The organism is Streptomyces sp. NBC_00440 (assembly GCF_036014215.1).
Classification (GTDB): domain Bacteria; phylum Actinomycetota; class Actinomycetes; order Streptomycetales; family Streptomycetaceae; genus Streptomyces.
In genome coordinates this window covers 7,520,878-7,578,548 of sequence record NZ_CP107921.1, presented here as the reverse complement: position 1 = coordinate 7,578,548, position 57,671 = coordinate 7,520,878, and the positions used below count along the sequence as shown (strand labels likewise).

General features: G+C 69.9%; 46 protein-coding genes (2 of these 46 only partly in view). 26 read left to right on the top strand and 20 right to left on the bottom strand.

Annotated elements, in window-relative coordinates; all coding sequences use genetic code 11:
- The 4 genes from pcaB to OHB13_RS38825 form a co-directional block, all read left to right on the top strand.
- On the top strand, window positions 1–1,328 hold the 3' portion of the coding sequence (pcaB, locus tag OHB13_RS33705; protein WP_328380455.1) for a 3-carboxy-cis,cis-muconate cycloisomerase. 16 nt of this gene lie to the left of the window's left edge; only the last 1,328 of its 1,344 coding nucleotides appear in the window; its start codon lies off the left edge, out of view; it ends in the stop codon at window positions 1,326–1,328.
- Entirely contained in the window at window positions 1,325–2,485 is a 1,161-nt protein-coding gene (gene pcaDC, locus OHB13_RS33700) for a bifunctional 3-oxoadipate enol-lactonase/4-carboxymuconolactone decarboxylase PcaDC (protein WP_328379636.1), read from the top strand. Before pcaB ends, pcaDC begins: the two co-directional genes overlap by 4 nt.
- A gap of 83 nt (window positions 2,486–2,568) precedes the next feature.
- Window positions 2,569–3,744 (top strand): 4-hydroxybenzoate 3-monooxygenase, encoded by a 1,176-nt coding sequence (locus OHB13_RS33695; RefSeq protein ID WP_328379635.1) that lies wholly within the window; start codon window positions 2,569–2,571, stop codon window positions 3,742–3,744.
- 107 nt (window positions 3,745–3,851) lie between these two features.
- The gene (locus tag OHB13_RS38825) at window positions 3,852–4,391 is read left to right on the top strand and encodes a helix-turn-helix domain-containing protein (RefSeq protein ID WP_405754790.1); all 540 of its coding nucleotides are present in this window, start codon (window positions 3,852–3,854) and stop codon (window positions 4,389–4,391) included.
- A gap of 135 nt (window positions 4,392–4,526) precedes the next feature.
- On the opposite strand, the gene OHB13_RS33685 is transcribed toward OHB13_RS38825, so the two are convergent.
- The 4 genes from OHB13_RS33685 to OHB13_RS33670 form a co-directional block, all read right to left on the bottom strand.
- A complete protein-coding gene (locus tag OHB13_RS33685; protein WP_328379634.1) occupies window positions 4,527–5,129 on the bottom strand; it encodes a ClpP family protease in 603 nt (200 codons plus the stop codon).
- Between the two features lie 22 nt (window positions 5,130–5,151).
- Complete coding sequence (locus tag OHB13_RS33680; protein ID WP_266850620.1) at window positions 5,152–5,808, bottom strand: ATP-dependent Clp protease proteolytic subunit; 657 nt, start codon at window positions 5,806–5,808, stop codon at window positions 5,152–5,154.
- Between the two features lie 173 nt (window positions 5,809–5,981).
- Complete coding sequence (locus OHB13_RS33675; RefSeq protein ID WP_328379633.1) at window positions 5,982–7,619, bottom strand: alpha-L-fucosidase; 1,638 nt, start codon at window positions 7,617–7,619, stop codon at window positions 5,982–5,984.
- 339 nt (window positions 7,620–7,958) lie between these two features.
- Window positions 7,959–8,777, bottom strand: coding sequence for an MIP/aquaporin family protein (locus OHB13_RS33670; RefSeq protein WP_266850624.1), 819 nt, complete (start codon window positions 8,775–8,777; stop codon window positions 7,959–7,961).
- 471 nt (window positions 8,778–9,248) lie between these two features.
- Between OHB13_RS33670 and OHB13_RS33665 the strand changes: the two genes are divergently transcribed.
- Complete coding sequence (locus OHB13_RS33665; protein WP_266850626.1) at window positions 9,249–9,764, top strand: lytic polysaccharide monooxygenase auxiliary activity family 9 protein; 516 nt, start codon at window positions 9,249–9,251, stop codon at window positions 9,762–9,764.
- Window positions 9,765–9,892: 128 nt separating this feature from the next.
- Here the strand turns inward: OHB13_RS33665 and OHB13_RS33660 are convergent, their stop codons facing one another.
- The 4 genes from OHB13_RS33660 to OHB13_RS33645 all read right to left on the bottom strand — a co-directional run bounded on the left by OHB13_RS33660 (window position 9,893) and on the right by OHB13_RS33645 (window position 13,770).
- Window positions 9,893–10,639, bottom strand: a complete 747-nt coding sequence (locus OHB13_RS33660) for an anti-sigma factor (RefSeq protein WP_328379632.1) — start codon at window positions 10,637–10,639, stop codon at window positions 9,893–9,895.
- Window positions 10,636–11,220, bottom strand: a complete 585-nt coding sequence (locus tag OHB13_RS33655) for a sigma-70 family RNA polymerase sigma factor (protein WP_328379631.1) — start codon at window positions 11,218–11,220, stop codon at window positions 10,636–10,638. The genes OHB13_RS33660 and OHB13_RS33655 overlap by 4 nt, the downstream gene beginning before the upstream one ends.
- Before the next feature lie 196 nt (window positions 11,221–11,416).
- Window positions 11,417–12,070 carry a fasciclin domain-containing protein gene (locus OHB13_RS33650; protein WP_266850632.1) on the bottom strand — a complete coding sequence of 218 codons (654 nt, stop codon included), beginning with the start codon at window positions 12,068–12,070 and terminating at the stop codon, window positions 11,417–11,419.
- A gap of 134 nt (window positions 12,071–12,204) precedes the next feature.
- Complete coding sequence (locus OHB13_RS33645) at window positions 12,205–13,770, bottom strand: molybdopterin-dependent oxidoreductase (protein WP_328379630.1); 1,566 nt, start codon at window positions 13,768–13,770, stop codon at window positions 12,205–12,207.
- Window positions 13,771–14,011: 241 nt separating this feature from the next.
- On the opposite strand from OHB13_RS33645, the gene OHB13_RS33640 reads away from it, so the two are divergent.
- The 4 genes from OHB13_RS33640 (at window position 14,012) to OHB13_RS33625 (ending at window position 18,279) form a co-directional block, all read left to right on the top strand.
- On the top strand, window positions 14,012–15,340 hold the full coding sequence (locus OHB13_RS33640; protein WP_328379629.1) for an NAD(P)/FAD-dependent oxidoreductase: 1,329 nt from the start codon (window positions 14,012–14,014) through the stop codon (window positions 15,338–15,340).
- Window positions 15,341–15,453: 113 nt separating this feature from the next.
- Window positions 15,454–16,116 (top strand): DUF1365 domain-containing protein, encoded by a 663-nt coding sequence (locus OHB13_RS33635; RefSeq protein ID WP_328380454.1) that lies wholly within the window; start codon window positions 15,454–15,456, stop codon window positions 16,114–16,116.
- Window positions 16,113–17,399, top strand: coding sequence for a class I SAM-dependent methyltransferase (locus OHB13_RS33630; RefSeq protein WP_405913945.1), 1,287 nt, complete (start codon window positions 16,113–16,115; stop codon window positions 17,397–17,399). The genes OHB13_RS33635 and OHB13_RS33630 overlap by 4 nt, the downstream gene beginning before the upstream one ends.
- Before the next feature lie 82 nt (window positions 17,400–17,481).
- Window positions 17,482–18,279: a DUF1295 domain-containing protein gene (locus OHB13_RS33625; RefSeq protein ID WP_328379627.1), complete on the top strand. Its 798-nt coding sequence runs from the start codon at window positions 17,482–17,484 to the stop codon at window positions 18,277–18,279.
- A 181-nt stretch (window positions 18,280–18,460) separates the two neighbouring features.
- On the opposite strand, the gene OHB13_RS33620 is transcribed toward OHB13_RS33625, so the two are convergent.
- The 7 genes from OHB13_RS33620 to OHB13_RS33590 all read right to left on the bottom strand — a co-directional run bounded on the left by OHB13_RS33620 (window position 18,461) and on the right by OHB13_RS33590 (window position 31,899).
- The gene (locus OHB13_RS33620) at window positions 18,461–22,240 is read right to left on the bottom strand and encodes a glycoside hydrolase family 3 C-terminal domain-containing protein (RefSeq protein ID WP_328379626.1); all 3,780 of its coding nucleotides are present in this window, start codon (window positions 22,238–22,240) and stop codon (window positions 18,461–18,463) included.
- 332 nt (window positions 22,241–22,572) lie between these two features.
- Window positions 22,573–24,636 carry a phosphocholine-specific phospholipase C gene (locus OHB13_RS33615; RefSeq protein WP_328379625.1) on the bottom strand — a complete coding sequence of 688 codons (2,064 nt, stop codon included), beginning with the start codon at window positions 24,634–24,636 and terminating at the stop codon, window positions 22,573–22,575.
- A gap of 204 nt (window positions 24,637–24,840) precedes the next feature.
- Entirely contained in the window at window positions 24,841–26,661 is a 1,821-nt protein-coding gene (locus tag OHB13_RS33610) for an RICIN domain-containing protein (RefSeq protein ID WP_328379624.1), read from the bottom strand.
- A gap of 53 nt (window positions 26,662–26,714) precedes the next feature.
- Window positions 26,715–28,727: a hypothetical protein gene (locus OHB13_RS33605; RefSeq protein WP_328379623.1), complete on the bottom strand. Its 2,013-nt coding sequence runs from the start codon at window positions 28,725–28,727 to the stop codon at window positions 26,715–26,717.
- Window positions 28,724–29,641, bottom strand: coding sequence for a carbohydrate ABC transporter permease (locus OHB13_RS33600; RefSeq protein WP_328379622.1), 918 nt, complete (start codon window positions 29,639–29,641; stop codon window positions 28,724–28,726). Before OHB13_RS33600 ends, OHB13_RS33605 begins: the two co-directional genes overlap by 4 nt.
- Window positions 29,638–30,582 (bottom strand): carbohydrate ABC transporter permease, encoded by a 945-nt coding sequence (locus OHB13_RS33595; protein WP_328379621.1) that lies wholly within the window; start codon window positions 30,580–30,582, stop codon window positions 29,638–29,640. Before OHB13_RS33595 ends, OHB13_RS33600 begins: the two co-directional genes overlap by 4 nt.
- Before the next feature lie 15 nt (window positions 30,583–30,597).
- Window positions 30,598–31,899 (bottom strand): ABC transporter substrate-binding protein, encoded by a 1,302-nt coding sequence (locus tag OHB13_RS33590; RefSeq protein ID WP_328379620.1) that lies wholly within the window; start codon window positions 31,897–31,899, stop codon window positions 30,598–30,600.
- A 170-nt stretch (window positions 31,900–32,069) separates the two neighbouring features.
- Between OHB13_RS33590 and OHB13_RS33585 the strand changes: the two genes are divergently transcribed.
- The 4 genes from OHB13_RS33585 to OHB13_RS33570 all read left to right on the top strand — a co-directional run bounded on the left by OHB13_RS33585 (window position 32,070) and on the right by OHB13_RS33570 (window position 36,716).
- Window positions 32,070–33,347, top strand: a complete 1,278-nt coding sequence (locus OHB13_RS33585) for an ROK family transcriptional regulator (RefSeq protein ID WP_266850653.1) — start codon at window positions 32,070–32,072, stop codon at window positions 33,345–33,347.
- A 134-nt stretch (window positions 33,348–33,481) separates the two neighbouring features.
- A complete protein-coding gene (locus tag OHB13_RS33580; protein WP_328379619.1) occupies window positions 33,482–33,604 on the top strand; it encodes a hypothetical protein in 123 nt (40 codons plus the stop codon).
- A 23-nt stretch (window positions 33,605–33,627) separates the two neighbouring features.
- Window positions 33,628–33,804 (top strand): hypothetical protein, encoded by a 177-nt coding sequence (locus OHB13_RS33575; RefSeq protein WP_328379618.1) that lies wholly within the window; start codon window positions 33,628–33,630, stop codon window positions 33,802–33,804.
- Window positions 33,805–33,959: 155 nt separating this feature from the next.
- Window positions 33,960–36,716 carry a TIM-barrel domain-containing protein gene (locus OHB13_RS33570; protein ID WP_328379617.1) on the top strand — a complete coding sequence of 919 codons (2,757 nt, stop codon included), beginning with the start codon at window positions 33,960–33,962 and terminating at the stop codon, window positions 36,714–36,716.
- Window positions 36,717–37,067: 351 nt separating this feature from the next.
- On the opposite strand, the gene OHB13_RS33565 is transcribed toward OHB13_RS33570, so the two are convergent.
- The gene (locus OHB13_RS33565; RefSeq protein ID WP_328379616.1) at window positions 37,068–38,501 is read right to left on the bottom strand and encodes a dihydrolipoyl dehydrogenase family protein; all 1,434 of its coding nucleotides are present in this window, start codon (window positions 38,499–38,501) and stop codon (window positions 37,068–37,070) included.
- Between the two features lie 117 nt (window positions 38,502–38,618).
- Between OHB13_RS33565 and trxA the strand changes: the two genes are divergently transcribed.
- Complete coding sequence (gene trxA / locus OHB13_RS33560; RefSeq protein WP_266850661.1) at window positions 38,619–38,984, top strand: thioredoxin; 366 nt, start codon at window positions 38,619–38,621, stop codon at window positions 38,982–38,984.
- 170 nt (window positions 38,985–39,154) lie between these two features.
- Here the strand turns inward: trxA and OHB13_RS33555 are convergent, their stop codons facing one another.
- Together OHB13_RS33555 and OHB13_RS33550 are read right to left on the bottom strand one after the other, a co-directional pair.
- Window positions 39,155–40,339: a thiolase family protein gene (locus OHB13_RS33555; RefSeq protein ID WP_328379615.1), complete on the bottom strand. Its 1,185-nt coding sequence runs from the start codon at window positions 40,337–40,339 to the stop codon at window positions 39,155–39,157.
- A 124-nt stretch (window positions 40,340–40,463) separates the two neighbouring features.
- The gene (locus tag OHB13_RS33550) at window positions 40,464–41,543 is read right to left on the bottom strand and encodes a glycosyl hydrolase family 18 protein (RefSeq protein ID WP_328379614.1); all 1,080 of its coding nucleotides are present in this window, start codon (window positions 41,541–41,543) and stop codon (window positions 40,464–40,466) included.
- A 71-nt stretch (window positions 41,544–41,614) separates the two neighbouring features.
- On the opposite strand from OHB13_RS33550, the gene OHB13_RS33545 reads away from it, so the two are divergent.
- The 5 genes from OHB13_RS33545 (at window position 41,615) to egtD (ending at window position 46,661) form a co-directional block, all read left to right on the top strand.
- Window positions 41,615–42,067: a type II toxin-antitoxin system PemK/MazF family toxin gene (locus OHB13_RS33545; RefSeq protein ID WP_266850667.1), complete on the top strand. Its 453-nt coding sequence runs from the start codon at window positions 41,615–41,617 to the stop codon at window positions 42,065–42,067.
- Between the two features lie 268 nt (window positions 42,068–42,335).
- Window positions 42,336–43,589 carry an ergothioneine biosynthesis glutamate--cysteine ligase EgtA gene (gene egtA, locus OHB13_RS33540; protein WP_328379613.1) on the top strand — a complete coding sequence of 418 codons (1,254 nt, stop codon included), beginning with the start codon at window positions 42,336–42,338 and terminating at the stop codon, window positions 43,587–43,589.
- Entirely contained in the window at window positions 43,586–44,887 is a 1,302-nt protein-coding gene (gene egtB, locus OHB13_RS33535) for an ergothioneine biosynthesis protein EgtB (protein ID WP_328379612.1), read from the top strand. Before egtA ends, egtB begins: the two co-directional genes overlap by 4 nt.
- Entirely contained in the window at window positions 44,887–45,693 is an 807-nt protein-coding gene (gene egtC, locus OHB13_RS33530; RefSeq protein ID WP_328379611.1) for an ergothioneine biosynthesis protein EgtC, read from the top strand. Before egtB ends, egtC begins: the two co-directional genes overlap by 1 nt.
- A complete protein-coding gene (egtD, locus tag OHB13_RS33525) occupies window positions 45,690–46,661 on the top strand; it encodes an L-histidine N(alpha)-methyltransferase (RefSeq protein ID WP_328379610.1) in 972 nt (323 codons plus the stop codon). The genes egtC and egtD overlap by 4 nt, the downstream gene beginning before the upstream one ends.
- Here the strand turns inward: egtD and OHB13_RS33520 are convergent.
- Window positions 46,636–47,901 carry an extracellular solute-binding protein gene (locus OHB13_RS33520; RefSeq protein WP_405754746.1) on the bottom strand — a complete coding sequence of 422 codons (1,266 nt, stop codon included), beginning with the start codon at window positions 47,899–47,901 and terminating at the stop codon, window positions 46,636–46,638. The two genes, egtD and OHB13_RS33520, sit on opposite strands and share 26 nt — an antisense overlap.
- A 240-nt stretch (window positions 47,902–48,141) precedes the next feature.
- Here OHB13_RS33520 and OHB13_RS33515 point away from each other — a divergent pair, with 240 nt between their 5' ends.
- Together OHB13_RS33515 and OHB13_RS33510 are read left to right on the top strand one after the other, a co-directional pair.
- The gene (locus OHB13_RS33515; RefSeq protein ID WP_266850677.1) at window positions 48,142–48,357 is read left to right on the top strand and encodes a dodecin; all 216 of its coding nucleotides are present in this window, start codon (window positions 48,142–48,144) and stop codon (window positions 48,355–48,357) included.
- Between the two features lie 69 nt (window positions 48,358–48,426).
- Entirely contained in the window at window positions 48,427–49,428 is a 1,002-nt protein-coding gene (locus OHB13_RS33510; protein WP_328379609.1) for an MsnO8 family LLM class oxidoreductase, read from the top strand.
- 29 nt (window positions 49,429–49,457) lie between these two features.
- Here the strand turns inward: OHB13_RS33510 and OHB13_RS33505 are convergent, their stop codons facing one another.
- On the bottom strand, window positions 49,458–50,261 hold the full coding sequence (locus tag OHB13_RS33505) for an ArsR/SmtB family transcription factor (RefSeq protein WP_328380452.1): 804 nt from the start codon (window positions 50,259–50,261) through the stop codon (window positions 49,458–49,460).
- Between the two features lie 291 nt (window positions 50,262–50,552).
- Here OHB13_RS33505 and OHB13_RS33500 point away from each other — a divergent pair, with 291 nt between their 5' ends.
- From OHB13_RS33500 to OHB13_RS33480, 5 genes are all read left to right on the top strand, one after another.
- Window positions 50,553–51,647 (top strand): 3-deoxy-7-phosphoheptulonate synthase, encoded by a 1,095-nt coding sequence (locus tag OHB13_RS33500; protein ID WP_328379608.1) that lies wholly within the window; start codon window positions 50,553–50,555, stop codon window positions 51,645–51,647.
- An 87-nt stretch (window positions 51,648–51,734) separates the two neighbouring features.
- Window positions 51,735–53,705: an amino acid transporter gene (locus OHB13_RS33495; protein WP_328379607.1), complete on the top strand. Its 1,971-nt coding sequence runs from the start codon at window positions 51,735–51,737 to the stop codon at window positions 53,703–53,705.
- A 245-nt stretch (window positions 53,706–53,950) separates the two neighbouring features.
- On the top strand, window positions 53,951–54,331 hold the full coding sequence (locus tag OHB13_RS33490) for an SAV_915 family protein (protein ID WP_328379606.1): 381 nt from the start codon (window positions 53,951–53,953) through the stop codon (window positions 54,329–54,331).
- Between the two features lie 9 nt (window positions 54,332–54,340).
- The gene (gene lysA / locus OHB13_RS33485; protein WP_328379605.1) at window positions 54,341–55,726 is read left to right on the top strand and encodes a diaminopimelate decarboxylase; all 1,386 of its coding nucleotides are present in this window, start codon (window positions 54,341–54,343) and stop codon (window positions 55,724–55,726) included.
- A gap of 62 nt (window positions 55,727–55,788) precedes the next feature.
- Window positions 55,789–57,671, top strand: partial view of an excinuclease ABC subunit UvrA gene (locus OHB13_RS33480; RefSeq protein ID WP_328379604.1) — the 5' portion only. It continues 460 nt past the right edge of the window; 1,883 of the gene's 2,343 nt are visible here — the first part of the coding sequence; its start codon is at window positions 55,789–55,791; its stop codon lies beyond the right edge, outside the window.

The window sequence follows — 57,671 nt, the reverse complement described above, 5'->3', positions numbered from 1 at the left end:
CGGTACGGGCCGGGTCGGCCGTCGAGGCGGCCACCGGCGACCGCGCCCTTCTCCAGGGGATGCTGGACGCCGAAGCGGCCCTGGCCCGGGCGCAGTCGGCGCTCGGCCATGTTCCGCCGTGGGCCGCGGCCGAGATCTCGGCTGCCGCCCGGGCCGAGCGGTTCGACGTACGCGATCTGGCGCTGCGCGCCCGCCGGGGCGGCAATCCGGTCATCCCGCTCGTCTCCGACCTCACCGCCGCCGTGTCCGGCGAGGCCGCGCCGTATGTGCACCGGGGCGCCACCAGCCAGGACATCCTCGACACGGCGGCCATGCTGGCCGTGGCCCGCAGTCTGCCGGGCATCATCGCGGACCTGCACCGGACGGCCGGGGCTCTCGGGCGGCTGGCCGCAGAGCACCGGGAGACCCCGATGGCCGGGCGCACCCTCACCCAGCACGCCGTCCCCACCACCTTCGGGCTCAAGGCGGCGGGCTGGCGCAGTCTCGTGCTGGACTCCGCGGACCGGCTGTCCGCCCTGCGGCCGCCGGCCCAGCTCGGTGGCGCAGCCGGCACCCTGGCGGCATTCGAGATCCTGGCCCGCGAGCCCGGCAGCGGCCCCCGGCTGCTCGCCGCCTTCGCCGCCGAACTCGGTCTGGCCGCGCCCGTCCTGCCCTGGCACACCCTGCGTACTCCGGTCGCCGACACGGGCGGGGCGCTCGCCTTCACGGCGGGTGCGCTCGGCAAGCTCGCCGCGGACGTGCTGGTGCTCTCCCGTACCGAGATCGGCGAACTGGCCGAGGACGCCGGGGGCGGATCGTCCGCGATGCCGCACAAGAGCAACCCCGTCCGGGCCGCCCTGATCGCGTCCGCGGCCCGCAGAGCGCCGGCCCTCGCCTCCGTACTGCTGGGCTCGCTGGCCGCCGAGGACGAACGGCCCGCCGGTGCGTGGCACGCCGAGTGGCAGCCGCTGCGCGATCTGCTCCGGCTGACCGGCGGGGCAGCCCGGCTGGCCGCTGAACTCAGCGAAGGGCCAGCCGTGTTCACCCACCGGATGGCCGGGAATCTGGGGCTCACGCAGGGCCTGGTGGTCAGCGAACGGATCGCCGCCGAACTGAGCCGCCTGCTCGGCCGCGGCCCGGCGAGGGAGCTGCTCACCCGGGCCGCCCACCGGGCTGCCGCCGAGTCGCTCGGCCTGGCCGACGTACTCCGGGACGAGCCCGCTCTCCAGGGCCTGCTCAGCCACGACGAACTCCGCGAACTCACCGACCCCGCCGGGTATCCCGGCTCGGCCGCCACCCTGGTCGACCACGCACTGCGGCGTATGCCCGCCGGAAGGACCCAGCCGTGAACCGTCTTCCCCACCACCTGCTCGACGGTCCGGCCGACGGCGCACCGCTGATCCTCGGGCCGTCCCTGGGCACGTCCCTATCCGTCTGGGAGGCCCAGGCCGCCGCCCTGTCCCGTACCCACCGCGTGCTCCGCTTCGATCTGCCCGGCCACGGAGGATCGCCCGCCGGGCTGCTCCCGCAGGACGGCTCCGCCAGCGTCGCCGGGCTCGCCGCACTCGTACTGCGGCTGGCCGACGCCCAGGGCTGGGACCGCTTCGGGTACGCGGGGATCTCGCTCGGCGGAGCCGTCGGCGCGCACCTCGCGGCGCACCACCCGGAACGGGTCGGCGCACTCGCGATGGTCTGCTCGTCCGCCCGCTTCGGCGACCCGGCCGGCTGGCGGGAGCGCGCCGCACTGGTCCGGGCCGAAGGGACCGCTGCCCTCGCACCGGGCGCGCCCGGCCGCTGGTTCACCCGCGCCTTCGCCGGGTCAACTGCCGCCGCCGGTACGGTCGCAGACCTGTGCGCCACCGACCGGGCCGGGTACGCGGCCTGCTGCGAGGCGCTGGCCGCGTACGACCTGCGGGGCGAACTCCACCGTATCCGCGCATCCGCTCTGGTGATCGGCGGACGCGATGACCCCGCCACTCCCCCGGCCCACGCCCGGGAACTCGCCGACTCCATCCCCGGTGCGACCCTGCTCGAACTGCCGGGCGCCTCGCACCTGGCTCCGGTCGAGCAGCCGCAGCCCGTACTCGCCGCGCTCCAGGCGCACTTCGCCAACCATCCGTACGACGACGACTCGCGCCGCGCCGCGGGGACGGCTGTCCGCCGGGCCGTGCTGGGTGATGCCCATGTGGACCGGGCCGCCGAACGCAGTACGCCGTTCACCGCCGCCTTCCAGGACCTCATCACCCGCTACGCCTGGGGCGAGATCTGGACCCGCCCCGGCCTGGACCGCCGCACGCGCAGCTGCATCACCCTCACCGCGCTGGTCGCCCACGGCCAGCTGGACGAGCTGGCCCTGCATGTCGGCGCGGCGATACGCAACGGGCTCACCCGCGACGAGATCGAGGAGGTTCTGCTCCAGAGCGCCGTCTACTGCGGTGTCCCCGCCGCCAACGCGGCCTTCGCCACCGCACAGCGCGTCCTGGCCGAGCTCGACCGGACCGACTGACGTCACCGCTTCCCCTTCCCCACCTTGGCCTTCCGCCACATTCACCTCCCTCTCCGTTCGCCTCTCCGCCCCAGGAGTCCGTCATGCGCACTCGCGTCGGCATCATCGGCGCCGGCCCGGCCGGCCTGTTGCTGTCCCATCTGCTCCACCGCCAGGGCATCGACAACGTCGTCCTGGAACTCCGCACCCGGGAATACGTCGAACAGCGCCAGCGCGCCGGCATCCTCGAACACGGCACGGCCGAGGTACTGCGGGCCGCCGGGGCCGGAGAACGGATGGACCGCCAGGGCATCCGTCACACGGGTGTGGAGCTCCGGTTCGACCGCCGGCCGCACCGCATCGACCTCGCCGCCGGCACCGGTGGGCGGTCAGTGACGGTCTACGCGCAGACCGAGGTGGTCAAGGACCTGATCGCGTTGCGCGAACAGGCCGGCGGCGCCGTGCTCTTCGAGGCCGAGGCGCTCTCCGTCGACGCGATCGACACCCCGGCCCCTTCCGTCCGCTACCGCCACGGCGGGGCCGAACACACGCTTGACTGCGATGTCGTCGTCGCGTGCGACGGCTTTCACGGCATCGGGCGCCGCTCCGTGCCGGACGGACTGCTCACCGTCTCGGAGCGCACCTACCCCTTCGCGTGGCTCGGCATCCTGGCCGACGTACCGCCCTCCTGCGACGAGCTGATCTACGCCCACCACGAGCGCGGTTTCGCCCTGCACAGCATGAGGTCCCCGCAGGTCAGCCGCCTCTACCTCCAGGTCGATCCCACGGACAGCACCGACAACTGGCCGGACGAGCGGATCTGGGACGAACTCGACGCCCGCTTCGCGACCGACGACGGCTGGAAGCTCGCGCGCGGCCCGATCACCGAGAAGGGCATCACCCCGATGCGGAGCTTCGTGGCGGAGCCCATGCGCCACGGCCGTCTCTTCCTGGCCGGCGACGCGGCCCACATCGTTCCGCCCACCGGCGCCAAGGGCCTCAACCTCGCGGTGGCCGACGTCGCCCTGCTCGCACAGGCCCTGACCCAGTGGCACACCCACCAGGACGAGGCCCTGCTCGACGCGTACTCCGAGACCGCGCTGCGACGTGTCTGGCGGGCCGAGCACTTCTCGTACACGATGACAAGCCTGCTGCACGCCGACCCCGCCGCCACCGGGTTCGACCGCCGGCTCCAGCTCTCGCACCTGCGGTACGTCACCTCGTCCGACGCGGCGTCGGCCTCGCTCGCCGAGAACTACACCGGGCTGCCCCTCGTCTGACAGCGGCGGCGCCCCATAGGAATTCGCCGGGGAATTCTCCGGGGGAATTCGCCGAGGGCAGAACGCCACCGGCAGCCTGCCGGGCGCGGGGCTCCTAGGCTGAAGGGGTGAGCAGCCACGGACCGAACCAAGCCCGCGTCCTTCCCCTGCGCCCGGTTGCAGCCGCTGCTGCGCCTGTCCCGCAGGCGGAGGCGAAAGAGCCCCTGTGGCGGGACGTCGTGGGAGACGTCCTGCGCCGCGAACGTCTCGCGCAGGAGCGCACGCTGAAGGATGTGGCCGACGCGGCCAGAATCTCGATGCCGTACCTCTCCGAGCTGGAGCGCGGCCGTAAGGAGGCCTCGTCCGAGGTCCTCGCGGCTGCCGCCCGTGCGCTCGGTCTCGGCCTCGGTGATCTGCTCGCCCTGGGCCAGCGCGAGCTGGCACGCCTCACCCGCCGGATGCCGGCCGTGCCGCGTACCGCGCCGACGCCCGCGCCCGCCACCACGGCGCGCGGCCCGGTCTCCGGCCGGCCTTCCGCCCGCGCCGGCGAGAACGGTGCGGCAGTGTCCGTGGCGGAGCTGAGTTCCCGCCGCGCGGTCGTTCACCCGGTCGCCTCCCCGGCCACGTCTCCGGTCTCGCGTCAGGGCGAAGTGCGCCTGGCGGCCTGAGAGTTCGGCAACCGGAAGGGCCGGGCCGGGTGCGACTCGCACCCGGCCCGGCCCTTCACTGCGAGGCCCCGGTAGGCCCCCGCAGCCCCTCCCGCAGTCCCCCGTGGGCACCGGCCTTCGGTCCGCCACGGTCCGTTACGCGGCTGCGTTCCGGCGGCTGAGCACCTGGTCGGCGAGCCCGTACGCGACGGCTTCGCGTGCGGTGAAGACCTTGTCGCGGTCCATGTCGGCGCGCAGTTCGGAGATCTCGTGGTGCGTGTGCCGGGAAAGCACCTCCTCGATCTCCGAGCGGATCCGGAGCATCTCCTTCGCCCGCAGGCTGAGATCGGATACCGTGCCCTGCTGGCCGCCGCTCGCAGGCTGCCCCAGCAGGACCCGTGCGTGGTCGAGGACGAAGCGCCGCCCGGGGTCCCCGCCGGCGAGCAGCACCGCCGCGGTCGAGGCCGCCTGGCCGACGCAGAAGGTCGAGATGGGCGAGTTGACGAAGGTCATCGTGTCGTAGATGGCCATCAGTGAAGTGACCGATCCACCCGGTGAGTTGATGTAGATGGAGATCTCGGTCTCCTGGCCGGACGACTCCAGGTGCAGCAGCTGTGCGATGACGACATTGGCCACGCCGTCGTCGATCTCGGTGCCGATGAAGATGATCCGCTCGGAGAGCAGCCTGCTGAAGACGTCGTAGGACCGCTCCCCCTGCGGGGTGCGCTCGACGACGTTCGGGATCGTGTACTGGCTCATGTCCATCGGGTACCGGTCCATCTCAGAGCCCCGTCCGTCGCCGCGGACCAGCCGGCCGGACATCGCCGAGCGACTCCACGACCCGGTCCACCATGCCGTACTCCTTGGCCTGCTCCGCCGTGAACCAGCGGTCGCGGTCACCGTCGCGGGAGATCGTCTCCTCGCTCTGGCCGGTGTGCTCGGCGGTGATCCGTTCGATGGACTTCTTGGTGAATTCGAGGTTCTCCGCCTGGATCGCGATATCCGCGGCAGTCCCGCCGATACCGGCCGACGGCTGGTGCATCATGATCCGCGCGTTCGGCAGTGCGAAGCGCTTGCCCTGCGACCCGACCGTGAGCAGGAACTGGCCCATGCTGGCGGCGAATCCCATCACGAGGGTGGAGACGTCGTTCGGGATGAGCCGCATGGTGTCGTAGATCGCCAGCCCGGCCGTCACCGAGCCGCCGGGGCTGTTGATGTACAGGCTGATGTCGGTCTTCGGGTCCTCCGCCGACAGCAGGAGCAGCTGGGCGCAGACGCGGTTGGCCGACACCTCGTCGACCTGTGTGCCGAGCATGACGATGCGCTGCATCAGGAGCTGTGCGGCCAGATGGTCGTCGAAGCGGGTGGCGGGTGTGCTGTCGTCGTCGGACGCTCGGGGGGCGAGGGCGGTGCCCCAGCCGGTAGCGGGAGTTGACATCGGTCCTCCTTGTCGGGGCGCGGACGCGATTGCGCCGCGCTCTCCCCCCACAGTCGGCCCGGCCGTGACTCCTGTTGAGCTTTCTCGGCCCCCAGCAGATTCGCTGACGGCAGAGCAGGACCGGCCCACCGGTCCGCGCCGGTGGGCCGGTGCGGACCGGTGCGGTGGTCAGCTCAGCTCAGCGAGCGGTAGAGGCCGAACTCCGCGATACGGGCGGGCCTGCGGGAGCCGAGTACGCGCAGCCGCCACTGCCGGGCGGCCACCGGCGACTGCAGCAGGACGATTCGGCTCGCGCCGACGGTCCCCACCTTCGCGACCTGGGTCCAGCCCTCCCCCGTCCGGGCCTCCACGACGATCTGTTCGACCTGCTGACCGTGGCGGATGTCCTCGGCGAGCCGGATCCGGTCCACCTCGCGCGGGCGGCCGAAGTCGACGTACAGCGCACCGTCCGACGCTGCGGGCGCGGTCCATGCCGTGTCCGGGTCGCCGTCCACCGCGAGGCCCGGGTGGTGTCCGTCGCCCCAGGTCCGCGCCGTGTGGGCGAGGTTCTTGGGCAGTTCGGCGCCGATGCGCTCGTCGAAGGCGCGGAGTACGGCGACGTCCGCGTCGGGGAGCCGCCCCTGCTGGTCCGGCGGAATGTTCAGCAGCAGCACGGAGTTGCGCCCGACCGACCGCAGGTAGATGTCGGTGAGTTCGTCGACCGTCTTGGGCTGCTGGTCCGCGTGGTAGAACCAGCCGGGCCTGATGGACACGTCGCATTCGGCCGGCCACCACTGGAGGTACTGGGCGACCGACCGGGAGGCGGCGAGCGCGTCGCGGCTGCCCTGGTCGGGGGCGTCGTAGGGGAGGGCGTAGTCGGTACGGCCGTACTCGACCTCGGCGACGGGTACGGCGCTCCACTCGTCCTCGCGGGCCAGCCCGCCCTCGTTGCCCACCCAGCGGACGTCCGGTCCCGACACCGCGATGGAGGCGCCGGGCGCGAGGGCGCGTACGACCTCGTACCAGCTGTCCCAGTCGTAGTGCTCCACCTTCTCCGGGGGGATGCGGCCCTGGGCGCCGTCGAACCACACCTCGTCCACCGGCCCGTACTCCGTGAGCACTTCGTAGAGCTGGTTGAGCATGTGGGCGCCGTAGTCGGTGGCCTGGAGTTCGAAGGTACGCAGCCTCTTTCCGGCCCGGTCGTCGCCGTCCGTGAGGGTGGGCACCGTGCGGGAGGTGCGGGCGCTGCCGTTGGCGTAGACACCGTGCAGGTACTGGTTCTCGTCGGCCGGGGAGATGTAGACGCCGATCTTGATCCCATGGGCACGCATCGAGTCGGCGAACGAGCGCAGTACGTCGCCGCGGCCGTTCTCCCAGCTGCTGGAGACCACACCGTGGTCCGTGTAACGGGAGGGGTAGAGGACGAAGCCGTCGTGGTGCTTGACGGTGAGGATGGCGAGTTCGAAGCCGCCGTCGCGCAGCGCCCGCGCCCACTGGTCGGTGTCCAGTCCGGTCGGCTGGAAGACATCGGGGCTTTCCTCACCCGTGCCCCATTCCAGGCCGGTGAAGGTATTGACGCCGAAGTGCAGGAACGCCGTCTTCTCCAGCCGCTGCCAGGCTATTTGACGCTCGGTCGGGCGCAGCCGGGCGGCCTTGGCCACCAGCTCGTCCGGGGTGTCGTCCGGGCTGATGGCGATGCGGTAGCCGGGCTCGACGGGTACGGAGGGGTGGCGGCCGTACGCGGCCAGGGCCTCCGGAGCGAGCAGGGGCGAACCGGCGGTAGCGCTGACCGCGGCGAGCGCGGTGACGAAGAGGCGTCGGCTGAGAGCCATGGGCAGGTCCTTCGGTGGCAGGGGCTCCGGTGGCAGAGGCCTCGGCCTCAGGGACCTCAGACAGAGGTCTCGGTGGCAGGGGCCTCGGTTTCAGGGCTTCGGGCGCGGCCTGCCGGGGCCACACCTTCGCCCATTCATCCGATGTTCTGCGGAACCCAGACTCTCAATTTCGATGCTCTACCGGTGAGTTGACGCAGAAGAGTCCATCCGTCCGTTCGGAAAGTCCATCCCGGGCACAGCGAGAGGCCGGCAGAGCCGGTGGTGGGGACCCACGGCGTACACGGGTCCCCACCACCGGCTCTGCCGGCCGTCCGGCTCTCCTGACCTGCGGGCCTCTCGTCAGTCCGCCACGGGAATCCTTCCGGTCTCCTGCCCCTTGCCGAGCGACGGCAGGAACCGCCCGATCATCAACTTGTACAGCCCCGCACCGAGCGCACCGCCGATCAGCGGCCCGACGATCGGCACCCAGAAGTAGAGGTTGCCGTACTGATCTCGCCAGGCCGTGTGGTAGCCGGTGATGAAGCTCGCCAGTCGGGGGCCGAAGTCACGCGCGGGGTTGATGGCGTACCCGGCGTCGGCACCGAAGGCCATCCCGATGGCCACGATGAGCAGACCGATGAGCAGCGGCCCCATATTGGCGCCGGGCGGGTCGTTGAGCACGTCGGTGAGCGCGAACAGCACGAAGAGCAGGATCGCGGTACCGAGGATCTGGTCACGCAGGGCCCCCCACTCACTGACCGGCAGGTTTCCGTTGCCGGGCAGCGTCGAGAAGACGAACTGCGTCTTGAACGTGTGTCCGGGGTCGAACTTGGCCAGCACTTCCGTGTAGTTCCACCGCACGAGCAGCGCGGCACAGAAAGCACCGGCGGTCTGCGCCACGACGAAGGGGACGACCTTCGCCCAGGAAAAGCCCCGGAAGAGGGCGAAGGCGAGTGTGACCGCCGGGTTGATGTGGGCCCCGCTGATCCGGCCGGCGACATACACACCCAGCGTGACGCCGATACCCCAGGCCCAGGCGATGCTGTCGTGGTCCCCGAGACCCGCGGCCACCACCTGCGCCACCACCCCGCACCCGAACAGGATGAGGATCAGGGTGCCGGCGAACTCGGCGGACAGTTCAGCGACCAGACCACCGGTTCTCTTTGCGCCTTTTGACATGGACACCTGCCTCCAGACAGTCCGGGCTGAGACGTACGGCCGGCGGCACGGAGGCGTAGGGGGCGGCAGACTGACGCACCGTACGACCGAAGGACGCACACCGGCATACCCATACGACGTGCAGCGGACCGCCCGCGCAAGCTGGGGCTGGCGACCGGGTGCAGGGCCGCCCCGCCGCCAGGAGGGGAGGCCGCCGCAGCGGGGGTTCCCCGACCGGGTGACGACGGTTCGTCCACAGGGCCCCCACACGCCCCACCCTTGACGCGGACACGTCGAACTGAAATGGTCTGGACCAAGTTGGTGCAGACCACTGGCGTGTTGCCGGACCACTCGGTTCTGTCGGCCGCGCAGGTGGTCCGCACCGCCCCCTTCGCGCCTCTCGGCCCCCACCCGCGAGAGGCCGACCTGCACGCGGCCGGGTCCCCCACAGGCCCGGCCGCGTGCAGGAAGACCTGATGTGAAGGAGTTCTGATGCACGCGAAAAGAAGGACAGCCGCGATCCTGGGCGCCGTTCTCGCGCCGGTACTCGCGGTCAGCCTGCCCGTCAGCTCGGCCAGCGCTCACGGATATGTCTCGTCGCCTCCCAGCAGGCAGGCGCAGTGTGCGGCACACACCGTCAGCTGCGGTGCCATCACCTACGAGCCGCAGAGTGTGGAAGGCCCCAAGGGCCTCCAGAGCTGCAGTGGCGGTAACGCCCAGTACGCCGAGCTCGACGACGACTCCAAGGGCTGGGCCGTCACACCGGTGAGCTCCACCACGGATTTCAAGTGGACGCTGACCGCGCAGCACGCCACCAGCACCTGGCAGTACTTCGTCGGCGGACAGAAGATCGCCGAGTTCGACGACCACGGTGCGAAGCCCGGCGCGACCGTCACCCACTCGGTGAATTTCGGCGGCCTCAAGGGCAAGCAGAAGGTCCTGGCCGTATGGAACATCGCGGACACCGGTAACGCCTTCTACACCTGCATCGACGTGAACGTCGGCTGACGCGGTACCGCACCGGCACCGTACGTCGTACCGCGCGGGTGGGCCTCTGTCCAAGGGCAGTTCAGGGGCCCGCCCGCCCGGTGTGTGCGGGACCGTCCGGCCGGGTCGCATCCGGCAGGTGCATCACGTCAGGTCGCGAAGTTCATCAGCGCCAGCGGTTTCGATGTGGGCTGCTTGGAGCCGCCCGCCGGTTCGACCGTGATCCCCATTCCGGACGCCGCGCCGACAGGACCCGACATCAGTGCGGCATGCGAGCCGCCCGAGGGCTTCAGCAGACCGGCCGCCCGCATGGTTCCGCCGTCGTTGTACCAGAGCTCGTACACCTTGCCGCTCGGCGGTTCGGGCAGTGCGGACGCGAGGAATGCTGCCTGATCGCGCTGATGAGAGACGACCACGGTGCCGTTCCCGCCGTTCTTCAGCCTGCCCGTCGTGATCTTGGCGTCGGGGGCCGCGAGAACGGAAGCCAGATCCTGCGCCTGCTGCTGCGAGGAGTGGACCTGTGCACGGGCTTCGCTCGCCTTCTGGTGCTGCCACACCGCGATCCCGCCACATCCTGCAGCGGCGGCCACACAGGCGGCCAGTGCGAAACGTGACAGCGCACGCCCGCGGCGGGCACCGGCGGTGGCCCGCAGGGCGACCCTCGGCGGCTCCTGTCGCTCAGTGGCGATCCTGCCGAGCACCTGCTCCTTGAGCGCGGGTGGCGGGGTGACCGCCACGGCCTCCCCGAGGCGAGCCGCGGTGGCAGCCAGCTCGCGCACCTCCATGGCGCACGCGGGGCACGCCTCAAGATGTCTTTCGAATGCGATGCGCTCCTGCGGCGTCAGCGCGTGCAGCACGTAGGCGCCGGTCAGCGTATGCAGATCCTCGGCATTCATGCGCTCACCCCCAAACAGTCGCGCAACCGGATCAGACCGTCACGCAGGCGGGTTTTGACTGTGCCCAGCGGGACCGAGAGCAACTCGGCGACCTCCCGGTAGGCCAGTCCCTGGTAGTACGCCATGGTCACCGACTGGTGCTGAAGCTCGGTGAGGGTACGCAGACAGCGCCGCACCTGCTCCCGTTCGAGGTTGGTCTCCACCTGCTCGGTGACCTGGTCGAAGGCCGGGCTCTGATCAAGCAGCGCGGCCCGGTGCTCGCGGTCGCTGGACGCCTGGGCCGAGCGCACCCGGTCGACCGCCCGCCGGTGGGCGAGGGTGAGGACCCAGGTCATCCCGGATCCGCGAGAGGGCTGGAAGCGGGCAGCAGACCGCCAGACCTCCAGCAGCACCTCCTGGGCGACCTCCTCCGACTGGGCGGGGTCGCGCAGTACGGAACGCACCAGACCCAGCACCGGACCGCAGACGAGGTCGTAGACACGCGAGAAGGCATCTTGATCGCCGCGGGCGACCTGGCCGAGCAGTTCTTGCAGATCCGGTCCCGCCGAAGCGGGACCGCCGATGAAAACAGCTTCCTTCACGCGGCTTTCCTCAATGGTCGGTACTGGACGGAGCCCGGTGACATCCGACCCATGCCATCCGAACAGACTTCCTCCATGATTCGGAGCGACAGGCCATTCGGATTGGTAGGGGTCTCCCCCTTTTTCAGGGTCCCACGCAGGCCGGGCCGGCCGGCACGTCCCCGTCGCGCCGGCCGGCCCGTGGCCCGGGACGTGACTACTTCGGCATCAGGACGCTGTCGATGATGTCGACCGTCGCGTTGGCGGTGGGGACATTGCCGCAGACCACGTTCGCGGTGTCGTTGACCTTGTACGAGGAGCCGGAGCCGGCGGTCATCAGCTTGCCCTTCTCCAGCGTCGGGTAGGTGCCGGACGCCAGGTCCTTGGTGGTGAGCTTCTGGCCCACGACGTGGTAGGTGAGGATCTTGGTGAGCATCGCCTTGTCCGCGAGCACCTTGTCCAGCTGGGCCTTCGGGATCTTGGCGAAAGCCTCATTGGTCGGCGCGAACACGGTGATGTTCTTCGCGCTGTTGAGGGTGTCCACCAGGCCGGCCTTCTTCACCGCGGTGACCAGTGTGGAGAGGTCGGGGTTGTTGGACGCGGCCGTCGCGACCGGGTCCTGGGCCATGCCGTTGAAGCTGCCCGCGCCGCTCTTCGGGACCGACGAACAGGCGGGACCGAAGGGCTTGCCCGCCATGTTCGACGTGTCGGTGCTCTTGGAGGGCTTCGAGGAATCCTTCGAGGAATCCGAGGAGGTCGACGACTTGGTGTCCTTGCTGCCGCTGTCGCTGGAACAGGCGCTGAGTGCGAGCGGCAGTACAGCGGCTCCTACGACGACAACGGCGGCGCGGTGGAATCGGTTGGCGAACATATGGTTTCTCCTTGTTGTCGGTGCACGGTGTTGTCGGTGCACGGTGCACAGGAACAGCGCACTCGGGGGTACGGATGACGTGGGTGGTATGGCGTGGGTGGTACGGCGTGCGGGTGGGGCCCTGGGGGCGGTGGTCAGGTCACGGCGACCACCACCGAGTGCCAGCCGGTCGCGCCGTTGGGCACGGTCCCGACGCGTTTGTCCGTCTGGGTGTAGCCGTCCCGGTCGGTGGCGCGGACCTCGATGGTGTGGCTGCCGGGAGTGGCCGGCCACTCCCACTTCCACTGGCGCCACGTGTCCTTGGAGTCCTCCGCCGCCAGCTCGGCCGTGTGCCATGTGCCGCCGTCGACCCGGACCTGCACTTCGGCGATCCCACGGTGCTGCGCCCAGGCGACTCCGGCGACCGGTACCTTTCCCGCTGCCGGACTGGCGAAGGGGCGTGGGGTGTCGATCCTGGACTCGGTTTTGATGGGGGCCTGCCTGGACCAGGTCCGCTTGACCCAGTAGGCGTCGTAGTCGTCGAACGTGGTCAGTTCGAGATCGGTCAGCCACTTGCAGGCCGAGACGTAGCCGTACAGTCCCGGAACCAGCATCCGGACGGGGAACCCGTGGGCGAAAGGCAGCGGTTCGCCGTTCATGCCGAGCACGAGCATGGCGTCACGGCCGTCCATCACCGTGTCGACCGGTGAGCCGATGGTCATGCCGTCCACCGAGCGGGCCACCAGTTGGTCGGCGGGTCCGCCCTCGGAGGGCGGTTTCACCCCTGCCTCACTGAGCAGGTCCGCCAGCCGGACTCCGATCCACCGGGCGTTGCCGACGTAAGGGCCGCCCACCTGGTTCGACACGCAGGTCAGGGTGATGTCCCTTTCGATCAGCTCCCGCTGGAGCAGGTCGTGGTAGCTGACGGTCATCGGCTTGGAGACACCCTTGCCGTGGATCCGCAGCCGCCAGTTCCTGGCGTCGACCTTCGGAACCACCAGCGCGGTGTCCACCCGGTAGAAGTCCTTGTTGGGTGTGGTGAACGGGCTCAGGCCGTGGATCCGGAGGTCCGCGCCCGCCGGAATCGGCCGGGCGTACGAGGCGGGCCGCGGGATCACGATGTTCTTCCGTACGGCGGCGGCCTCGGCCGACCCTGATGCGTTGAGCCGGCGTCCCAGAACGCCCGCTCCGGCCGATGCCGCCACCGCGGCCGTCGCGGCGATCACAAAACCGCGTCGGTCGAAGGTCCCGTGCGCCTCGCCCTTCCCCTCGGCCACGCCGACCGTGTGGGAGGGGTGGAGAGCCAGCCTGCCGGTCAGCAGGTAGAGCACCCCGCAGCCCAGCAGGCCACCGACGACCGAGGGCAGCGCGTCCAGCGGGCCGCCGTCGGGCCGCCCCGCCGCCGCCACCGCCCCGACCGCGCCGAAGATCAGTACGGCGGCGGAACCGGCCTTCCGGTAGCGCAACGCGGCCACTCCGACCGCCATGGCGAAAGCCGCCAGGAGGACCAGGATGCCGAGCTGGAGCACCAGTTTGTCGTTGGTCCCGAAGTGCCGTACGGCGAAATCCTTCAGCCAGGGCGGGGTGCGGTCGATGACCGCACCGCCCACGGCGGTCACCGGACTCGCCTCCGGCCGAATGGCCGGCGAGACGAGCTCGGCGACACACAGCGCGGCGAGCCCGGTGATCAGCCCGCTCAGTGCGCCCAGCGAGGCGCGCACGGCACGAGCCGCCCCCCTACGGCGGCCGGCCTCCGGCACTGGAACTTCCCGATCTTCGCTCACATCGGCCATTCGGTGCCGGCACCGCGGCGGATTGGTCCTACAGCCGAATGATTCAGAAGCTGTGGTGAACCGTGAACGCGGAGAGGTCACCAGGTACCAATCCTCCGGTCGGCCGGCACCGAATAACCAGTGAGGGGCCATGTCGGCCTTGAGCTGGTGATTGAGGGAGCGGAGCCGTATGAAGGACGACCGTCGGCGCACGGCAGTGGTGGGCAGCGGGGTGGCAGGCCTGACCGCCGCTCACATTCTCCGGCGTTCGCACGATGTCGAGCTGTACGAGGCCGACGAACGGCTCGGCGGGCATGCCCACACCCACGACATACCGTCGGCCGACGGACGGGTGCACCGGGTCGACACCGGCTTCATCGTCCACAACGAACGGACCTATCCCTACCTGCTGCGGCTCTTCGGGGAACTCGGAGTCGCCACCCAGGAATCGGAGATGAGCATGTCCGTGCGGTGCGAGGAGTGCGGTCTCGAATACGCCGGTGCGCGCGGCCTGCTGGGCCTGTTCGCACAGCGGCGCAACGCACTGCGCCCCCGGTATCTGCGCATGCTCGGAGAAGTGCCTGCTTTCCACCGCCGGGCCCGTCACCTCCTCGCCACGGCCGACGCGGCCGAGCGGGCCGATGCGGCCGGTCCCGGGGCCCCGGGCGCGGCGGGCGGGAGCGCAGCGGCGGCGATGACGCTGGCGGAGTTCATCGCGGCGGGCCGCTTCTCCCCGTACTTCGTCTCGCACTTCCTGACACCGCTTGTCGCCTGTGTGTGGTCGTGCGACGCCGAAACGGCGCTGCGCTACCCCGCCCGCTACCTGTTCCGGTTCCTGGCTCACCACGGCATGCTCTCGATCCACGGCTCACCCGCCTGGCGGACCGTCAGCGGCGGCTCGCGCGAGTACGTCGAGCGCGTCGGCAAGAGCATCGGAGCCGTACACACGTCCACCGCCGTGCGGGCGCTGCGGCGCCACACCGACGGGGTCGAGATCACTGCCGACGACGGCAGCGTCCGCCACTACGACTCCGTGGTCATCGCCGTCCACCCGGACCAGGCGCTGCGTCTGCTGGCCGATGCCACCGATGAGGAACGCCGGGTCCTCGGCGCGTTCCGGTACTCGCGCAACCCCACTCAGCTGCACACCGACACACGTGTCCTGCCACGCAGTGCGGGGGCCCGCGCCTCCTGGAACTACTGGATGCCGGCCTGCGACGCGGGGGCCGCCGCCGTGCGCGTCAGTTACGACATGAACCGGCTCCAGCGGCTCGACGCCCCCGAAACCTATGTGGTGACGCTGAACGGTGCGGACCAGGTGGACGAGAGCCGCGTGCTCGCCCGCATGACGTACGAACACCCCGTCTACACGCCGGAGTCCGTGGCAGCCCAGCGCCTGCTGCCCGCGCTCAGCGGCCCCGTCACCGCTTACGCAGGCGCTTACCACGGTTGGGGGTTCCACGAGGACGGCTGCCGCTCGGGGGTCGAGGCCGCCGCCGCGCTGGGGGTGTCATGGTGAGCAGCGTCAGCGAAGCGGACCGTGCGGGCGCGGGTGCCGCCCGGAAGAGCAGCGTCCCCGCCCTCTACCCGTGCACCGTCACCCACGTCAGGACCTCCCCGAGCCGCCACGTCATGCGCCACCGCACCTATATGTGGCTGATCGACCCCGACCGGCCGCCACGGCTCCCGTGGCTGCTGCGCCCGCTCGCCGGCTTCGACGCCCGTGACCACTTCGGCGGAAGCCTGCGCACGATCCGTGCGGGGCTGGACGCGTTCCTCGCCGCCCGCGGGATCGATCTGGACGGTGGGCGGGTGACGATGCTCGCGCACGCCCGGGTGTTCGGCCATGTCTTCAACCCGCTCAGCCTGTTCTGGTGCCACGGCCCCGACGGCACACCGCTCTGCGTCGTCGCTGAGGTGCACAACACCTACGGCGAACGGCACTGCTATCTGCTCCGCCCGGACGGCGCGGAAGTGTCCCGGGTGGACAAGGAGTTCTACGTCTCGCCGTTCTTCCCGGTCGACGGCGGCTATCTGATGCGACTGCCCGAACCGGATGAACGGCTCAGCCTGACCGTACGGCTCGAACGCGAGGGGAGCAGTCCCTTCACCGCGACCGTACGGGGTGTGCGCCGCCCCGCCACGCCCCGGGCGCTGGTGCGCACTGCTCTTCGTCACCCGTGGTCCACCGCCGTGGTGTCCGCCGGTATCCGGCTGCACGGCGTCCTGCTGTATCTGCACGGGCTGCCCGTGCGGCACCGTCCCCGTCATCTGCCTCAGGAAGGTGTGAAGTGAGCGTTCCGACAAGCAGGCACCCCGTGTCGCAGCCGGCGTCCCGGTCTGCGGCCGCCGTCGACGCCGGGCGCTGGCCCCAGGTGGCCTGTGGTCCGAAGGCGTCCTGGATCCGTACCGCCATCGCTGAACGCGTCGTCCGCCATGCGCTGGAACGGCTGCCGCTGCGTGTCGGGCTGGGCTCCACCGGCGAGACGCTGGGCCCCGGTGGCCCTCTGATGGAGGTGCACGAACCCCGCTCGTTCTTCCGGCGGATCGGCGCGGGTGGCCTCATCGGCTTCGGCGAGTCCTACATGGCAGGCGAGTGGGAGGCCCGCGACCTCGTCGCGGTGCTGACCGTGTTGGCCGACCATGCGGCGACGATCATTCCGGCGCCGTTGCAGAAGCTGCGTGCGGTCTGGGCGTTGAAGCAGCCGTCGGCGCACCGGAACACCCCCGAGGGTTCGCGCGACAACATCAGCCACCACTACGACCTGTCGAACGACCTGTTCACCTTGTTCCTGGACGAGACGCTGTCGTACTCATCGGCCCTTTTCAGGGCGCTTCCCGCCGACGAGTCCCTGCTGGCCGCCGCCCAGCGACGCAAGATCGACCGGCTCCTCGACGCGGCGCAGGTCGGGCCGGGCACCCGGCTGCTGGAGATCGGCACCGGCTGGGGCGAACTCGCCATCCGCGCGGCCGCGCGTGGCGCGCAGGTGCTGACCATCACCCTCTCCGAGGAGCAGGGAGAACTGGCCGGCGACCGCATTCGCCGGGCAGGCGTCGAGGGAGCCGTCACCGTCGAACTGCTCGACTACCGGCAGGTGAAGGGGACCTTCGACGCCGTGGTCAGCGTCGAGATGATCGAGGCCGTCGGCGCGGAGTTCTGGCCCGAGTACTTCATGACGCTGGACCGGTTGACCGCGCCCGGTGGCCGGATCGCCCTCCAGGCGATCACCATGCCGCACGACCGGATGCTGGCCAGCAGGGACACGTACACCTGGATCCAGAAGTACATCTTCCCCGGCGGACTCCTGCCGTCCGTCGAGGCGGTCGAGCAGATCACCGGCGAGCGTACGGGGCTCCGGATGGCGCGGCGTGACGGCTTCGGGGCGCACTATGCGGAGACGCTCAGGCTGTGGCGCGAACGGTTCACCGAGCGGGCCCAACAGGTCGAAGCCCTCGGCTTCGACGAGACCTTCCGGCGTATGTGGACCTTCTATCTCGCCTATTCCGAGGCGGGCTTCCGCTCGGGCTATCTCGATGTGCAGCAGATGCTGCTGACGAAGGAGGGGACCCCGCGATGACGGGCCCACAGAGGCGAACCGGCGCGGGCCGTTGCGTGATGCCCGCCGCCCCCCGGGAGTGTTACGTACCGGGCGGCGTTCGATGAACGGATTTCCGTGGGCCGTGTTCGGTGAGGGGGTGGGCGCCGCGGCGGGCGCCGCCCTCACGGTCATGCTCATCACCTTCGGGATCGCCGTCGCGAAGGGCCTGCACCGCATCGTCGACGTCGCCTGGGGTGTTGCCTTCACTGCGGTCGCCCTCGTCTCCTACGTGTTGTCGGCCGGCGAGGGCGACGACGTTCGGCGCGTTCTGGTCACCGTGCTGACGGCTGTCTGGGGCCTGCGGCTCGCTGTCCACATCGCCGCGCGCGGAAGCGGCCACGGCGAGGACCCGCGCTATGCGTCGATGCTCGCCAGGGCGCCCGGCAGTCCGGAGGTGTACGCCCTGCGCATGGTCTATCTGCTCCAGGGTGCGCTGGTCCTGCTGATCTCGCTGCCCGTGCAGGCGGCCCAGTACATCCGTGGCCCTGTCGGACCCGTCGCCTACGCGGGCGGGGCGCTCTGGCTGGTCGGCTTCTTCTTCGAGTCGGTGGGCGACCGGCAGCTCGCCCGGTTCAAGGCGGACCCGGCGAACAAGGGCCGCATCATGGACCGCGGCCTGTGGAGCTGGACCCGGCACCCCAACTACTTCGGTGACTTCTGTGTCTGGTGGGGCCTGTTCCTGATCGTCTGCGACGCCCCGGCTGTGGCCGCCGCGACGGTCATCAGCCCCTTGGTGATGAGCTTCCTGCTGATCAACGGCAGTGGAAAACGCCTGCTGGAACGGCATATGGCGAACCGTCCCGGGTTCGCCGAGTACGCCGCTCGCACCAGCGGCTTCTTCCCCCTGCCGCCGCGCTAGGTGTGCTGTGCCGGGTCCCGCGGCCTGCGGCGTCCCCGACCGGGAGTTGAGCCTCGACGAGGGCGAGGCCCGTGCGCTCGGCGGCGCGGTGGAAGGTCTCGTCACCGGTGGCGTGGTGGGCGTCGAGGAGGCTGTACGGTGCCCGGAGAATACCGTGTCCGGGCACCGATGCCTGTCGCTGTCAGGGAGTCCTGGCATGCCGCAGCTGGTCCGGCTTGTCCGCCGGCCCGACGAACACGTCTCGGGCACCGTGGGTGCGGACCCACTTCTGCTTCGATGTGGACCAGTACTGCATAGCGCGCGGGTCGACGTGGGTCGTCACGGTACTCGACGCTCCCGCAGCAATGCTTACGCGGTCGAAGCCCGCCAACGCCCGTGGTGCGAACTCCACACCGCTCGGCCGCTCGGACGGTGGGCCGACGTACACCTGCGCCACAGCTGCGCCGGCCTGTGATCCTGTGTTCCGGATCGTGCAGGTAACGTCCAGCCCACCGTCCTTGGCAGCGGTGACCGTCGGCTTCGAGTACGCGAAGTTCGTGTAGGACAGGCCCCACCCGAACGGGAATTGCACTGCCATGCCCAGTTGGTCGTAGTAGCGATAACCGGCGTAGATCCCGAAGCTGGCGACTTGACGCGCCGGATAACGGGCGCCCTTGGTGGTCAACGCGATCGAGTCGATGTTGACGTTGCCGCTGTCCTTACTGTTCCGCTGAATCGTGATCTTGTGAATTCCGGCGGACAGTTTGACGCTGATGGTCTTGATGCCCCATGCGTTCTGGTCGCTCAGCTCCGGCAAGGTGACTTTGCCGGCTTTTCCGTCGATGTCGACGGTCAGTGTCTGCGCGGTTGCCTTGGGGTTTCCGTAGCGCAGTTGCAGTGTGTAGTTCCCCGCGTCGGAGGGGATGTCTATCGTCGCTTGGTCGCCCGTCTTGGTGAAGCCGGCGAGGAGTCCCTCACCGGTGTAGCCCTTGGGGTCGACGGTCGTCTTTATACCCGCTCCGCTGATGTGGCCTCGCTCAATCTCGCAGGTGACGCCGACGGAACATTCATACAAGCCGCCGAGGCTGTTCGCTGTGCTGGGGAAGTGGGCGCCAGGGGTGGTCAGTCCGAGACTGTCCACGTTGACGTTTCCGCTGCTGTTGTCCGAGCCCGACCGGAAGAGCCGCACGGTGTGGGGCCCGGCCGTCAGACGCAGGGGGACCTGGGAGATCGACCAGTTTCCTCTCTTACCGGTTTTCGGCAGCGGCAGTAGTTTTGCCGGCCCGGTATCCACAGCAACACGCAGTGATCGGCTCGACCTCAGGGTGTTTGCGTACCGAACTTTCAGCATGTAGGTGCCCGCTGTGCCTGGGCTGACCTGGTAGCGCAGCGAGTCCCCGTTGCTGCGGAATCCGGCGGCATACCCAGAACCGGTGTAGTTCTTGTCGCCGGTAGCGGCGGTCGGGCCGCTCAGTTTGGCGTCTTCACCCTGACAGACCTTGCCTGTCTCACAGGCTGGAACCTGACCGGTTGACTTTTCCGTTCCGCCCACCCGCTCAGGATGCGTTCCGGTCGCGTCCCCCGGAAACAGACCTTGATTCTGGGCGGTGCTGAACAGGGTGTCTTCACTTCCCTTGGGCCAGGTCGTCACCGCCCGCCCGGACGGATTCGCCATTCCCAGCAGCAGCCGTGCCGTTGCCGTACCACCCTCTTGGCCTGGCTGCCACATTTCAAGGACGCTCTTGACGTCATGGATCCAGGAGGAAGTGACGACGGGACCCGGGGTGTTCAGTACGACGGAGGTGTTCGGGTTTTCCGCCGCTACCGCCTTGATGAGGGCGACCTGTTCGGCCGGCAGCTCCCCGGGTACCATGTCCGAATTTGCCGGGTCAGTCAGCTGGCCGGTGTTTCCAGCACCGACGAATACAAGGGCCTTGGATTTGCCCTTCGCGGCTTCTGCGGCATCACTTATGTCGCCCTCGGTGCGGCTGTAAGCAAGCCGAAAACTGGCCTTCCCGGAGCTGGCGTTCGAGAACGATACCGAGATCGCATGGTAACCGGCAGACAGGTTCCCCACCTTGTAGGCCGAATTGCTGAGCCCACCTGTGGTGAAGCCGGCACGAGTGGTACTCATATCCATCGGAAACATTCCGGGGCGAGGGCCCGTGTAGACACTTTCCGGGGTTGAGGCTTTCTGCGACTTTCCGTCGATGGAGAGTTTGACACCGATGTCGGAGCCTTTTGTGCTCTGGGTACGCAAGGTGTATGTGTCTGCTGACGGCACATACAGGTAACCGCGCCAGGTGTAGTTTCCCTTGCCGAGTGCCCCCGCCGGTGAGGCGGTAGTGAAGTCGAGTGATCTATCAGTCGTCGGGGCCCCGGGTCCGCCCGTTCGATGAAGTCCTCCCGTGACCCTCTTACTCGACGTCGACAGCGCCGACGAGGGTACGGCATAGCCACTCGGGCTGAGCGCCGGGCTGTAGGTGAAGGCGTTCTTGTTCTGGGCGAACGTCTTGATCTGCTGGAGGGTGTTGATCACACTGCGATCTGGGTAGCCACCGGAGGATTCATTGTTGGGAGAGCCGACGTTGTATTCCGCCAGAGGGCCGCTGAGTGCGACTCCGGAGGACAGGTCGGTCGGCGTGATGGGGAGGTTCGAGGCGTCGTTCTTCAGGAGCACCGCTCCTTCTTCGGCAGATTTCTCGGCGATGGCAGCATGTCCGTTTTTTGTGCCGATGACGGCCCCGGAATCCGGGCGTCCCGTCGGTAGAGCTGCTGAACCATCGCGCACTCCGTTTACGCCGCCGGGGTTGCTGCAAGAAGCGCTACTGTCATTGCAGCCGAGTAGCCCGAAGCGCTCCTCTTGGTAAAGGACGCGAGCAAGTGCCTGCTCAAAAACGGGCAACGGGATCCGGCCGCTGCGTACGAGTTGCGGTATTTGGTCCCAGACGCTCTTCTTCCCGGTTCGCGGGTCAGCGCCCGGCATATTCTGCTCGGTACCCTGGGCGAGATCGGTGCCCTTGGTGGCTACGGGATAGTCGGTCCCCACGAATGCTTTAGAGTTCCATTCGCCGCGAATAAGTTGATTCTGGATCAGGGGGTTTCCGCAGGCGAAATTGGGGTCGGCGAGATTGCGGGTCTGCGCGGTGGTACTTCCGAATGGGCTCTTCTGGGTGAGTTGTCCCAGCGTTGCATTCGGGGCGTCGGGCACCTGAACTTTCTGGTAGGAGCACATGTACGACGCGGTCGAGCTCTTTTTTCCGGCTGTCTCGTAGGGCGGCGCGAATAGCTCGTGTATCGCCTGATCGGTGATCTGAGCTGCCTGGGAAATGTCGTTTCCGTAATATCCCAGGATATGCTTCGTCTGAGCCATCGCGTGCCGGCCCTGGATGCCATTGACCTCAGATGCTGCAGTTTCCCCACCAAGGTAGGGATCCTCGCCCGTTTCGTCACTGGCGCGGGCCCAGTTGGGGAAGATGTCCGTATCCACTTGCGGGCCCAAGATCCCGGTAGCCATGTGCGCGCGCGTCTCGGCACCTTGCACTTGCCCCCAGGCATTGCTCAGACCGGGATCGAACGATCCGGTCACCGCAGAATTCTGTGTTGCGGCGGTCGACTGGCCTCGCTGCGGCCCCGCGAACAGTTCGACCCCGGCCCCGTCGGTCCAGCACAACGGAGAGATGGCCGGCTTGGTGCCACTCGGTGCGAGATTGGAGCCGGTCTGGTTGCAGCTTGCGACTGGAGAGTGGCCGTCGCTGTACTTGTACCCATCAGTCCCGTCGAGGATCTGCAATGCGTTCTGCAGCTGGCCGAGGGTCGGAGGATCCGACGGCAGCAGTTGCTTGATCAGCCCTACGACGGTGCGGGTGTACGGGGCTTGAGCATCCTCAGTCGGCGATTGGACTTCCGAGGGCAGAACCACCGGCAGCTTGTAGGGAACATTGGCCGGCTGCATCTCCGTGAAACCATTGGCGACCGCCATGGCTCGGGGCATGGGAGCACACACCAGTGAGCTCAGCAACGCGGCACACGCCGCTGTCACGGTCACCGCACGCCAGGAGTGGAGGGGTGCACCTCTACTCGCGACTCTGGCTCTTCTCGCTGCGGACCAAATACGAGTTCTGCTCATCCAGTTCACCCTTCTTGAGCGGAGAAACCGTGGTGTGGTGGCTGATCGGACCTTGTGCATGGACGCGTTCCCCACCGTCGGCGCCCTCCTGCTTCCTCCTGCGGTCCGAGAGCTTCTCCAGATACGTGAATTTCCACTGCGTGTTGCTCCGTCACGTACGAGACGGAGCAACACACGTGGCCCGGTCAGGAAGAGACGGAGCCCGGGTCGCTGAGGCCCTCTTCCCCGGTTTCGATGTGGCCGGCGAGGCGGCGGAGGTAGTGCGGGTCGCCGGGGACGCGGAGGATGAGGTCGTACCAGCGGTGGCCGCCGGTCGCGGACACGCGGTGTAGGAGTCGGCCTCGGGCGGGCACGGTCAGGCGGGTGATCGCGCCACCGCGGTAGGCGTCGGTCACGGAGAGGGTGGTGGGGCTGTCCGCCGGATTGGCCAGGACGAGTGCGAGGCCGCCGCCGTGTGCCGCGTCGTGGCGCGCTGTCAGCTCGGGAGTGCGTGAGGACACGGATCCCTGGAAGGTGCGCAGAAATCCGTTCGGCCCGTAGACGCTCAGGTCGTAGCGTCCCCCGGTCTGATCTGTGTCCCAGTGCTCAGTGAGTGTGCGACCCGCCGTGGTGGTGTAGCTCCACGGGCCGTCCTCACGGTTGCCAGAGATGACCAGATGGCATCCGCCGGCCTGGGGGCCGGTGCTGAACGTGAGGGTGAATGTGCCGGGCCCGGCGTTGGCCGCCCCGTCCACCAGCGGCTCGTACGGCAAGGGCCGGGCGGGGCGTGTGCCCGGTTCCTGCTGCGGCATCGAGGCGGTGGCCGGGGCTAGGGGGGTGAAGGTGCGGTACGGGTCGGGGTTGGGCGGACGGTAGCCGTCCGTCGACGGGAGCCCCCTGTGATGCGGGCTGTTCTTCCGGAAGTCGAACGCGGAGGTCAGGTCGCCGGAGATCGCGCGGCGCCACGGGGAGATGTTGGGCTCGTGCACCCCGAATCGGCGTTCCATGAAGCGGATGATCGAGGTGTGGTCGAAGGTCTCCGAGCACACGTATCCGCCAGTGCTCCACGGGGAGACCACGGTCATGGGGACGCGTGCGCCGAGCCCGTAGGGTCCGGCACGGTGGTCGTCGTCGCCGGGGAACCAGTCCTGGGTCACGTCGGTGTCGGAGCGGCCGTGGTCGGAAGTGTGGGGCGGGAAGGGCGGGACCACGTGGTCGAAGTAGCCGTCGTTCTCGTCGTAGGTGACGAACAGGGCGGTCCTGCTCCACACCTCGGGGTCAGAGGTCAGCGCGTCGAGTACCTGGGAGATGTACCAGGCGCCGTAGTTCGCGGGCCAGTTGGGATGCTCGGTGAAGGCTTCCGGTGCCGCGATCCAGGAGATCTGCGGCAGGTCGCCTGACAGCACGTCCGCCTTCAAGTGGTCGAAGAAGCCGTCGCCGGCGACGGCGTTGGTACCGGTGCGGGCCTTGTCGTACAGCGGGTCGCCCGGTTGGGCGTTGCGGTAGTTGTCGAAGTAGAGCAGTGAGTTGTCGCCGAAGTTGCCGCGTTGGGGATCCTTGATCCAGCCCCAGGTGCCGTCGGCGTCAAGGCCGTCGCCGATGTCCTGGTAGATCTTCCAGGAGACACCTGCCTTCTCCAGGCGTTCGGGGTAGGTCGTCCAGCTGTAGCCCGCTTCGTAGTTGCTCAGGACGGGGCCGCCGCCGGTGCCGTCGTTGCCGACGTACCCGCTCCACATGTAGTAACGGTTCGGGTCCGTGGCGCCGATGAACGAGCAGTGGTAGGCGTCACAGACGGTGAAGGCATCGGCCAGAGCGTAGTGGAACGGGATGTCCTTGCGGGTGACATGGGACATCGTTCCTGCGCCTTTGGCCTTCACCCACTGATCCCAGCGGCCGTTGTTCCACGCCTCGTGGCCGCCCTCCCATTCATGATCCATCCCCTCAAGGAACTCCATCCCCAGGTCGTCACGGTCGGGGCGGAAGGGCAGCACGTCCTTGCTGCCATCGCTCTGGTACCAGACGGACTTCCCATTGCTCTGCGGGAAGGGGCGTGGGTCGCCGAAGCCCCGTACGCCGCGCAGGGCACCGAAGTAGTGGTCGAAGGACCGGTTCTCCTGCATCAGCACCACGATGTGCTCGACGTCGCGCAGGGTCCCGTGATGGCGACGTGCCGGGATGGCCGCCGCGCGGTCAATGCTCTGGGACAGGGCAGAGAGGCCTGCGGTGGCTCCGGCGAGTCGGAGAAAACGCCGACGGTTGATTTCAGACACGGAAAGACATCCTCATGATCAGGGAAGGGGCGCCTCAAGGTTCAGGCCTGAACAGTCGGTTGCAGGTCCCCTCGGTGAACGGTCGGGAGACTCCTGCGCACACCTGGTCGCTGCACAGCGCTCTGTGTTCGGCGGGGTGGATGTCCGTCACATACCTCCCCTGTGTCCGCCGTGCGGGGCACGGCGGACACAGGGGAGGTGAGGTCAGCGTTCCTTACGTGTGAGCGTCAAGGTCTGTTCGGCGGCCGTCCGCGCGCCTCCAACACGTGCCCCGCTGGTATCCGTCCAGGCGCGCGTCGGAGTGGTCTCGGCGGACCGGTCCGCGACCCCGGACAACGCGATGACCAGGCCGCTGTAGCGGTTGACCAGCTTGAAGGTGCCGGTGGACCGGCCGTGGGCGTCCTTGGCGGGGATGACGAACCACTGCTGGCCCACCGTCGGGCCGCTCTTGGGCGCCTTCGCCAACGTCGGCTTCGCGGCCCAGGCGCGGCCCGCTTTCTTGGTGGAGTCGACCCCGAGCAGGCGCCCCGTGCCGGAATGGGCGATACGGTACGAGCCGTCGCCGTTCGAGGTGAAGGTCCACTCGGTGCGCCCGGACCTGTCCGCGGCGGGCCGTGAGGTAGTGCCCTTGCCGTCGCGGGCGGGTGCGAGGACGCGGCCGCTCGCGCTGCCGATGGTGTAGTGCGCGCCCGACTTCACGGGCGCGGCCGGGGCATTGGTCTCGATCGCCGTGTTGTAGTACTCGCCGTCGCCCCCGCCCGAGCACTGATACGAGCAGTAGCTGCGGAAGTCCTTGCCGACGATGGTGGAGCCGGTCTTGTTCACCGAGTCCAGCATCCAGCGGTACCAGGACCCCGAGTGGTAGTCCCCGGTGTCACCGATGAGCTTCCACTTCTGCGTGGACAGGTCGTCAGTGGCGTAGAAGCGCTGCGGCTCACTGCTGTCCTGCACGGTCGCCTCGGGCTGGCCGATGTACAGGCCGAGGTAGGCGTTGTAGGCGACGTTCATCGTCAACAGGTCCGACTTGGCGGGCAGTTCACCGGCCGCGACCTGCTCGGCGACATTTCCGTCGTTCGCCGGGTTGTAGTCGTGCTCGACGGGTGTGTAGCCGCTGGGGTGGTCGGTGGTGACCGGCTCCATGTTGGACTCCAGGCCTCCGATGCCCGGCTGGGACCAAGCGCCGTCGTACCACTTCTTCCATGACCCGGGCGCCATCTTCTCGGACATCGGCGCGCGCGCCACATGCGCGAGACTGCCGTCGGTCCAGCCGCCGGAGACGCCGCCCTTCGGGAGGGCACGGGAATCGTAGTAGACGTAGAAGTAGCCCGAGGCCGTGTCCACGAACAGACGCGGGTCGCCATCGCCGTAGTCGTACAGGTCGTTCGGGAATGCCTCGCTGTCGCCGCGCTTCATGCTGTACGGCGAGGTCAGGACGTGGTCCTTGATGTCCCAGGTCTTGCCCTGGTCCTTGGAGACGGTGTAGTCGATCGCGTCGTAGTGCAGACCGTCGTCGAAGGGGCTCGGCGTGAACTCGTTGTGCACCAGGCCGTACCAGTCGCCGGTGTCCGGGTCGACCCACACGCCCAGCAGATCGCAGTAGTTCTTCTGCGCGTAGTGCGAGGTGTCGGGTGCATACGTGGACTCGCGGCCGGTCGGGCTGTTGTTGCAGCGCCACGTCGTGTCGTCGTTGCGGTCGAGGGAGTTGGCCGGGTTCACCGCGCCGTTCAACTCGGCGTCGGGCTTTGCCGAGTCGAAGTCCTTGCCGGTGTAGAACGACCACTCGCGCGGGTCGTCCGCGCCGTACAGCGCGTGTGCGGACTGGTAATGGAACGTGCCGTCCTTGTCCATGTACGTGGCGGCGGGGGTGTCGTCCGGGTTGGTCCACTCACCGGTCTGTCCGACGGTGACGGAGTATGTCGGGTCGTCGCTATCAGCGACCGCGGGCGACGACGTCGCCGCAGCGGCCAACAGGGCGGCCACCGCGGCAAATACGCCGACGGCTCGTGCTCTCGTACGCGCTGACACAGGTACTCCTCGCTTCAGGAGGCGGGTGGGAGGGAGGCGACCGGTGAACGTCCTCAGGCGGCTCGCCAATCGAGCACCGCCCAGCCGCGGTGCGGCAGGGCGGCTTCGAGGTCCAGCAGTCCGTCGGCCTCGATGAGGGTGGCCGGGGCCGGGTCCGCCAGCGGTGCGAGCAGGGTGGCGCGCACCTGATCGGGGGTGGTGGGCAGGGCGATCGTGGGGTGGGCGGGATCGGCGCTGCCGTTGACAACGGCAAGCCGGAGGGTGTCTCCGTCGCGTGCCGCGTGCGGGATGAGATGCGGCGCTCCGTGCACCAGCGGCAGCCCGGGGCAGTCGCCCTCCAGGAAGCGCACCGTGCTGTGGAGCAGTCGTCGGCCCCTGTCGCTGCGGGCCAGTTCGGCGGGGGCCGTGGCGGCGAGCACCGCGACGCGTCCGCCGAGAGTGTTGACGAAGTGGCACCGGCCCGCGCCCCAGGCGCGGCCGTCGGGCGTAAGGATGTCGGTGATGACGCGCGCGCCCTGCTGCGGGTCGAGCCGGGCGAGCGCGGGCTGGACGTCGACGCTGAGGTGCGTTCCCTCGTCCGTGGCGGCGTGTGCCGTAACCTGTTCGACTGCGTACGGCCCTGGGCAGGTCGGTTCATCCCGGGCGTACAGCCGGGTCGCTCCTACGCCGAGCAGGCCGGCGAATCCGCGTTCGGTGAGGCGGTGCGCGGCCACGCCGTCCAGGAGCAGCCCGCTGCACAGCATGGTGTGCAGTTCCTCGTCGCTGAAGGCGTCGACGCACCGGCCGAAGAGGGCCTGCACCGGTGCCGGTCCGGCGGTCACGGGTACGCCGTAGCCGAGCAGGTAGTCCGCGGTCGCCGCGGGATCCGACACGAGCTCCTGCAACGTCCCCTCGGTGGTGACGAGGTGTGCTGCCGTGTCCGGCCGCCAGGGCAGACCGACACCGATCGGCACCGCCTGTTCCGTATGGCGGTCGGCGAGCCAGTCCAGGGCCGGCCGGGAGCGGCGAAGGAGTTCGTCGATGCGCGGGAACTCCTCAGCCCGCTCTGCGGAGCTGGGGTGCACGTTCAGCAACAGTGCGTCGGCGCCGGAGAGTTGAGCGGTAACCATCTCCGACCAGGTCTGGGTGTCCGACTTCGACCAGGAGGTGTGCGGCCAGTTCTCGATCTCCGGCTCGCAGGCAGCGTGCGGCGCACGCAGCACGCGCTGCGCCTCCAGTGACCACAGCGCGGAGGACAGGCCGCGTGCGGGAGTGTCCGAGTACGGTGCGAAGTGTGGTCGCTGGGTGACGCGTTGCCCGATCGACAACGCGCCGAACAGAGCGTCCCAGTCGCGCCCCTCGACCGAGTGCATGGCGGGCACCGAGCTCATCAGGCCCAGCTGGGAGCGGCCCGCGGATTGCTCTCGTACCGCCTGCGCCAAGCCCTCGGCGACTTCCAGCTGCGCGGTACGCCACACCTGCTGCAACAACGCCCGCCAAGGGTGCGGCGCTCCGGGTCTCGTGACGGCAGCGACCACCTGTTCCCGGGTGACCTCCTCCCCCACGAGCCGGGACAGCCGCTCCATCATGAGCGGTTCGAAGCCGCCGCCCCAGTCGAGCGGGGCGTGATTGTGATAGCGGAAGTCGTCCTCCACCCACAGCACGCGGAAGCCGAGTTGCGCGAAGCGTCCGTAGTGCGCGTACAGCCACTTGCGCCACGTCGGGCAGGCGAACGATGCCTGGGCGGCTGCGGGCTTCCCGGTCGGCGAGACCATGGGGGTGAAGCCGAGGCGGTCCGTGCGGCCGCGGTCCGCGTGACCGACGGTCACCCAGGGGTTGAGGCTGACGTCCACGCCCGCGGCGGTCAGCACGTCGCTCGCCTGCCCCGCCGCCTCGAACCAGCTGTCCTCCTCCGCTCCGGCCAGATGGCCGGTGTACAGCTCCTCGGCGCCGATCAGCAGGACGACTTCCGCGACCTCGTTGTCGTGGCACATCTTGGCCAGCCTCGCCGCGCGCTCGCCGAGGTCGTCGCCGGGCCGCAGCTGGAAGCGCAGGTGGTAGCGCGCCCGACGGGCGCGGGGCGTCACTTCACGCTCCCCGTCGTCAGGCCCGAGCGCCAGAAGCGCTGCAGCGTGAGGAACAGCAGGACCAGCGGAATCACCGAGACCAGCGCGGCCGTGATGATGATGTTGTACGGCACCGATGTGCCGATGCCCTGCTGCGACTGCCAGCCCACGATGCCGACGGTGACCGGCTGCAGCTTGTCATCCGCCAGCATCAGCACGGGCAGCAGGTAGTTGGTCCAGATGGCCACGAACTGGAACAGGAAGATCGTCACCAGCGCGGGCGTCATGATCCGCATGCCGATCGTCGCGAAGATGCGGAACTCCCCCGCGCCGTCGACGCGTCCGGCCTCGATCACCTCGTCGGGCACGGAGGCGGCCGCGTAGATCCTGGCAAGGTAGACCCCGAACGGGCTCACCATGCTCGGCAGCAGCACCGCCCAGTAGGTGTTGACCAGGTGGACCTGCGAAAACATCAGGTACAGGGGGATGGCGAGCAACGGCTGCGGTACGAGCACGGCAGCGAGCACCACGTTGAAGGAGAACTCCCGCCCGCGGAAGGCGTACTTGGCGAGGGCGTAACCGGCCAGCGAGGAGATCAGGGTGCTCACCGCCGCACCGCCGACCGCGTAGACGGCGGTGTTGAGCAGCCAGCGTGCGTAGATCCCTCCTTCCTGGCCGAACAGCGCGCGGATGTTGTCGGCGAGCGCGAAGTCGCCGAACCAGAAGCCGTTGGTGGTGGTGAGGGCAGAGTTCGTCTTGGTCGCGGAGACGAGCAGCCACCACACCGGCAGCAGGAAGTAGACGGCGGCCACGCTCATCACGGCGAGTACCAGCCACCGCGACTTCGCACGCACCGGCTTCGCCGTCCGCGTGCTGCGGGGCAGCGCGGCGGCGTCCTTGTGCTCCTGCCTCCTGAGTGTCCCGGCGATGCTCACAGATCCGCTCCCTTGCGCTGGACGAACTTGAGGAAGCCGAACGAGAGCACCAGGGTGAGCAGCGCGAGAATCACCGACTGGGTGGCGGCGTAGGGGAAGTTGCCCGAGTTGACCGAGCTGTACGCGGCGAAGATCGGGGTGTAGTCGCTACTCAGGTTCGGCGCGACGCTGCGCAGGATCGACGGCTCGTTGTACAGCTGCGCGGTGCCGATGATGGAGAACACTGTGGTCAGAACCAGCGCGGGCCGCACCATCGGGATCTTGATGCGCCAGGCGATGCCGAACGCGGAGCAGCCGTCCATCCTGGCCGCCTCGTTCAGCTCCGCCGGGATCGCCTGCAGCGCCGCGTAGATGATCAGCATGTTGTAGCCGGTCCATCCCCACGTGAGCATATTGCCGACGACGGGGGCGAGCATGCCGTCCGTGGTCAGATCCAGGTGCAGGCCGAAGTGGCTCGCGATCGCGCTGATCGGGCTCAGTTCGGGCGCCACCAGGTAGGACCACATGAGCGCGCCGATGACACCGGGCAGTGCGTACGGCAGGAAGAACGCAAGCCGGAAGAACCGCTTGAACAGCGTCCGCCTGGCGTCCAGGAGCAGCGCGAGCGCGAGCGCCGTGCCGAGCATGAGGGGCACCTGCACGGCGCCGATGAGCAGGACCCGCAGCAGGGAGTCGCGGAAGCCCGCATCGCCCATCGCCTGGGCGTAGTTGGCGAGGCCCGCGAAGGTCGTGGTGGGTTCGGAGAGTCCGAGCCCGTCGCGCTTCTGACGGAACAGGCTCTGGTACAGCGTGTACGCGATGGGCGCGAGATACATACACAGGAACAGGGTGGCGAAGGGCGCGAGGAACAGCAGTGCTGTACGCGAGCGTTGCCGGGTGTGCCACGAGATGGGGCTGCCCGGGCCGCCGGCCGCCTTCGCCTGAGGCGCGTAGCTGGTCACGGTGTGCTGCTCCGGTCAGTCGTTGGTGACATTGATGCCCTGGCTCTTCATCTCGCCGACCGTCTTCTTCCGAGCGGCGGCGAGCATCTCCGGCAGGGTGGTGCTGCCCTTGCCCGTGCGCCCGAGGCCGTCGGTGAGATCGGTCGAGGTCTGCGTCATCGTCGGGCCCCACTTCCAGCTGGTGTCGATCTGCGCGCTCTCCTTCTTGAAGACGTCGTAGATCTTCTGACCGCCGTAGAAGGGGTCGGGCTCGGACAGCGCCGGACGGTCAAGACCTGCGGTGGCCGCCGGATAGATGCCGGTGTCCTTGATCAGCGTGCCGAGGCTGTCCTTGTTCGTGCTCATCCACATGGCGAACTCGGTTGCCTGTTCCGGGTGTTCGCAGTCCTTCATGACCGCGGTGGACGAACCCCCGTCGTTGCCGTAGGCGGGCTTTCCGGCATCCCACACCGGCATCGGGGCTACCGCCCACTTGCCGGAGGTGGACTTCACGCTGGAGGCGAGAAGCGGCGCGTTCCACACGGCGTTGACGTCGGAGAGGATCTTGCCGGAGGCCATGTTCTTGTAGAGGGACGGGTCGAAGCTCGGCTCCGGCTTGAGCAGCTTGTCGTCGAGGAGGCCCTGCCAGTAGTCGGCGACCTTGGTGTTGGCCCCGCTGTCGAGAGCCACCTTCCAGGCGTCGGTCGTGGTGTCGAACCACTTGGCACCGGCCTGCCATGCCAGGCCGGCGTAGTTGTAGGCGTCCGTGCCGAAGGTGCCCAGGTAGACGTCCGGGTCGGCCTTGTGCACCTTCTCGGCCGCAGCCCGGTACTCGTCCCACGTGGCCGGGGGCTTGTCGATGCCGTACTTGGCAAAGAGATCCTTGCGGTAGAACAGTGCCATCGGGGCCGTGTCCACCGGCGCGCCATAGGTCTTACCGGCGACGGTCACCTGGTTCCAGGTCCAGTCCGCGAACTCCCCCTTGTGCGGGGCGGCGTACTTGGTGATGTCCGCCAAGGCGCCTGCGGCCACGAAGCTCGGAACCGTCTCGTAGCCCACCATGGCCAGACACGGTGCGTTGCCTGCCTTCGCGGCCGTGAGCATCTTGGTGTAACCGCCCTTGGAGCCCGCAGCCGTCTTCTGGAAGTCGACCCTGATGTCCGGGTGGGTCTTGTTGAACTCCGCGACAACCTTCTCGTAGCCCGGAGCCCAGCCCCAGAAGTCGAGCGTGACCTTGCCGCCCGAAGCGTCCGACCCGCTCTCCGCGGACGTACACCCGGACACCGCGACCAACACCGCAACCGCCGCACCGACCACCGTCGCGCTGCGCACCTGCATCATCGCCCCCTCACCGAACGGATTAGTTCGACTAGGATCTGAAATTAATATTTCCAAGTCAACGGGGTGGGGCAAGAAAGTTGCACCAGCGCAACCAGCCCCTCGCGCCACGCTTGACGGCTCGCGTACGTTGGCATGGTGCGCAGGCAGGTATACGAGGGAGAGGTCGAGTGAGGACAGGGCTACGGGGAGCAGGCGTACGGGACCTGGGCGGGGACGGACCGATCAGGGCAGCCGATCGTGCGTCTCTGCGCCGGGCGAATCTCGGTCTGGTGCTACGCCTGTTGCGCGACGCGGGTCCACGGCCGCGCACGCAGATCTCCGCGGAGACGGGGCTGCCCAAAGCCACGATCACCAATCTGGTCGCGGAGTTGATGGAGCGCGGCCTGGTCCGCGAGGGGGAGCCCGCCCGCGAGGGAGCCGTCGGCAGGCCCAGCCGCACCGTCGAGATGGACGGGCGCTCCATCTGCGGCATCGGCCTGGAGATCAGCGCCGATTACCTCTTCTTGATCGCACTGAATCTGCGCGGCGACGTCGCCGCCGAGCATCGCGTCACCCTCGACGCCCGGGCCGAGGGCCCCGACCGGGTCCTCGACCGGGCAGCGGAGGCGATCGACGTCGTCTGCCGGAAGCTGCGCAGCAGCGGCTCGCGGGCGGTAGCGGTGACGATCGCGGCGCCCGGCGTGATTCAGCACGACAGCGGCGTGGTTTCGTACGCACCCAACATCGGCTGGCGGAATGTCGACGTCGTCGGCTCGCTGCGGCAACGCCTGGGGCCGAAGTCCCCTCCGGTCCACCTGGAGAACGACGCGAAACTCGGCGCCATCGCCGAATACTTGATCGCCTCAGCCTCCGATATCCACGACCTGATCTACGTGACGGGCGAGACCGGCGTCGGTGGTGGCATCATCTCCGGCGGCAGGCTCCTTCGCGGATCGGCCGGATTCGCCGGCGAGATCGGCCACATGCGCCTGAGCTCCGATGGCAAGGTGTGCGTCTGCGGTCGACGCGGATGCTGGGAGACCATGGTCGGCCTGCACGCCCTCCTCGATCAGGCCGCCGCACCCGACGACCCGGTGCGTGATGCCACCGTGGACCTGGAGCAGCGCCTCGCGGAACTCAGACGCCGCAGCGATGCCGGAGACGCGGCCACCGTGACGGCGCTGGAAGAGATCGCCGACGGCCTGGGGCTCGGCCTGGCGGTGCTTGCCGACATCCTCAACCCCCGGGCCATCGTGCTCGGCGGCTACTTCGCCTTCTTCGGCGACTACCTCGTCGACCGCGTCCAGAGCGAACTCGCCGAGCGCGTCATGGCTCCTGACGCAGGCGGATGCGCCGTCATGGTGTCCACCCTCGGGTTCAGTGCCGCGGCACATGGGGGCGCGCATCTGTCGCTCGACCTCGTGTACCAGGACCCGGGCGGGACTCTCACATCCTCCGTGCGGTGAGGCGAAAGAACAGTTCAGGGTCCGCGCCGCACGGGACCGAGCGCTGCTGACCGGCGGCCGAGTGCCGGCGTGGTGCCCCACCGAGCAGGTCGGGCCGCACCGAGACCGACCAGCTCGTACGTACCATTCACGGCGTGCACACCGGGCACGCGGCGCTCGCCCCGCCGTCGCCCGACGGCTTCTCGGAGCACGCACCCGCCGGCCGGCCCGTGTCTCACCGGACGAACAACGCCGCCAACGCCGCCTGGAATCGCTGAGCGACCGTGAGCGGGATGTCCTGGTGCTGCTCTCCCGCAGTCTGCCCAACGCGGAGATCGCCGCTGACGCAGGCACCACCGACGGCACGGTCAAGGGAGACGTCACCAACATCCCGGCCGAACTGGACGCGGCGACCCTGGTGCGGGCTGCCACCATCACCTACCGCGCAGGACTGGACCGCGACGCCGAACAGCCGTAGAGCGCGCCGGGGATCCGGGGCCCGCAGAGGGCGACGCTACGCGAGGCCGGTCAGCGTCTTGACAGCCGACTAATTAGTTCAGAGCCTAGTCGAACTAATCGCCTCTCCCTCCACTCACGTACCGGCGGCGCCGGTAGACGAGGAGACCCCGCGGCATGCGACATCTCGGTGACAGACAGGGCGGCGCCCGCACGACCCAGGCCCTGGCGGCAGCGGCGGCGGGCGGACTGCTCGCCCTGGCCGCGGCGACAGGCGCGCAGGCGCAGCCCGGGCAGCGTCCCGCTCAGGGCACAGTGATCGACCACGACGTCCGCTTCCAGGTACTCACCCCCACGCTGGTGCGCATGGAGTACGCGAAGGACGGCCGGTTCGAGGACCGTCCGACGGTGAACGCGGTACAGCGCGACTTCTCGCCGCCCGCATACACCGCCCGCGTGGAGAACGGATACCGGGTGATCCGGACCAGCGGTCTCACCTTGCGGTACCGGCTCGGCTCGGGGCCCTTCACTCAGGACAACACCGAAGTACGGCTCACGGCAGGCGACCAACTGGTCACCGGCCACCCGCAGTTCGGCGAGTCCACGTCGACATGCACGTTCGGCGCGGTGTGCGACACGGAGTACGGCACCATGTCCGGCGGCGCGAAGTACACCTCGCCCGGGCAGTCCACCAAGGCGTACGGGCGGGGTGTCACCGCCGGCTACGAGCAGGCGGGCGCAGCCTCGACGGTGCGCGTACGCAACGTGCCCGCCGACGGCAGGTACACCCTGCGCCTTCGCTACTCCAACGCCAAGGCTTCCGACGGGCGGACGACGGACCGCACCCTGTCCGTCGAGGCAGGCGGCCGGCGGCAGCAGGTCACCATGACACCGTCCGGCGACTGGGAGAGGTACCAGGTCTCCGAGCCGATCACGGTCGAGCTGAAGCATGGCATCGACGACATCACGGTCGCCATGCGCGACGGCGACACGGGCAAGGTGAACATCGACGCCTTCGCCCTCACGCGCTCCGCCGAAGCCGCCTTCCCCACCCCGGCGACGAAGGGTGAGACCTCCAACCTGGGCGGCTGGACCCGCGGCCTGGACAACACGCCTTCCGCTCCTTACCAGTTGAACGACGGCGTGCTCTCCCGCGACGGCTGGTACCTGCTCGACGACTCGGCAACGGCGCTGTCGAACGGGGACGGCCAGCAGCCCACCCCCCGCCGTGAACGGCCGGAGTCCGCCTACCAGGACGGCTACCTCTTCGGCTACGGACACGACTACAAGCAGGGCCTGCGCGACCTGCAGTCACTGACCGGACCGGCACCGCTGCTACCGCGCTGGGCGTTCGGCCTGTGGTTCTCCCGCTGGCACGCCTATTCGACCGACGACTACAAGGAACTCCTTGCCCAGTTCCGTTCCCACAAGGTGCCGTTGGACGCCCTGGTCGTCGACACGGACTACAAGGGCTCGGGCTGGTGGAACGGCTGGACGGGCTGGAACAAGGACCTCTTCCCCGACCCGGACGCCTTCATGAAGTGGGCCAAGGACAACGGCCTGCCCGTCGTCCTGAACACGCACCCCTCCATCGACGCCTCCGACCCCGCCTTCCCCCAGGCCATGCTGACCGCGAACGGCCAACTCTCCAAGACCCCCTGCAACTCTGGCGCCGACTGCTACGGCTTCGACTGGTCCGACCCGGACCAGGCCAAGGCCTTCTTCGACCTGCACAAGCCGTACGACGCCCAAGGCGTGCGCCTGTGGTGGAACGACTGGTGCTGCGACGCGTCCCTCGCCACCGGCCGGGGCATCACCCCCGATACCCTGATCAACCAGCTGTACGCGGCCCACACCGCCGAGGCCACCGGCCTGCGCGGCTTCGCCTTCTCCCGCATCGGCGCCTCCTACCAGCGTCTGGGCGGTGGCTACCCGTCCGGACCCTGGGCCGATCACCGCTCGACGATGCACTTCACCGGCGACTCCTCGCCCACCTGGGAGACCCTCGCCTTCGCGGCCGGCATCAACGCCTCCGAAGGCAACATCGGCCTGCCTTATGTCAGCCACGACATCGGCTCCTTCCACGGCGAGGAGACCGACAAGAACCCCGAGCTGTACGCCCGTTGGATGCAGCTCGGCGCCTTCTCCCCCATCGACCGCATCCACTCCGGCGGAAAGGCGTCCCTGCCCTGGGAATTCGGCGGCGAGGCCGGCGAAGCGGGTGAGAAGTTCGACCGCCTGCGCGGCGCGCTCACCCCGTACTTCTACTCCCTGGCCCGCGAGTCGACCCGGACCGGCCTGCCCATGGCCCGCCCCCTGTACCTCAACTACCCCGAGCAGAAGGCCGCGTACGAGCACTCCACCCAGTACACCCTCGGCGACGATGTGCTGGTCGCCCCGGTCACCGAGCCGGGCGGGAAGTCCACACCCTGGGTGCCACCGGGCACCTGGACCGACTACTTCACCGGCAAGACCTACACCGGCCCGAAGTCAGTCCGCGTGACGACGCCTCTGGACGAAATGCCGGTCCTGATCCGCTCCGGCGGCATCCTCCCCCAGCAGGACTACAAGGATTACGACGCCAAGTCCCCCATGGACCACGTCACGCTCACCGTCGGTTCCAGCGGCCACAGCTCCTTCCCGCTGTACGAAGACGCGGGCGACGGCATGCAGTACTCGCGCGGTGAACACGCGACGACGACGATCCGCACGGCCGGCGACACGCTCACCGTTTCGCCGCAGCAAGGGACGTATCCCGACCGGGTCACGTCTCGTTCATGGACCCTCAGTTACGTGAACGCCGAGCGCCCACGGTCAGTGACGGTGAACGGGAAGCCGGTGAAATGGACGTATGACTCGGCCAAGCGGACGCTGACAGTGAAGACCGCGCAACTCCCCACCGATCAGCGCACGGTGATCAAGACCCGGCGGTGAGCGCCGGCGCGGCGGTGCGATGACACAGGCCCCTGAGCACCGCCGCGCTCGTCGATGCCTCGGCCGCTGGAACCTCGCTCGTGCGTGGCCCCATGGCCGACCCGGCAGTCACCCGATCGACCTTAGAAGCCATCTCATTTGGCTTCACCAGGTGGTACCGGCGGCGCCCTCGCGGCCTCAGGGCGGCGGTCGGCGTCGGCACGGTGATCGTGAGGTGCTGGCCGCGATCGTGTACTTGCCCCGGTCGACTCTCGTCCAAGGAATACCGCCGATCCGCTCACGCCGCGGACCGCGACGCCGTGAACAGACTCGCCAAATGAGCCAAATGAGATGACTTCTTAACGGCGGCTCCTATCCCCTGAACGTCTCCAGCAGCCGCAGCCACACCTCGCTGATCGTCGGGTACGCCGGGACCGCGTGCCACAGCCGCTCGACGGGGACCTCCCCCGCGATCGCGACCGACGCCGAGTGCAGCAGTTCGCTGACTCCCGGGCCCACGAACGTGGCGCCGACGAGGACCTCGCGGTCGAGATCGACGACCATACGGGCGCGGCCCCGGTACCCGTCGGCGTACAGGCCCGCCCCCGCGACGCCCGCCATGTCGTAGTCCACTGCTCTGACCCGGTACCCGGCGCTCTCCGCCTCGGCGAGGGTGAGTCCGGCCGATGCCGCCTCCGGGTCCGTGAAGACCACCTGGGAGACCGCCGCGTGGTCGGCGGTCGCGGCGTGGGCGCCCCAGCGGTCGGTCTCCAGCAGGGGGACACCCTGCGCCCGTGCGGTGATCGCGGCACCCGCGACACGGGCCTGGTACTTGCCCTGATGGGTCAGCAGGGCCCGGTGGTTGACGTCCCCGACGGCGTACAGCCAGTCGCTGCCGTCGACCCGGCAGCTGTCGTCCACGGGCAGCCAGGCGCCCGCGGTCAGGCCCACCATGTCCAGGCCGATGTCGTCGGTGCGCGGGGCTCGGCCGGTGGCGACGAGGATCTCGTCGGCCTCGATCCGCTCTCCGCCCTCCAGCACCACGGTCACCGGTCCATCCCCCCGCTCGACCGAGGCGGCGGACGTGTGGAACCGCAGGTCCGCCCCGGCCTCCTTGAGCGCCGATGCCACCAGCTCGCCCGCGAAGGGCTCCATCCTCGGCAGCAGCCCTCCGCCGCGCACCAGCATCGTCACGCGGGAGCCGAGGGCCTGCCAGACGGTGGCCATCTCGGTGGCCACCACTCCCCCGCCGACAATCACCAGACGTCCGGGTACCGCCCGCGCGCTGGTCGCCTCACGGCTGGTCCAGGGCCGGGCGCCGGCAAGTCCGGGCAGCTCAGGGATGACCGCGCGGCTCCCGGTGCACACGGCGACCGCGTGCCGTGCGGTCAGCTGCCGCTGCTCCCCCGCCGGACCGGTGACGACGACCGTCCTCCTGCCGGTGAGCCGGCCCTGGCCGCGGTAGAGATCCACTCCGATGTCCGCCAGCCAGGCGACCTGGCCGTCGTCCTTCCAATGCGAGGCGTAGGCGTCCCGGTGGGCGAGTACCTCGGCCACGTCGAGCGGCCCCCGCACCGCTCCGCGCAGTCCGGGGACCCTGCGCGCGTCGGCGCGCGCCGTCACCGGGCGCAGCAGGGCCTTGCTCGGCATGCACGCCCAGTACGAGCACTCGCCGCCGACCAGTTCGCTCTCGACCACCGCCGTGCTCAGGCCGCCGGCGCGGGCACGGTCCGCCACGTTCTCGCCGACCGGGCCCGCGCCGATCACCACCACGTCGTACACCGTGTTCTTCATGCCATCGGTCATAGGGGCCAGTCTGGTACGGGGTGTGCCGAGCGGCCACATGGGCAGTCGGAATACGACAGCGAACACCACGGTTGACGCGGGCGAACACACCGGTCAGCCACGAAAGGCGGGCACAGCATGACCACGGTCGAGCTCACCAAGGAAAACTTCGACGACGTCGTGACCGACAACGACTTCGTCCTCATCGACTTCTGGGCTTCTTGGTGCGGACCGTGCCGTCAGTTCGCCCCGGTATACGAGGGCGCTTCGGAGCGGCACGACGATCTCGTCTTCGCGAAGGTCGACACGGAGGCCCAGCAGGAACTGGCCGCGGCCTTCGAGATCCGCTCCATCCCCACCCTGATGATCGTGCGTGACAATGTCGCGGTCTTCTCGCAGCCCGGCGCTCTGCCGGAAGCCGCTCTGGAGGATGTGATCGGACAGGCCCGCGCGCTGGACATGGACGAGGTCCGCAAGTCGGTGGAGAACGCGAAGGAGGCGTAGCGCCGCTCGTTTCGGATCACGCAAGGCCCCCGGCGGAAGACCCCGGGGGTCCGGCCCGGGTTCCGGTGGGCGGGCGATGCCTGTCCACCGGAACCCCGGCCTGAGTCCTTCCGCGTCGCGGTGCTCAGCGTTGCCGTGCGATCAGCGACACCCGGCCTGCCCCGCGCCACTCAGCGTTCGAGTACGAGCGCGAGGCCCTGGCCGACGCCGATGCAGAGGGCTGCCAGCCCGGTGCCGGAGCCGGCCGCGGCCAGCTGGTGCGCGACCGACCCCGCGAGCCGCGCACCGGACGCGCCGAGCGGGTGGCCGATCGCGATGGCGCCGCCGCGCGGGTTCACGACGGCCGGGTCGAGTTCCGGCCATTCGGCCAGGCAGCCGAGCGACTGGGCGGCGAACGCCTCGTTCAGCTCGAAGGTGGTGAGGTCCGCGAATTCCCTGCCCGCCTTGGCGAGAGCCCGCCGGACCGCCTCGACCGGGCCCAGCCCGAAGAGCTGCGGCTCGACACCGGTCACAGCGGACGCCCGGATGCGGGCGAGCGGTTCCCGGCCGGTGGCGCGCAGTCCCTCGTCGTCGACCAGCAGCAGGGCGGCCGCGCCGTCGTTGAGCGGGGACGCGTTGCCCGCGGTGACGGTGCCGTCCTTGCGGAAGGCGGGCTTGAGCCGGGCGAGCGCCTCCATGCTCGACTCGGCGCGGATGCACTCGTCGCGTACGAGGTCGACACCGTCGTACGCCACGACCTCCCCGTCGTAGTGACCCGCGTCCCAGGCCGCGGCCGCCTTGCCGTGGCTGGCCAGGGCGAAGGCGTCCTGCTGCTCCCGGCTGATGCCGTGCTTGTCGGCGATGAGTTCGGCGCCCTCGCCGAGCGGCACGGTCCACTCCTCCGGCATCCGGGAGTTGGTCATCCGCCAGCCGAGCGTCGTGGAGTGCAGCTGCTGGTGTCCGGCCGGGAAGGCGCGTTCGGGTTTCTGCAGTACCCAGGGTGCCCGCGACATCGACTCGACCCCGCCGGCCACGGCCACCGATGCGTCGCCCACCGCGACGGCGCGGGCCGCCTGGATGACGGCTTCGAGCCCGGAGCCGCAGAGCCGGTTGACGGTGACACCGGGGACGGAGACCGGAAGTCCCGCCAGCAGCACGGCCATCCGGGCCACGTCGCGGTTGTCCTCACCCGCGCCGTTCGCGTCGCCGAAGTACACATCGTCGATACGGGACGGGTCGAGGTCCGGGGTCCGGTCCACGAGCGACCTGACGACGTGGGCCGCCAGGTCGTCGGGGCGCACCCCGGAGAGCGCCCCCGCGAATTTCCCGACCGGCGTGCGGACTGCGTCGACGATGTACACGTCGCGGATGCTCATCGGACCTCTCCCATGCCACCCGGCCGTTCGCCAAGTGAACAATCGTTCATGACGGTTTACCGCCCGAGTCTCTGCCCGCCTTCCCTCTGTGTCAACGCCGGGCCACGTTCTCCGCCGGGCCGGTTCACTGCCGGGCGAGCACTTTCCAGAGGCCCGGGTCCTCGAAACCGAGCGCCCAGAGGGAGGTGTTGTGCACCCCGTACTTGCGTACCGCCGCCAGCTGCACGGAGGCGCCCCGCGCGTCCTGGTACCAGACGGCCCTGGGCTCGTCCCCGTCCCGGTACGTGAAGTGCGGGGTGCCCGACGCCGGGTCGAGCGCATAGGGCGCGCCCACCTTGCGGCGCAGCGCCTCGGCCTGCTTCCAGGTCACGTGCCGGGCCGAGCGGCTGCCGTCGGCCGGCCAGTCCCAGCCGTAGCCGGGCAGCGCCATCTCGATCTTTCCCGGGGGTACGACGGCGGTCGCCCGGCGCAGGATCTCGCCGTACCAGGCCGTACTGGAGAGAGGGCCGGGCGGGCCGCCCGACCAGTGCAGGTCGTACGCCATGATGCGCATCCGGTCGGCGGCCCGGCCGATCGCGGCGTAGTCCCAGATCCGGCCCGTGGCGGCCGTCTGCGGCGAGACGGTGACGACGCACTGCTTCCGCGCGGCGTGCAGTTTCGCGCAGAGGCCGGTGACGAAGGCAGCGTAGGCGGACCGCACTTTCCGGTACTCCGGAGTGGCGGTGGTGGTGATGGTCTCGTAGTCGAGGTCGATGCCGTCATAGCCGTGGCTCCGCGCGAGCCGGACCAGGGCCGCGGTGTGCGCGGCGCGCAGTGCGGGTGTGGTGAGGATCCTCGCCAGCTCGCCCGGCTTCATGGTGTCCATGTCCATGACCGTGGGGACGACGTCGATCCCGGCCCGGTGCAGTCCGGTGATGATGCGTGCGTCGCCCGCGCCGGGATGTCCTTCGATGCGGTCCGCGGCTGCGGCCTTGTACCAGAAGGGGCTGACGGTGTGCAGTTGACCGGCGTGGCGGAGGGCGTCCTGATAGGCGTTCTCCTGGTCCCAGTAAGGGAGCCAGGCCGAGGCGGTCCGGTGGGCCGCCCCGGTGTCCGGGGTGTCGCGCGGGCCGGATGCGACGGCACTTGAGGGGAGCGCCGTGGCCAGGGCGCAGACGAGGGCCGTCAGCGAAAGGGCCTTGCGGGATGTACGCGCAGTGATCATGGGCAGAGAGTGGCGGCCGTTGCCGGGTCCCGCCCTGCGGGATGCTCCGTCCAGGTTCTAACGTGACCCGGATGACCACATACCAGGGTGACCACACCGACCTGCCCGGCAGCACGGGCCCGACCGCCACAACTGACGCCGAACCAAGCGGCATCGGACCCGTCAGGACCTCGTACGCCCCCGCCCACGACGGCGATCCCGACCCCGGCGAGATCGTCTGGACCTGGGTGCCGTACGAGGAGAACGACGGCCGCGGCAAGGACCGCCCGGTCCTGGTGGTGGCGAGGGAGGAGGCGGACACCCTGCTCGCCGTCCGTCTCTCCAGCAAGCCGCACGACCGGGACCGGGAGTGGCTGGCGATCGGCGCCGGACCGTGGGACCGCGAGGGGCGCGAGTCCTGGGTCGATCTGGACCGGGTGCTGCGGGTGCACGAGGGCGGGATGCGGCGCGAGGCCTGTGCGCTCGACCGGCCGCGGTTCGACGCCGTCGTGCAGCGGCTCAGGGAGCGCTACGGCTGGAGCTGACCGGCACCGGTCAGCCGTTCTGGGCCGTGCCGTCCGGGCGCCATGACGACTGACCGGCGCAGGTCGTGACAGGGGCGCCCCGGGTGGCCGAGCGGCACCCGGCGGACGTAGCCGGGCCGTGATGGTCCCGGGAACTCCCGGGCAACAGTGTTTCCGGCCGCCCGGGGCGCTCTTGTGCGGACCGTCGGCAGTGGCTTAGGTGGAACGGACCGTTTTCCGGAAGGCACCGGACAACGGCTGAAGGTATCTTCGCCACGAGGAGCCGATCATGACCATGCCGCTGCTGACCGAAGTCGATGCGGAGCACCTGCTCCGATGTATCTGCTTCAAGACAGGACCGCCCCGTACCGTCGGGGTCGAGCTCGAATGGCTCGTCCACGACCTGCACCGCCCCGATTCGCCGGTGTCCGAGGATCGGATCCGGCGGGCACAGACGGTGGTGCGCGCCCTGCCGCTCGTCTCGGCGCTCACCTTCGAGCCCGGCGGGCAGCTGGAGCTCAGCTCGCAGCCCGCCGCATCACTGACCGAGTGCGTCGACTCGGTCTCCGCCGACCTGACCGCGGTGCGCGGCGCGCTGCGTGGCGAGGGGCTGGTACTCACCGGTCTCGGCCAGGACCCCTGGCACCCGCCGCGCAGGCTGCTGCGTGAACCGCGCTACGACGCGATGGAGACGTATCTGGACCGGCACGGGACCGCCGGCCGGTCCATGATGTGCGGTTCGGCCTCCATCCAGGTCTGCCTGGACGCGGGGCACGCCGAGCCGGGGCCGCTGGGCTACGGCAGGCGCTGGAAGCTGGCGCATCTGCTGGGCGCGGTGCTGGTGGCCGCGTTCGCCAACTCGCCGCACCGCCAGCGCCGTACCACCGGCTGGCTCTCCACCCGGCAGTCCCAGTGGGCCGACATCGACCCGGTGCGGTCGCTGGCGCCGGACGACTGCCTGGAGCCGCGGGAGGCCTGGGCCGCGCACGTCCTGGACGCTCCGGTGATGTGCATCCGGGCCGACGTGGGGCCCTGGCCGGTGCCGGACGGCCTCTCGTTCCGGCAGTGGCTGCGTACCGGCCTGCCCAGGCCGCCGACCCGGGAGGATCTGGACTACCACCTGACCACGCTGTTCCCTCCGGTGCGGCCGCGCGGCCATCTCGAACTGCGCATGATCGACGCGCAGGCGGGCGAGGACGGCTGGACGGTGCCGCTCGCGGTGACCGCCGCGCTCTTCGACGACCCGGCCGCCGCCGAGACCGTGTACCGCGCCGTCAAACCCCTCGCGGAGACCGCGGGCCGGGCGCGCGCGCCGCGCAACCCGCTCTGGGAGGCAGCGGCCAGGACCGGCCTCGCCGACCCCGAGCTGCGCGCCGCCGCGGTGCTCTGCTTCGCCGCCGCGCAGGAGGCGCTGCCCCGGCTCGGCGCCGCCACCGCGGTGCAGGACGCGGTCGCCGCCTTCACCGAACGCTATGTCGCTCGGGGCAGGTGCCCCGCCGACGATCTGCTGGATCCCGACCACGGGAAGGATCTCCGCCCATGACCGCCGACCCCACCGCTGTGCGCCGCAGCGCGCTCGACGCGCTCACCGCGGCGCGCAGCCGTACCAGCGCTCTGACGGACTGCGTCGAGGACAGCGAACTCATCGCGCAGCACTCGCCGTTGATGTCCCCGCTCGTCTGGGATCTGGCTCATATCTCCAACCAGGAGGAGCAGTGGCTCCTGCGGGCGGTCGCGGGCCGCGAGGCGATGCGCCCCGAGATCGACTCGGTCTACGACGCCTTCGAGCACCCGAGGGCGACCCGTCCCACGCTTCCGCTGCTCCAGCCCGCCGAGGCGCGGCGCTACGCGTCGGAGGTACGGGGCCGGGTCGTCGACGTACTGGAGAGCGCCCCGCTGCGCGGACGGCCACTGGTCGACGCCGGGTTCGCCTTCGGCATGATCGCCCAGCACGAGCAGCAGCACGACGAGACGATGCTCATCACCCATCAGCTGCGCAGCGGCCCCGCCGCGCTGACCGCTCCCGCGCCGCCGCGTGCCGACAGCACCGGTCTTGCGGACGAAATCCTCGTTCCCGGCGGCCCGTTCACCATGGGCACATCGGACGAGCCGTGGGCGCTGGACAACGAACGGCCCGCGCACCAGCGGCTGGTGCCGGCCTTCCACATCGACACCACCCCGGTGACCAACGGCGCGTTCCTGCGGTTCATCGAGGACGGCGGGTACCGCGACGAACGCTGGTGGACGGAGCAGGGGTGGGACCTGGTCCGCGGCCATGAGCTGGCCGCCCCGCTGTTCTGGCGCAGGGAGGGCGGCCAGTGGCTGCGCCGCCGCTTCGGCGCCGTGGAGCCCGTCGCTCCCGACGAGCCGGTGCTCCATGTGAGCTGGTACGAGGCGGACGCCTATGCCCGCTGGGCGGGGCGGCGGCTGCCGTCCGAGGCCGAGTGGGAGAAGGCCGCACGCCACGACCCGGCGACCGGCCTTTCGTACCGCTACCCCTGGGGTGACGAGGACCCCACCCCCGAGCGGGCGAACCTGGGCCAGCGCCACCTCGGCCCGGCGGCGGCGGGCAGTTATCCGGACGGTGAATCGCCGCTCGGGGTACGGCAGTTGATCGGTGATGTGTGGGAGTGGACGGCCAGCGACTTCCTGCCCTATCCGGGGTTCGTCGCCTTCCCGTACCGCGAGTACTCGGAGGTGTTCTTCGGCCCGGACCACAAGGTGCTGCGCGGCGGCGCGTTCTCCGTCGGCGAAGTGGCCTGCCGGGCGACCTTCCGCAACTGGGATCTGCCGGTGCGCCGTCAGATCTTCGCCGGGTTCCGGACCGCGAGGGACGCCTGATGTGCCGTCATATCGCTTGCCTGGGGCCGTCGGAGCCGCTGGGTGAGGTGCTGGTGCGGCCTCGGCACGCGCTGGTCCGCCAGTCCTGGGAGCCGCGCAGGCAGCGCCACGGGACAGTCAACGCCGACGGGTTCGGGGTCGGCTGGTACGCCGATGACGACCCGGTGCCCGCGCGCTACCGGCGCGCCGGACCGATCTGGGCCGACCTCTCCTTCGCCGATCTCGCCCGGGTCGTACGCAGCGGGGCGGTGCTGGCAGCGGTCCGCGACGCCACCGAGGCGGGTGCCGACGGGGAGGCCGCGGCGGCGCCGTTCGCCGCGGGTCCCTGGCTGTTCAGCCACAACGGCGCGCTCACGGGCTGGCCCGTGAGCGCGGCACCGCTCGCCGCCACGCTCCCGCCGGCCGAGCTGCTCGGGATGGCGGCGCGCTGCGACTCCGCGCTGATCTGGGCGCTCGTCCTGCACCGGCTGCGGGAGGGCGATCCGCTCGGCCAGGCGCTGGCCGACAGCGTCACCGACCTCGCGGCGGCCGCGCCCGGCTCACGGCTCAATCTGCTGCTCACCGACGGCACCGCCATCGCCGCCACAACCTGGGGCGACACACTCTGGTACCTCACGGAGTCCGGCACGACCGCCTCCACCGCCTCCACCACCACCGGCAGCACCGGCGCCGACGCCGGCCGCACAGTCGTCGCTTCGGAGCCGTACGACGACGGTCCGGGCTGGCGCGAGGTCCCCGACCGCACCCTGCTCGTGGCGACCCGTACCGATGTCCAGCTGACCCCACTCAAGGAGCCCACGGCGTGAGTCCGTTCCAGCTGACCCGCACCCTGCCCGAGGACGCGACGGACGCCGCCCTGCGCGCGGACGTGCTCCAGGGCCTGACCCGTACGCCCAAGACACTGCCGCCCAAGTGGTTCTACGACGCGCGGGGCAGTGAGCTGTTCGAGGAAATCACCGCGCTGCCCGAGTACTACCCGACCCGGGCGGAGCGGGAGATCCTGCTCGCCCGTGCGGGCGACATCGCGGAGGCCACCGGCGCCCGCACCCTGATCGAGCTGGGTTCGGGGTCATCGGAGAAGACCCGGCATCTGCTCGACGCGCTGCCCGCGCTGGAGGCGTACATCCCGGTGGACGTGAGCGGGAGCGCGCTCACCGCGGCGGCGGAGGCGCTGCTCGCCGAGCGGCCGGGGCTCGCCGTGCACGCGCTGATCGCGGACTTCACCCGTGAGCTGGCACTGCCGGCCGCCCCGGGCCCCCGGCTCGTCGTCTTCCTGGGCGGCACCATCGGGAATCTGCTGCCGCCCGAGCGCGCCGCGTTCCTGCGATCCGTACGGAATCTGCTCGATCCGGGCGACCACCTGCTGCTCGGTACGGACCTGGTCAAGGCGGAAAGCGTGCTGGTCCCGGCGTACGACGACGCGGCCGGTGTCACCGCCGCCTTCAACAAGAACGTACTGAGCGTCATCGACCGGGAGTTGGGGGCCGACTTCGATCCGGACGCTTTCGACCATCTCGCGGTCTGGGACAGCGAGAACGAGTGGATCGAGATGCGGCTGCGGGCCCGCGGGGCGTTCACCGTGAAGATCCCGGAGCTGGATCTGGCGGTGCCGTTCGCGGCGGGCGAGGAGATGCGGACGGAGGTGTCCGCCAAGTTCCGCCAGGAGGGGGTGCGAACCGAACTGGGCGCGGCGGGCCTGGCATTGGACCACTGGTGGACGGATTCCGGCGGGCGGTTCGCGCTGTCGCTCAGCGGTCCACCAGCTCGTCCGTGAGGAGCTTCGACGCCTTCTTCGCGGCTGTTCCGGCGTCCTGCCCTGTGAGCACGTCTGTCATATAGGGCTTGATCGGGTTGTCCGCCTCGACCGCCGCCCAGCGCGGCGAGTTCGGGGTGGCCCGGCCGCGTGCCGCGCCCGCGGCCATCGCGGCGGTCCCCTCCTCGCCCTTGACCACGCCGGCGAGCTTGGCCTTGTTGGGGACATAGCTCATGGTCCGGGCCAGCTCGGTCTGCCACTTGCGTCCGGCCAGGGCTTCGACGACTCCGACCGCCGCGTCACCGTGGGGTGCCTTGTCGGGAATGATCAGATCGGAGCCGCCGGTGAACACCGCCGACGGCCTGGCCGCCGTCTTCCCGGGGATCGGGAAGAAGCCGAGCTTGCCCTTGAGCCCCGGATTGCTCTTCAGGATGGTCTGCGCGGTGCCGGGCACCGCGATGATCTGCGCGACATCGCCGCCCGCGAACACGTCGGCCTGCTGCGGATGGGCCTCGTCCGCGTTCTTGGGCCCGTTGCCGAGGCCCTGGAGCTCCTTGTAGAAGTCCATGCCCCTGATCGCGGCCGGACTGTCCAGGGCCCCGGTGAAATTACCGCCGGCCTCCTCGGCCAGTTCACCGCCCTCGTCCCAGATGAAGCCGGAGAGGGTGTACCAGTCCTGTCCGGCCAGGTAGATCCCCTGCCGGCCGCCGTGGTCGAGCACCTCGGTGTCCTTGATCCACTGCGCTCGGGTCTTCGGCGGTTCGGTGATCCCGGCGTTCCGGAACAGGTCCTTGTTGTAGATGACGACGCGGTTGGCCGCGTACCAGGGGATGCCGTACTGGGCGCCGTCGATGCTTCCGGGGTCGGCGAGACCGGGCAGCCAGTCCGAACTGCCGAGGTCGCGGGCCGATTCGAGGGTGAGGTCGCGCAGCCCGCCGCTCTCCGCGTACATCGCGACCTGGGTGTTGCCGACCTCGATCAGGTCCGGGCCGTGGCCGGACCGCAGGGCCGCCGTGACCTTGGCGCCGATTCCACCCCACTCCTGGATCCGGACAGCCAGCTTGACGTCCTTGTGCTCACTCTCGTACTCCCTGGTGAAGCGCTGGACGAAGCCGTCGGACGCGCTGCCCTTCATCAGCCACACCGTGACGGTGGTGGTGCTGTCACCCATGCCCGGCAGCCGGCCGCAGCCGGTGAGCGCGGTGGCGGTGAGTGCGGTGGCGAGCAGGACGGCGCGGCTCAGGCCGGGACGGTTCTTCACGGAGGTCACCTCTGTCGTAAGGACACGGCAGTTCATGACCCGACGTGGGGGAAGCGCGGACGGCTTGAACGGGTTGGCTGGATTTTGGTACAGACCAATCCTCGCGGTCAAGGCCCGGGGCGCCCGCACTTGCGATGACCGCCGGGGCACAGCGGCCCGTCAGCCCCGCGGCCCGGTCGGCGGCGCGCGGAGTACGGCTCCGTACGGCACCGTGGAGGGAGGCGACGAAAGGAGCGGGTCATGTCGGACCACACCTACCGGGTGACGGAGATCGTCGGTACCTCGCACGAGGGCGTGGACCAGGCCATCCGCAACGGTCTGGGGCGCGCGGCGGGCACGCTCAGGGGCCTCGACTGGTTCGAGGTCACCGAGGTGCGCGGGCAGATCGTGGACGGGCAGGTCGAGCACTACCAGGTCGGCCTGAAGGTCGGCTTCCGGCTGGAGGACGAGGGGTGACCCGGCGCACTCCCCCGCCCGGCGGAAGAGGCTGGGGAATGCGCGCCCGGCACGGACGTTGAACCCGTTGTGAGTTCTGCGATCTCCTCGACCCCGTTCTCCGTACTGGACCGCTCCCGCACCCGCGAAGGGCGTGACGGCCCGGAGGCCCTGCGCGACACCGTGCGCTTCGCGCAACAGGCCGAGGCGCTGGGCTACCACCGGTTCTGGGTCTCGGAGCACCACAGCGTGCCCGGCGTCGCGGGCTCCGCGCCCACCGTCCTCGCCGCCGCCGTCGCGGCCGCCACCTCGACGATCCGGGTGGGCACCGGCGGGGTGATGCTGCCCAACCACCGGCCGCTCGTCGTCGCGGAGCAGTTCGGTGTGCTCGAAGCGCTCTTCCCCGGCCGGATCGACATGGGCCTGGGCCGGTCCGTCGGGTTCACCGACGGCATCCGCCGGGCACTGGGGCACGGCAGGCAGGACGCCGAGGACTTCGCCGCCCAGCTGGCGGAGCTGCTGGGCTACTTCTCCGGCGACCAGACCGCGCACCCCCAGGTCCACGCCCGTCCGGCGGAGGGGCTGCGGCTGCCGGCCTTCGTCCTGGCGACCGGCGCGGGAGCACAGGTGGCGGCCGGGGCGGGACTGCCGCTGGTGATCGCCGCCGTTCGCGGCGAGGACGAGATGCTGCGCGCCGTCGACGGCTACCGCGACGCGTTCCGGCCTTCGGCCTGGGGCGAGCGCCCGTACGTCGTGCTCTCGGGCACCGTCGCCGTTGCCCCCACCACCGAGGAGGCACGCCGGATCCTGCTGCCCGAGGCCTGGTCCACGGCCTACTCGCGCACCCATGGCGTGTTCCCGCCGCTCGCCCCCGCCGAGCGGATCACCGGTCTGCGGATGACCGAACGGGAGCGGGCCCTTTTCGACGAGGCCCGGCGCGGCCAGCTGCACGGCACCGAGGACGAGGTGGCGGACGGTCTGGAGAAGCTGCTGAGCCGCAGCGGCGCCGACGAGTTCCTGGTCACGACCAGTACGTACGACCGTACGGCGCTGCTCGACTCCTACCGGCGGCTGGCGCGGATCACCGGCTGACACACCGGGCCGCGGCCGCTGTCCCCGCACTACTCGGCGACCGTCCGGCCGCCCTCCAGCAGGGTCTTCAGTGCCGAGAGGATGAGGACCCAGCCGCCGCTGATGCCCTCCAGCATCTTGCTCGCGGGGCTGTCGAAGCCGTCGTGCGTGATGGTCAGCTTGACCCCGGCCGACGGCACTTCGGCTGGCTCGATGTCGAAGGTGACCCTGGATCGCTCCTTGCTCGCCTCCGCGAACTCCTCGTCCGACACGTCGTCGGACATCTCCCGGTGCATGGACTGGAGCGTGTGCCAGGTGTACGAGAGCCGCTTGCCCGGTTCGGCCTCGATGACCCGCTGGCCGAGGTCCTCGAAATCCCCGTCGGGACCCATCTTCCACTCGACCACCGATCCCGGCTCCCAGTCCGAGCGTGGCCCCCAGCCGTCCATGTACTGCTTGATGAACTCCCAGTCGGTCAGGGCCTCGTAGAGCTTCTCGGGGGTGGTGCGGATATAGGTGACGTAGACGAATTCCGGCTTGTCCATGGCTGGTCCTTCCAAGGTCTGTCTGAGCTCCGAGAGCGCCGTCAGCCGCCCGCGTTCGTACCGGCCGATCCAGCGGTCGGCTATCTCCTGGATGGGCACGGGGTTGAGGTAGTGCAGCTTCTGCCTGCCATGTCTGACGGCCGTCACCAGATGGGCCCCGGCCAGCAGCGCGAGGTGTTTGCTCACCGCCTGCCGGCTCATCTCCAGGCCCTCGCTCAGCTCCCGCAGGCTCTGCCCGTTCCGGGCGTTGAGCCGGTCGAGCAGCCGCCTCCGGTTCGGATCGGCCAGTGCCCGGAACGCCTCATCCATGCTCACACCCGAAGTATAGGCAACCATATGGTTGCCTATCAACCGGAGGTTCCCCGTCCGGGTGCCGCTCCGGCTCTGCTACGGTTTCCGCATGTCAGTGATCCGTTGGTATCAGCGCTATGAGCCGGCTCCGGGTGGAGCCGGAGGTCACGTGCGCTGACCGACCGATCACCCGGAGCCAGCAAGGCAGAGACGCATCGTCTCTGCCTTTCGTCGTACAGGCGGGCTGGTACCGGGCGGGCGTGCACCGCACGCACAGGGCCTCCCGCCGCAGCAGAACGGGAAGCCCTCATGAACACCTCCACCACCGAAGCGTCCGACACCGGCGACCTGCGGGTCACCGGCTTCCAGCGCCTCGTCGCACCGTCGGCCCTGCGGGACGAACTCCCCCTGGACGCCGAGCGCGTGGCGCTGGTCCGCGACAGCAGGGAGGCGGTGCGGTCCGTACTCGCCGGGGAGGACGACAGACTCCTCCTCGTCGTCGGCCCCTGCTCCGTCCACGACCCGGCGGCAGCACTGGAGTACGCCCGGCGGCTGGCGGCGGCCGCCGCACCGCTGAGCGGTGAGCTCTGCGTCGTCATGCGCGTCTACTTCGAGAAGCCGAGAACGACGCTCGGCTGGAAGGGGCTCATCAACGACCCCGGTCTGGACGGCACACACGACGTGGAGCGGGGACTTCGCACAGCCCGCCAGGTGCTGGTCGACGTGCTCGGCACCGGGCTCCCGGTCGGCTGCGAGTTCCTGGAGCCGACCGGCCCGCAGTACATCGCTGACGCGGTGACCTGGGGCGCGATCGGCGCACGGACACCGGAGAGCCAGGTGCACCGCCAGCTCGCCTCCGGGGTGTCGATGCCGGTCGGATTCAAGAACGCGACGGACGGCGACGTCCAGGCCGCGGTCGACGGCTGCCGGGCGGCGGCAGGGAGCCATGTCTTCTTCGGGATCGACGGCGAAGGCCACGGCTCGGTCGTCTCGACGTCCGGCAACCCCGACTGCCATGTGATTCTGCGCGGTGGCCGCGGCGGGCCCAACTACGGCCCGCAGGACATCAGCGACGCCCTCGCACTGCTGGACAAGGCGGGGATGCCGGGCCGTCTGGTCATCGACGCCAGCCACGCCAACAGCGGCAAGGACCCGGTGCGCCAGGCGGAGGTCGTACGGGAGGTCGCCGACCGGGTGGCAGCCGGCGAGGAGGGCATCGCGGGGCTGATGGTGGAGAGCTTCCTGCTGGAGGGCCGTCAGGAGCCGGGCCCGCTCAGCACGCTGACGTACGGCCGGAGCGTGACCGACGCCTGCGTGGGCTGGGAGGAGACCGAGCGCCTGATCGGCGAGCTGGCGGCGGCCGTCGTACGGCGGCGCGGTCGCTCACCGCGGCAGGCCGGGTAACGATGTGAGGGACACCGCTGCCCCTCGGCTCTGAGGGCGAGACCCCGCAGCCAGCAGAGCCGCCAGAGACAACAGGGGGATCCCCGCATGACCGGCAGCCAGGCCGCGCCCCCGCCGCAGCCCGCGCGCCCCACGGCGCGCTGGCGGGCCTGGCTGCTGGAAGGCCTGGTCGAGCAGTCGGCCCGGCACCCCGGCCCGCACGGCACACCGCCCGCCGAGAACAAGGGGCATGCCTGGTGGCGGGTGATGTGCCTCACCGGTGTGGACTACTTCTCCACGCTCGGCTACCAGCCGGGCATCGCCGCACTGGCCGCCGGTCTGCTCTCACCGCTCGCCACCCTGGTGCTGCTCGCCCTGACACTCGGCGGCGCGCTCCCGGTGTACCGGCGGGTGGCCCGCGAGAGCCCGCACGGCGAGGGCTCGATCGCCATGCTGGAACGGCTGCTGCCGTGGTGGGCGGGGAAGCTCTTCGTCCTCGTGCTGCTCGGCTTCGCGGCGACCGACTTCATGATCACCATCACTCTGTCGGCCGCAGACGCCTCCGCGCATGTGGTGGAGAACCCGTTCGCACCGCACTGGCTCCAGGGCGCCAATCTCTGGATCACCCTGGCGCTGGTCTCCGGTCTCGGCGCGATCTTCCTCAAGGGCTTCCGGGAGGCCATCGGTATCGCGGTCGTCCTCGTGGGGATCTATCTGGGGCTCAACCTGGTCGTACTCGCCAACTCGGTGTGGAACGTGGCCACCCACCCCGTGGACGTGAGCGACTGGTGGCAGGCGGCGAGGGCCGCGCACTCCTCGCCGCTCGCGATGATCGGTGTGGCGCTGCTGGTCTTTCCCAAGCTGGCACTCGGCATGTCCGGTTTCGAGACCGGGGTCGCCGTCATGCCGCAGGTCAGGGGGGACGCGACGGACACGTATGCGAAGCCCGCCGGACGGATCCGGGACACCCGCAGGCTGCTCACCACCGCCGCGCTGATCATGAGCGGGTTCCTGCTGGTCTCCAGCCTGGCCACCACCATCCTCATCCCCGCCCCCGAGTTCAAGGCCGGCGGCAAGGCCAACGGGCGGGCCCTCGCCTATCTGGCGCACGAGCATCTGGGCCAGGTCTTCGGGACGGTGTACGACATCTCCACGATCGCGATCCTGTGGTTCGCCGGCGCGTCGGCGCTCGCCGGGCTGCTCAACCTCGTACCGCGCTATCTGCCGCGCTACGGGATGGCGCCCGAGTGGGCGCGCGCCGTGCGGCCGCTCGTCCTCATCTTCGTGGCGATCGCCTTCTTCGTCACCTGGCAGTTCGACGCGAACGTCGACAAGCAGAGCGGCGCGTACGCCACCGGGGTGCTGGTCCTGATGCTGTCCGCGTCCTTCGCTTCGACGGTCGCGGTCCTGCACCGGGGCCGCCGGCGCGCCGCCGCCGGCTTCGGTCTCATCACGGCGGTCTTCGCGTACACCCTGGTCACCAATGTGATCGAGCGCCCCGACGGGCTGAAGATCGCCTCCCTGTTCATCGTCGGCATTCTGCTGACCTCGTTCGCGTCCCGGGTGCACCGCGCCTTCGAACTGCGCGCGGCCGACGTCACGTTCGACGACACCGCCGCCCGGCTGGTGGACGCGGCCGCCCGGCTCGGGCCGCTGCGCGTCATCGCCAACGAGCCGCACGAGCGCGACGCGGCGGAGTATCGCGCGAAGGAGGGCAGCCAGCGCGAGGAGACCCACATCCCCGAGGGGAGCCCGGTCCTCTTCCTCGAAGTCACCGTGCAGGACTCCTCCGACTTCACAGTGAGCATGCCGGTGACCGGCGGCGAACGGTACGGGGTGCGCATCCTGCGCGTCGTCGGCCCCGGAGTGCCCAACACCATCGCCGCTGTACTCCTCCAGCTCAGGGACCGCACCGGCCGGGTACCGCACGCCTACTTCAACTGGACCGAGGGCAGCCCGGTCGGCCATCTGCTGCGCTTCCTGGTCTTCGGCCACGGCGAGGTGGCCCCGGTGACCCGTGAGGTCCTGCGCCGGGCGGAGCCCGATCCGGCCCGGCGGCCCCGCGTCCACGTCGGCTGACCCGGCGCACCGGGCACCGTCCGGCCGGCCGGACCGCGCCCCGTATCCGCGCCCCGTATCCGCGCCCGTACGCGCACCCGCATCCGCGCCCGCGCGTCAGCATCGCGTCAGTACCGGGCAGCCGCGCGTCAAGTGTCCGTCAGCGGCACACCGGCCCCCTCCCCCTGCGGGCATAGCGTCATCGATGCAGCCACGGCCCGACCCGGCCGGGGCACCGACCGCCTTCTTCCTCCAGGAGAGCCGCCATGTCCACGAGCACCCACGCCGACGCCACCGAACCTCCCGAACAGCCCCCGGCCGGGCCTCTCTTCGTTCCCGTCCGGCCGGGACCCGCAGGCTGCTCGGCCCGTGTCTTCCGCACCCCGCCCGGCGCGCGCACCGCGGTCGGCTTCACATCGGAGGCGCGGCTGCGGAACACCCTCGGCCGGGACCAGGCGTGGATCAGGCTCTCCGAACCGGCGCTGCGCGCCCTGGTCGGGCCGCTGGGCGTCGCCGTGCTCACCGTCGACCCGCAGTTCTCCGCGCCCACCGCGACCCGCTCCGGCCGCGTCGGGCGGCGCACCGGTGCCCCGGCCGGCACCGGAACAGCCGCCGTCACCACCCGCCTCGATCTGCTGATCGGCTGAGGGGGAACCATGTCCGTTCCTGTCGCTGTATCCGCCACCGCCGCCTCCGCTTCGTCCTCCGCCGTCCCGGAGACCGCTGCCACGGATCCCGCCGAGGCCGGTGCGCTGTCCGTCTGGCCGGCCTCCGCCCGCCCGCTCCCCGACGGGGATGTCACCGTCGGCGGGGTCTCCCTCGCCGAGGCCGCCGAGGAGTTCGGCACGCCCGTCTACCTGCTGGACGAGGCCGAGGTCCGGGAGCGCTGCCGGGCCTACCGGGCCGCCTTCCCCGACGACGAAGTCGTCTACGCGGCCAAGGCGTTCCTGTGCCGGGCCGTCGCCCGCTGGGTCCACGAGGAGGGGCTGGGGCTCGACGTCTGCTCGGCGGGCGAGCTGGAACTCGCCGTCGGCGCCGGCTTCCCGCCCGAACGGATCGTGATGCACGGCAACGCGAAGAGCCCCAAGGACCTCAGTGCGGCGGTCCGGCTCGGCGTCGGAGTGATCGTGGTCGACAGCGCGTCGGAGATCGCCCGGCTCGCCGCGGCCGTGCCGCCCGGCCCGCCCCGGTCGGTCATGGTGCGGGTCGTCCCGGGTGTGTCGGCCGGCGGGCACGCGGCGGTCCGCACCGGCACGGACGACCAGAAGTTCGGCCTCTCCCTCACCGACGGGTCCGCCGCGCACGCCGTGACCAAGATCCTCGGCCAGCCGGGACTCGACCTCGTCGGGCTGCACTGCCACATCGGCTCCCAGATCACATCGGCCAAGCCCTATGCCGCCGCCGTCCGGCGGATGGTGGGGCTGCTGGCCCGGGTACGGGACCAGCACGGTGTGACCCTGCGCCGGCTGGACATCGGCGGTGGTCATGCCATCGCCTACCGTCCGGGTGATCAGAGCCTCGGTCCGGACACGCTGGCCTCCCGGGTCCGCGCGGAGCTGGCCGACGGCTGTGCACGGGCCGGGCTGCCGGTACCGCGGCTGACCCTGGAGCCGGGCCGGGCCATCACCGGGCCCGCCGGAGTGGTCCTCTACCGGGTGCTGTCGGTCAAACGGACCGGGAAGCGCACCTTCGTCGCCGTGGACGGCGGAATGAGCGACAACCCGAGGCCCGCGCTGTACGGAGCCGGGTACGCGCCCCGGCTCGTGGGCCGCCGCTCCGCCGCAGGGCCCGCCGAGGCCACCGTCGTGGGGCGGCACTGCGAGGCGGGCGATGTCGTGGCGGACCGGGTGCCGCTGCCCGCCGACGTACGGCCGGGCGATCTGCTGGCGGTACCGGCCGCGGGGGCGTACCACCTGTCCATGGCATCCGGCTACAACCTGATCGGCCGCCCGCCGGTGGTCGCGGTGCGGGACGGGGCCGCCCGGGTGCTCGTACGCCGGGAGTCGCTGGACGACGTACGGCGCCGGGATGTCGGCCTGTGACGGCGGCCGCGCAGGGCAACCGCCACCCGGGTTCTCCGGTACCGCGGCACTAGAATTCCGGTATGCAAAGCCCTCATGACCCGTATGTCCGTGTCCGTGATGCCCGCGAGCACAATCTGCGCGGCGTCGATGTGGACATCCCCCGTGACTCCCTGGTGGTGTTCACGGGGGTCTCGGGCTCGGGCAAGTCCTCGCTGGCCTTCGGGACGGTCTACGCGGAGGCCCAGCGGCGGTACTTCGAGTCGGTCGCCCCGTACGCCAGGCGGCTCATCCACCAGGTGGGGGCGCCGAAGGTGGGCTCGATCAGCGGTCTGCCACCCGCGGTCTCGCTCGAACAGCGCAGATCGGCACCCACCTCCCGGTCGTCGGTCGGGACGGTCACCACGCTCTCGAACTCGCTGCGGATGCTCTTCTCGCGTGCGGGCGACTATCCGGCGGGGGCCGGGCGGCTCGATTCCGACGCGTTCTCGCCGAACACCGCGGCCGGCGCCTGTCCGGAGTGCCACGGCCTGGGACGGGTGCACCGGACCGGCGAGGCGCTGCTGGTGCCGGACCCCTCACTCTCCATCAGGGAAGGTGCCATCGCGGCGTGGCCCGGGGCCTGGCAGGGCAAGAACCTCCGCGATGTACTCGACGCACTCGGGTACGACGTGGACCGGCCGTGGCGCGACCTGGAGCAGCAGGACCGCGACTGGATCCTCTTCACCGACGAGCAGCCGGTGGTGACCGTGCACCCGGTGCGGGACGCGGGGCGCATCCACCGCCCGTACCAGGGCACGTACATGAGCGCGCAGCGGTATGTGCTGCACACCTTCGCGGACTCGAAGAGCCAGTCGCTGCGCGCCAGGGCCGAGCGCTTCCTGACGAGCGCCCCGTGCCCGTTGTGCGGGGGCCGCCGGCTGCGCCCCGAGTCGCTCGCGGTGACCTTCGCCGGCCGTACGATCGCCGAACTCGCCGCGCTCCCGCTGTCCGGTCTGGCCGGGGTGCTGGCCGGCGAGCACGACAGCGAGACGGCGAAGGTGCTGACCGCCGATCTGCTGGCGCGCATCGCGGTCGTCACCGAACTGGGCCTGGGGTACCTGAGCCTGGACCGGAGCACCCCGAGCCTTTCCTCGGGTGAACTGCAACGGCTGCGGCTGGCAACGCAGTTGCGGTCCGGCCTCTTCGGTGTCGTGTACGTGCTGGACGAGCCGTCGGCGGGGCTGCACCCCGCGGACACCGAGGCGTTGCTGGTGGTTCTCGACCGGCTCAGGGAGACGGGCAACTCCGTCTTCGTGGTCGAGCACGAGCTGGACGTCGTACGCCGTGCGGACTGGCTGGTCGATGTGGGGCCGGACGCGGGTGAGCACGGGGGCAGGGTGCTGCACAGCGGGCCGCCCGGGCTCCTCGCGGACGTGGCCGATTCGGTGACCCGGCGCTATCTCTTCGACGAGTCCCCGGCTCCGGTGCGCTCGGCGCGGGAGCCGTCCGGGCTGCTGGAGATCGGCCCGGTGACCCGGCACAATCTCGACGCCCTGCGGGCCACGGTCCCGCTCGGTGTGCTCACCGCGGTGACCGGCGTATCGGGCTCCGGGAAATCCACCCTGGTCGGTGAGATCACCGAGGAACTTCCGGGTGTGAAGAGGCTGGTGACGGTGGACCAGAAACCGATCGGCCGTACTCCCCGGTCCAACCTCGCCACGTACACCGGGCTCTTCGACACCGTACGGAAGCTGTTCAGCGCCACCGACGAGGCGCGGGCCCGCGGATACCGGGCGGGCCGGTTCTCCTTCAATGTGCCGGGCGGGCGGTGCGAGACCTGCCAGGGCGAGGGGTTCGTCTCCGTCGAGCTGCTGTTCCTGCCCAGTACCTACACGCCGTGCCCGGACTGCCACGGCGCGCGGTACAACCCGGAGACGCTGGAGATCAGGCACCGGGGGCTCTCCATCGCCGATGTGCTCGATCT

What these genes read in the sequence shown, in the direction of transcription:
- OHB13_RS33695 (WP_328379635.1), top strand. Translation starts at nt 2,569, where the DNA reads ATGCGCACTCGCGTCGGCATCATCGGCGCCGGCCCGGCCGGCCTGTTG.
- OHB13_RS33685 (WP_328379634.1), bottom strand. Translation starts at nt 5,129, where the DNA reads ATGAGCCAGTACACGATCCCGAACGTCGTCGAGCGCACCCCGCAGGGG.
- OHB13_RS33680 (WP_266850620.1), bottom strand. Translation starts at nt 5,808, where the DNA reads ATGTCAACTCCCGCTACCGGCTGGGGCACCGCCCTCGCCCCCCGAGCG.
- OHB13_RS33675 (WP_328379633.1), bottom strand. Translation starts at nt 7,619, where the DNA reads ATGGCTCTCAGCCGACGCCTCTTCGTCACCGCGCTCGCCGCGGTCAGC.
- OHB13_RS33670 (WP_266850624.1), bottom strand. Translation starts at nt 8,777, where the DNA reads ATGTCAAAAGGCGCAAAGAGAACCGGTGGTCTGGTCGCTGAACTGTCC.
- OHB13_RS33665 (WP_266850626.1), top strand. Translation starts at nt 9,249, where the DNA reads ATGCACGCGAAAAGAAGGACAGCCGCGATCCTGGGCGCCGTTCTCGCG.
- OHB13_RS33660 (WP_328379632.1), bottom strand. Translation starts at nt 10,639, where the DNA reads ATGAATGCCGAGGATCTGCATACGCTGACCGGCGCCTACGTGCTGCAC.
- OHB13_RS33650 (WP_266850632.1), bottom strand. Translation starts at nt 12,070, where the DNA reads ATGTTCGCCAACCGATTCCACCGCGCCGCCGTTGTCGTCGTAGGAGCC.
- OHB13_RS33640 (WP_328379629.1), top strand. Translation starts at nt 14,012, where the DNA reads ATGAAGGACGACCGTCGGCGCACGGCAGTGGTGGGCAGCGGGGTGGCA.
- OHB13_RS33635 (WP_328380454.1), top strand. Translation starts at nt 15,454, where the DNA reads ATGCGCCACCGCACCTATATGTGGCTGATCGACCCCGACCGGCCGCCA.
- OHB13_RS33625 (WP_328379627.1), top strand. Translation starts at nt 17,482, where the DNA reads ATGAACGGATTTCCGTGGGCCGTGTTCGGTGAGGGGGTGGGCGCCGCG.
- OHB13_RS33620 (WP_328379626.1), bottom strand. Translation starts at nt 22,240, where the DNA reads ATGGCGGTCGCCAATGGTTTCACGGAGATGCAGCCGGCCAATGTTCCC.
- OHB13_RS33590 (WP_328379620.1), bottom strand. Translation starts at nt 31,899, where the DNA reads ATGCAGGTGCGCAGCGCGACGGTGGTCGGTGCGGCGGTTGCGGTGTTG.
- OHB13_RS33570 (WP_328379617.1), top strand. Translation starts at nt 33,960, where the DNA reads ATGCGACATCTCGGTGACAGACAGGGCGGCGCCCGCACGACCCAGGCC.
- OHB13_RS33565 (WP_328379616.1), bottom strand. Translation starts at nt 38,501, where the DNA reads ATGACCGATGGCATGAAGAACACGGTGTACGACGTGGTGGTGATCGGC.
- trxA (WP_266850661.1), top strand. Translation starts at nt 38,619, where the DNA reads ATGACCACGGTCGAGCTCACCAAGGAAAACTTCGACGACGTCGTGACC.
- OHB13_RS33555 (WP_328379615.1), bottom strand. Translation starts at nt 40,339, where the DNA reads ATGAGCATCCGCGACGTGTACATCGTCGACGCAGTCCGCACGCCGGTC.
- OHB13_RS33550 (WP_328379614.1), bottom strand. Translation starts at nt 41,543, where the DNA reads ATGATCACTGCGCGTACATCCCGCAAGGCCCTTTCGCTGACGGCCCTC.
- OHB13_RS33545 (WP_266850667.1), top strand. Translation starts at nt 41,615, where the DNA reads ATGACCACATACCAGGGTGACCACACCGACCTGCCCGGCAGCACGGGC.
- egtA (WP_328379613.1), top strand. Translation starts at nt 42,336, where the DNA reads ATGACCATGCCGCTGCTGACCGAAGTCGATGCGGAGCACCTGCTCCGA.
- egtB (WP_328379612.1), top strand. Translation starts at nt 43,586, where the DNA reads ATGACCGCCGACCCCACCGCTGTGCGCCGCAGCGCGCTCGACGCGCTC.
- egtC (WP_328379611.1), top strand. Translation starts at nt 44,887, where the DNA reads ATGTGCCGTCATATCGCTTGCCTGGGGCCGTCGGAGCCGCTGGGTGAG.
- OHB13_RS33515 (WP_266850677.1), top strand. Translation starts at nt 48,142, where the DNA reads ATGTCGGACCACACCTACCGGGTGACGGAGATCGTCGGTACCTCGCAC.
- OHB13_RS33505 (WP_328380452.1), bottom strand. Translation starts at nt 50,261, where the DNA reads ATGGATGAGGCGTTCCGGGCACTGGCCGATCCGAACCGGAGGCGGCTG.
- OHB13_RS33500 (WP_328379608.1), top strand. Translation starts at nt 50,553, where the DNA reads ATGAACACCTCCACCACCGAAGCGTCCGACACCGGCGACCTGCGGGTC.
- OHB13_RS33495 (WP_328379607.1), top strand. Translation starts at nt 51,735, where the DNA reads ATGACCGGCAGCCAGGCCGCGCCCCCGCCGCAGCCCGCGCGCCCCACG.
- OHB13_RS33490 (WP_328379606.1), top strand. Translation starts at nt 53,951, where the DNA reads ATGTCCACGAGCACCCACGCCGACGCCACCGAACCTCCCGAACAGCCC.
- lysA (WP_328379605.1), top strand. Translation starts at nt 54,341, where the DNA reads ATGTCCGTTCCTGTCGCTGTATCCGCCACCGCCGCCTCCGCTTCGTCC.